The sequence below is a fragment of the Bordetella genomosp. 1 genome (assembly GCF_002261335.1).
In the GTDB taxonomy this organism is placed as follows: domain Bacteria; phylum Pseudomonadota; class Gammaproteobacteria; order Burkholderiales; family Burkholderiaceae_B; genus Bordetella.
Genome location: NZ_NEVL01000004.1, coordinates 567,705 through 621,626 on the forward strand (window position 1 = coordinate 567,705; position 53,922 = coordinate 621,626).

Here is a 53,922-nt window from a genome sequence, read left to right on the forward strand (position 1 = left end):
CGCGGGGCAAGAGCGACTGGCGCTGCGAAGACGGCTACTGCGCCGAGACGGCGGCCGCCTGGTTCGGCCCCTGGCTCGCCTGACCGCTGCGTGGACGCGGCGCGGCTACCGCGCCGGGGCGGCCCCACCGGTTGAGGGCGCAACCAATATGCTTTTGCCAAAAAGGGGCTCGAATCCCGACCGACTTGGGGGTACAGTAGCCCCGCAGGCAAGGCGCCCGGCTCTCGGGCCACGCGCATTGCGGAAGGTTGCCGGATCGTGATTCGCGGGGCAGCACGTCCCATCGCATGACCTGCTTTCGTTCCCGATGCCAGGGCGCTCCCGCTTGCGGATTGCAAGCCACAGAACAGAGCCAACCCCATTCGGAGACACACTGGCCATGACCCGCAGCCCGACGCACGACCCGCAAGACCGCGACATTCCCGTTTGCCTGGGGCCCCTGCCCCGCCTCGATCCCCCCTCCTTCGACATTCCGCACGGCGCCTGCGACACGCACGCGCACGTGGTGGCCGACGGCCCCGGCTATCCGCTGGTCCCGACCCGCACCTACACGCCCCCGCCCGCCCCCGAATCCGCCTATCTGGCCATGCTCGATGCGCAGGGCATGACGCGCGGCGTGCTGGTGCAGATCAGCGTCTACGGCACCGACAACCGCTACATGCTGGAGGTGCTCCGGCGCAATCCGCAGCGGCTGCGCGGCGTCGGCGTGGTGGATCCCTCCGTGAGCGACGCCGAGCTGGAGGCCATGCACGCGGCCGGCGTGCGCGGCCTGCGCATCAACGTGCTGTTCGGCGGCGGCGTGGGCTTCGACGCGATGGAGACGCTGGCCAGCCGCATCGCCGGGCTGGGCTGGCACATGCAGTTTTTGATGGACGCGCGCCAGCTGCCGGAGCTGCTGCCGCGCATGCGCAAGCTGCCCGTGCCCGGCGTGATCGACCACATGGGCCATACGCCCGTATCGCAGGGCACGCACAGCGAAGGCTTCAAGGCCATGACCCACCTGCTGCAGGACCACGGCTGGTGGGCCAAGCTGTCGGGTGCCTACCGCATCTCGGATCGCTTCGACGACTACGCCGACGTGACGCCGTGGGCGCGGGCGCTGATCGAGGCCGCCCCCGACCGGCTGGTGTGGGGCAGCGACTGGCCGCACGTGCACATCACGCAGATGCCCAACACCGGCAAGCTGCGCAATCAGCTGGCCGACTGGGCGCCCGACGCGCAGGTGCGCCGCCGCATCCTGGTCGACAACCCGCAACGCCTGTACGACTTCCCCGCCCTCTGAGCGGGCTCGGGCATCCCTGAACGGCGCCCCGGCACGGCCGGCGCGCTTCGTTTCATCCATGACAGAGACAAACCATGCAATGGTATAGAGAACTGAGTACCACCGAACGCCGCACCTTCATCGGCGCCTTCGGTGGCTGGGCCATCGACGCCCTGGATTTCATGGTGTTCACCTTCGTCATCTCCACGCTCATCACGCTGTGGGGCATCGACAAGGGCCAGGCCGGCATGCTGGGCACCGTCACGCTGCTGTTCTCGGCGGTGGGCGGCTGGCTCGCGGGCATCCTGGCCGACCGCTACGGTCGCGTGCGCGTGCTGCAATACACGATCCTGTGGTTCTCGGTGTGCACGGTCGCCATCGGCTTCGCGCAGAACTTCGAACAGCTGTTCATCCTGCGCGCGCTGCAGGGCCTGGGCTTCGGCGGCGAATGGGCCGTGGGCTCGGTGCTGATGGGCGAGATCGTGCGCGCCGAACACCGCGGCAAGGCCGTGGGCACGGTGCAGAGCGGGTGGGCGGTGGGCTGGGGTGCGGCCGCCATTCTCTACACGCTGGCGTTTTCGGTGCTGCCGCCCGAATGGGCCTGGCGCAGCCTGTTCTGGATCGGCGTGCTGCCGGCCTTCCTGGTGCTGTACATCCGCAAGCACGTGCCCGAACCCGAGGTGTTCGAACGCACCCGCGCCGCGCAGGCCCAGTCGGCCCATCGCACGTCGTTCTGGGCCATCTTCTCGCCGGCGCTGCTCAAGACCACGGTGCTGACCTCGGTGCTGTGCACCGGCGTGCAGGGCGGCTACTACGCCATCACGACCTGGCTGCCCACGTTCCTGAAGACCGAACGCAACCTCTCGGTGCTGAACACCGGCGGCTACCTGCTGGTGATCATCCTGGGCTCGTTCGTGGGCTACATCGCCGGTGCCTACCTGGCCGACCGGCTCGGGCGGCGCGCCAACCTGCTGATCTTCTCGGTGCTCTCGGCCGGCAGCGTCTACCTGTACACGCAGGTGCCGCTGTCCAACGAGCAGATGCTGTTCATGGGCTTCCCGCTCGGCTTCGCGGCCTCGGGCATCTTCAGCGGCATCGGCGCCTACCTCACCGAGCTGTTCCCCTCGGCGGTGCGCGCCACCGGCCAGGGCTTCGCCTACAACTTCGGCCGCGGCATCGGCGCGCTGTTTCCCAGCCTGGTCGGCTTCCTGAGCCAGACCCACGGCCTGGCCTGGGCGATCGGTGCGTTCGCAACCGGCGCGTACGTGGTGGTGATCGTGACGGCGCTGGTGCTGCCGGAAACGAAGGGGCGGCAACTCAGCTGAGTTGAACGGCCGCCCGGGCGCGCGGCTCAGTCCGCGCCGCCCACCTCGATGCCGACGACCCGGCCCTCGGGCGGCAGCATGTCCTGCGCCAGGCGGGCCAGCGGCGTGCGCAGGTCCTCGGACAGCGCGGTCGAGCACAGCGCCATCGGCGCCTCGCCCGCGCGCGGCGGCGCGGCCAGTCCGTGTTGCTCGAGCTGCTGCGCCACGCGCTGCGCGATGGCGGCGGCGGTTTCGATGAGGCGCAGCCGATCGCCGAAGCGGCGCCGGATCGCGGGCATGAGCCAGGCGTAGTGCGTCGAGCCGAGCACCAGCGTGTCGGCGCCGGCGTCGACCATGGGCGTGAGGTACTGCGCGAGCAAGGTGTCGACCACGGCGCCGTCGGCCGCGCCCTGCTCGATCTGTTCGACCAGGCCATGACCCGGCTGGCAGATGAAGCGGCAGGCCTGCCCGTGCGCGGCCAGCAGTTGCTGCAGCTTGTCGCTGCGCAGCGTGGCGGCCGTGGCCAGCACGCCCACGACTTTGCTGGCCGAGGCCTGCACCGCCGGCTTGATGCCGGGCTCCACGCCGATGATGGGCACGGCCAGCCGCTCGCGCAGGTCGGCAATCGCGTGCGTGGTGGCCGTGTTGCAGGCCACCACCAGCGCCTTGGCACCTTGCTGCACCAGCCATTCGGCCAGGGCGAGGCTGCGGGCCCGGATGAAGGTGTCGGTCTTCTCGCCGTAGGGCGCGTAGCGCGAATCGGCGATGTAGATCAGCGCCTCGTGCGGCAGGCGCCGGCGGATCGCGCTCACCACCGACAGGCCGCCCAGGCCCGAATCGAATACGCCGACCGGGGCGGCGTCGCGGAGAGAGAGGTCTTGCATGATGGGGCGGCTTCGGCAGGCAAAAGGAGGCTGCGGCATTCTACTCCCGGCCGACGGGCCCGGCCCGCGGGATGCGGCAGGCCCGTGGCGGCGCGCGCTTGACGCAGGTAAAACGATCGTTTTACATTGGGCCCATGGACACACACAGCCGCCTCCTCGCCGCCGCCGAGCAACTGTTCGATCGCCACGGCTTCACGCCGACCGGCATGGACCGCCTGGCGCAGGCCGCCGACATGTCGAGCCGCACGCTCTACAAGCACGCCGGCAGCAAGAACGCGCTGATCGCAGACGTGCTGACCGCGCGCAACCAGCGTTTCATGACGCGCATCGAGGTGGATCGGGTGGACGCGCTGTTCGCCGCGCTCGAAGCCTGGATGCGCAAGGAAGGCAGCCGCGGCTGCCTGTTGCTGCGCGCGCAGGGCGAGACGGGCGGCGACACCCCCGAGATCGCGCGCGTCGTGGCGGCCTACAAGGCCGAGCTGGCGACGCGTATCCGCCAGATCGTCGCGCGCGAGCGCGGCACCGACGATCCGGCACTGGCCGAGCAGATGCTGGTGCTGTTCGAAGGCGCGACGGCGGCCGCGATGTATCGCGGCGTGGCGGCGGTGGCGGCGGCACGCGCCGCGGCCGCCGTGCTGATGGACCGGGCCGGCCGATGAGCGCTGGCTGGCGCCTGGGCGCCGTGGGCTTCGGCCTCATCGCGGTCTGCTACGGTCTGGCGCGCTTCGCGTTCGGCCTGTTCCTGCCCCGCATCAACGCGGACCTGCAGCTCTCGGCCTCGCTCGGCGCGCTGATGTCGGGCGGCGCGTTCCTGGGCTATTGCCTGGCGATCGGCGCCGGCGCGGCGCTCACCGAGCGCATGGGCCCGCGCTTCGTGGCCGTGGCCGCGGCCGGGGTGGCGGCCGCGGGCATGCTGGGCATCGCATTGGCGCCGGCGCCCGGGTGGCTCGCGGCCGCGGTGCTGCTGGCGGGCTCGAGCACCGGCCTGGCCTCGCCGCCACTGGCCGCGGCCGTCGCGCTCGCCGTGCCGGCGGGGCGGCAGGACGCGGTCAACACCCTGATCAATGCCGGCACCGGCGCGGGCGTGCTGCTGTCCGGCCCCGCCGCCCTGGCGCTGGGCAGCGACTGGCGCCTGGCCTTCGGCGGCTTCACCGCGCTCGCCGTGTTGGTTGCGCTGGCAACCTTCCGCGTCGTGCCGCGCGGCGGGCGCAGCGCGCATGCAGCCGTTGCCGCGCTCTGGCCGTTGAATGGCGCGCTCAAGCGGCTGGTGGCCGCCGCCTTTCTCTGCGGCGCGTCGAGCACCGCGCTATGGTCGTTCGGCAGCCAGCTGGTGGCGCTGCGGCTGGATTGGGGCGGCACCGGCGCGGGCCTGCTGTGGATGGTCATTGGCGCGGCCGGCATCGCGGGCGCAGGCGCGGGCCGGCTGATCGGCCGCGTGGGCATGGCGCGCGTGCACGTGGCCTTCCTGGCGGCCATGGCGGCCGGCATCGCGCTGGTGGGCCAGACCGGTGCCACGCCGGCCTGGACCCTGGCCGGCGCCGCGCTGTTCGGGGTGGCCTACATCATGCTCACCGGCGTCTATCTGGTGTGGGGCGTCGGCGCGCTGCCGCAACGGCCGGCGGCGGGCCTGATGGTGGGCTTTCTGGCACTGGCGGTGGGCCAGACGGCGGGCGCGCCGCTGTTCGGCCTGCTGATGACGCGCCTGTCCGCCGGCCATGCGGCGGCGGCGTTCGCCGCCCTGGCCCTGGCCGCAGCCTGCGTGCGCACCGCGCCCGTGCGTCAGCGCTCGCTGTAGAGCACGCCGCCCTTGGCCTTGTTCTCGGGATCGGCCTCCACGATCGACACCACCACGCGCTCGGCGGCGATGTCGAAGCTGTCGACCACGGCCTGGGTGATACGCTGCAGCAACAGCTTTTTCTGTTCGGGCGTACGGCCCTTGACGGCAAACACGACGACTTCCGGCATGACGATGCTCCTGGGAGACCGCGCGCGACACGCGCAACGAGATGCACGATTGTGTGGCGGCGGCGTGGCGCCGGCAAGTGCTGCGCAGCGCATGTCCTCATGCGGTTTCCGCCACGCGCGACCGCGTCGGGTTGTGCGCGCGGAGCCCCGCCATTAACATCCCGGCCACACCGGAAAACGAGGAGAGCGGCGCATGTGGCGCAATCTGGGCTGGTCGTTCGCGAGCGTCATGGCGCTCATCTGCGGCGTGGCGAATGCCGTGCTGCACTGGTGGTTCGTCATGAACGAGGCGATGTGGCCTTACATCATCTTCGAACTGATCCCCGGCGTGCTGGGCCTGCTGTTCGGCGTCTACGCCATCCACCGCAGCGGCAGCAAGGTGGCCTGGGTGGGCTTGCTGCTGGCCCTCTCGCCGCTGATCACCTGGCTCAGCCTCTGAGCCGCCTCAGCCGGCGCGTGCGTGCAGGCGCGCATGCAGCGCGCGCACCTCGCCGGCCAGCTCGGGCGCCGGGCCGTCCACTGGCGTGCCCGGAATCACCTCCTGGATCGAGAGCGCCCGCACCGGGCCCGGCGCGATGCCCCACTCCCCCAGCCACTCGCCGAGCTGGCGCGAGGAGGTGGCATAGACGATCCGCCCCAGCCCGACCCAGCCATGCGCGGCCGCGCACATCGGGCAATGCTCGCCCGAGGTATAGACGGTTGCGCGCGCACGCGCTTCGGGCGTCATGTGGGTGGCGGCCCAGCGCGCGATCGCAAACTCCGGATGCTGCGTGGCATCGCCGCCGCTCACGTGATTGAAGTCCTCGAACAGCACCTGGCCCGTGGCGTCCACCAGCAGCGATCCGAACGGCTCGTCGCCCGCCTCCAGGCCCGCGCGGGCCAGCGCCACGGCGTGGCGCAGGTGCTGCATATCGGTCTCGTCGATCATGATGGGGCGTCCTCCGGTGTGTCCGCCGATTCTTGCATGAATCCGCCGGGCTTGAGTCTCGCGTGCAATCCCAATACAACACGTGCACGTGGAACACGGAGAACGAATCAGTGCAATCGCCTCACGAGATCATCTGCACACTCACATCGCGCGCCTTCAGAACTCGAATGCCGACACGAAGGAATTGCCATAGCCTCTGTCCGGCCTGAATTGCTGGCACCAGTCCTCGTCGTTCTTGAGCCCGGGGCAGAACTTTTCGTACATATGGAGATCCGCGATGCGCCACGGCGAACTCGCGTCCTTGCGCTCGAGCGAATAGGCCACACGCTCTCCTTGCGCCTTGCGCTGCTTCTCCCGGTCTGTCATGCGATAGCCGGGCGTCGGCGGCGTGGCATTGCGCACCGTGGCCAGCACCAGCGCCTTGAGCTCCGTCTGCTTCACGACCTCGGTGATCTCACGCGACATGATCGTTTCGAAGCAACTGCCGACTAGCTGGCGGCGCTCGCTGAAGTCGGCGGTGAGCAGCTCGTTCATCTTTTCGAAAGCCTGCTTTTTCACCGCCTTGGTTTCCTGGCAGGTCCGGACCTTGAACTTGTCCATGCCATCGATGGCGGCCCACCACGACTCCACGGCAGCTTCGGGGGTGCTCGCCGAGGTCTGGACACTGGGCACGGCCGCCTGGATCCGTTGCCAGGGGCTCTCATCTTTCTCCTGGCATCCCGCCAGCATCAATACGGCTGCGACGGCAGCCATCGACATACGCTTCACGTTCACCCTCCTTATTGTTGAACGCGCGAGCGTAACATGTGGAAATATCGCTGTCCGAAACCTTAACAACTTCGCCGCTCGACGCGCCCGATTCACGGTAAAAAGTCCGCTGCCCATCGATGAGCGACGCCGTGGAAAGCCAGCACCAGATCACCTATACCCTCAACGCGCGCGACTACGCCGCCATGACGCGCGAACTGACGCGGCGGCCGCTGTGGCGCGGCGCCGTGATGCTGGGGATCATGCTGGTGGGCGTCTGGTGCCTGGTGGCCTATTCCACCGGCGTGTATGACCCGCTGTTGATCGCGCAGGGGATCCATCGGAGCGGCGCGCTGCCGTGGTTCCTGGGCGGGATGGGCGCGGCGGTGCTGCTGGCGGTCTCGAGCCACTGGTTCGCCTGGGCGATTTCGTTTCTCTACTATCGCCAGCTCGCGTCCGCCGATGCGGTGATCACACTGGGCCTGGCCGACGACGGGATCCACGCGACCTCGAGCGTGGCGAACACCGATCTGCCGTGGGCCTCGGTCAAGCGCGTGGTGCGCACGCGGGAGCATGTGTTCCTGACGATCTCCAGGCGCGAGGCCCTGATCATGCCGCGCCGCGCCTTTGCGAGCGACGCGGCGTTCGAGGATGCCACGCACTATGCGCGCGAGCGCATGGCCGCCGCAAGCCAGCGCCTGGCGCCAGCCCTCTGAGCAAGCGCGTCCGCGCCTACACCGCGACCGACACCCAGATCTCGGTGCCGTTGGGCAGCTGTTCGCGCGTGAGCGTATCGAAGCAGCAGCCCCAGCGCGGTTGGCCGGGCGCGCCGGGCAACACTTCCTGGTAGACCCGCAAGGGCGCGGACGCCTGCGAGCCGTCGGGCAGGCGCAGCTTGACGTTGTAGGTGCCCGGCCCGTTCAGTTCGCCCACCGCGTCGGCAGGCACCACGACCGAGCCGCGGCCGGGAATCTGGAAAGTCTCTGCGATGGTGAGCAGTTTGCGCATGCGGCACTCCAGGTTGGCTGGCCCAAAGCGTTCACGCGACAGCGCGTGACGCGCGCGGGCCGCGCGGATGTCCCGCAACACTACCATTGTTCGGACCCGGCACGCGGCCCGGCGCGGCCGGTGCCTCTCCGGCAGCCGGCTCCATGACAGGCGCACGATCGCCCGCGGCCGCGATTGCAACCGTTGGCAATTCCGGTAGGCGATTCGGGAAACAGCCCCGATACTGGCGCTTCTTCCAGGAATGGTCCAACCCGCCATGACGCTGTGCCAGCCCGCGATCGTGGTATCCGAGGCGCATGCCTGCGCCATCGCCTATGTCTGGGCGCGCCGCAACGAGATCGCCCCGCAGAAGGTGGAGCGTCTCGCGCAAGAGTGGTTCGCAGGCCGTGGCAATGCAAACCAGCGCACCTGGACGTCGCTCATCGAATTTCTGCGGAGCCGGTTGCCGCACGCCGCCTACGCCAATCTCTGAGGGGGCCGCCGATCAGGCGAACTGGAGATCGTCCAGTGCCCGCATGCCCGCGTCCCAGGCTTCATCGTAGGTGCTGAAGCGTTCCGCCGTTTCGGTCACGCAATGGAGCAGCCCCGCGGCCTCGTCCAGCGTCACGAGGCGCCAGAAAAAGCTCATCACATTGGGCTGGAGCACTTCCAGCGTGCTGACCAGAGAGGTACCGACATGCTTCCACACGGCTCTGCGTTCGACGCAAGCCGCCACTCCCCACCCTTCTTCTGCCTCGTGACGCCCTGGTTTTCCGGGCCACGCGCAGATCACTCCCGACCGAAAGCCCGCCGCCCGTCAGGCCGATGCCTTCCCGCACCGGTCCGGCGGGGTCCGCGCTGCACGCGTTTCGCGCCGCCCGCCGGCCCGATCGCCGACGCAGCCGATCCGTGCTGCGCACCCACGCCCGTGGAGTGCGGCCGGCCGCGGGCACCACACCGGCCTTCACCGGCCAAGGAATTCATCATGCGCGCTGCGGAACAGATCATTTCAGAACAACAACAGGCCCGCAAAGTGGCCACCCTCTGGGCCGACTCGCACGGCCAGGCCGTCCTGCCTTGCGTGGAATGCGCGGAACACTGGTTCCGTCAGAGCCTGCCCATCCACGAACGCACCTGGCGCACCCTGGAAATGCACCTGCGTGCGCATTTCCCGCTGCGCGCGTCGCGCTCCGACGACATGCCGGCGAGCAACCGGCCGCACTGACGCGCGGCGCCGGCACGGGCCCGCGGCGTTCTCGCTGGCCCGTGGAACGTTTTTCTCGCTTTTGTCACTCAGGACGAAAGGGAGAATGCCGTGATCGAAGTCCGAGTCCATCCACCGCGCCGCCGAAGTGCACCGCATGTCCTGAGCGCGTTGACGCTGGCCCTGCTGGCGCTGGGCCGGCCGGACTGCGCGCAGGCGGCCCGGGACTGGTTCGATGGCGCCACCTGGAGTGATGGACAGGTGCCCGACGCGACCAGCGCCAAGGAGATATCCGGTCCCGACCCGGTGTCCCTGGCCGGCGCCGGCGTCGTGCAACTCCTTCGCATCGGGCAGTTCGGGGTGGGCGAGCTCAACGTCGCGGGCGCCGCCGCCAGCCTCACGGGCTCGAATTTCTCGGTCGGCATCAACGGCGGCACGGGGATCCTGACGCTCGAAGACAACGCGCGCTGGACCGCCACCGACATCGACCTCGGCGCCACGGTGGGGTCGCGCGGCGACGTCACCGTCGATGCCAGCACGGTGAACGCCGCCGCGATATCCATCGCGGGATCCGGAACGGCCACCTTCGTGGTGCGCAACGGCGGCGTCGTCCGCACCACCAGCACGGTAATGGGCGAATGGGGCGGGGGTATCGCCACGCTCGTGCTGAGCGGAGACGGCTCGGAATGGCGCAGCACGGGCCAGGTCGACCTCGGCATGTGGTCCAGCGCCACCGTGAATGTCTCCGCCGGCGCCGCCTTCGAGACGCTTTCGGGCGCCACGCTGGGCCGGCTGCACCGCGACGCCAGCGCCACGGTCAACGTCAGCGGCGCCCGCAGCACCTGGTATTCCGAGGGAACGGTGGTGCTGGGCGACCTGGGCCGCGCCATCGTCACCGTCGCGGAAGGCGGCAACCTGACCGCGCCGCGGCTGGTGATCGCCCAGGGGGCGTCGGCCAATGGCCGGCTCGCCATCGGCGGCGACCTGGGCCTGGCGCCCCGCGCGGGCGGCACCCTGGACGTGGGCGCCATCGAATTCGGCGCGGGCACCGGCACGCTGGTCTTCAATGTGACGGGCAGCCCCGTCACGTACGCCGGCACGATCGCCGGCGCCGGCGACGTGCGCATCGCGGCGGGCAGCGTGATCTTCACCGGCGACAGTGCCGCGGTGGCCGGCGCATCCGGCGATCCGCGCACCTACGTGGACGGCGGCTCGCTCACGCTGCGCGGCGGCACGCTGCGCGGCACGGTGGCCGTGGCAAACGGCGCGCGCCTCGGCGGCGACGGCAGCGTCGGCAGCACCACGCTGGCGGCGGGCAGCGTGTTCGCGCCCAGCGGCAGCGCACCGTTCAAGGTCAATGGCGACCTCACGTTCAACCCCAACTCGGTGTTCGAGGTGTCGGCCGCGCCCGACGGCAGCAGCAGCCGGGTCGTCGTCAGCGGCGCCGCCAACCTCGCCGGTTCGGTGCTGCACGTCGGCGCCGCCGGCACCTACGCGCCCTACCAGCGCTACACCATCCTGCAGGCGAACACGCTCAACGGCACCTTCGGCAGCGTCACGTCCAACTACGCCTACCTCACGCCCGCGCTGGCCTACGAAGGCCAGGACGTGCTGCTGGAGCTGGGCCGCAAGCCGGTGCCCGACTCGGGCGGCTCGCGACCGATCACGTTCGCAGACCAGGCGCGCACCGGCAACCAGCGCGCCGTCGCCGACGCGCTCGAGACGCTGCCGACCGACAACCCGATCCACCAGGCCGTGCTGACCTTGCCGGAGGGCGCGCCCCCGGCCGCGCTCGCGCAGCTCGCGGGTGAATCGCATGCCGGCGCGGTGGGCGCGCTCAACGGCCTGGCGGGCGCGGCCCGCAGCGTTCCGTTCAGCCAGCTGCGACGCGGACTGGGGGCCTCGGCCCTGCCCGGCGCGCCGACCGCCAGCGCGGGCACCAGCGACGCGCCGCTGTCGGCCGCCACGCTGCCCACGTCCGGCGCGCTGCCGGCCTGGGCCCAGGTCGTGGGCCAGTGGCAGACCAGCGGCGGCAACGACGGCATCGCGCGCACGCGGCAGCACACCGGCGGCTTCTTTGCCGGCGCCGACACCGCCGTGGGCGGCGGCTGGCGGCTCGGCGGCGCGCTCGGCGTCACCAACAGCAAACTCAGCGTGGGCAGCCTGGACAGCAGCACCGACATCGACAGCTACAGCGCGACGCTCTACGGCGGCCGCCGCTTCGAGGCCGGCCCCGGCCACATCAACGTGCTGCTGGGCGCGGCCTATACCTGGCACGACATCGCCAGCGAGCGCAACGTCTCCTTCGCGGGCGTGAACCAGCAATTGACCGCCGACTACGGCGCGAGCTCGAGCCAGCTGTTCGGCGAAGTGGGCTACGGCCTGCCGGTGGGCGAAGCCAGTGTCATCGAGCCCTATGCCGGGCTGGCCTTCAACGACCAGCGCGTGCGCGGCTTCAACGAAGCGGGCGGCTCGGCGGCGCTGCAGGGCAAGCGTCAGCACGACCAGACCACCACGACCACGCTGGGCCTGCGCGGCGCGACGCGCTGGGACAGCCTCACGCTGAGCGCCGGCGCGGGCTGGCGCTACACCCTGGGCGACGTGGCCTCGCGCAGCCGGCTGGCCTTCGCCGACAGCGCGGTGTTCACCGTGGCGGGCGCGCCGATCGCGCGCAACGCGCTGGTCACCGAGCTGGGCATGGCGTGGCGGGCCTCGCGCGCACTCGCCCTGTCGCTCACCTATGACGGCGAATACGGCGGCAGCAGCCGCCAGCATGCGGCCACGCTGCGCGCCAACTGGGCGTTCTGACGCGGCGGGATCGGCCCCGCCGGTCCGCCCGCTGTGCTGACCCGGGCGCGTCACGCAGCCCGCGCGATCGCGCCCGGGCGCCGCTTTTCCGACTCGCGGTTGAACGCGCCCGCGCTCGCCGGCAAGGGGCGGGCACGCCAGATGCTATCCCTCGCGCGGGGACTCCCCGCAGGCCGGGCCGCTCGCCCGCGCCACGGGGGCCCCCTCTCAGTATCGAGATCCTATCCAGAGGGAACATCATGCAGACCACTCAACCTGTCTCCGCCTACGCAGCGCCCGGCGTCGAATCGCCGTTCTCCGCCGTGTCCTGGGGCGCCGTGATCGCCGGGGCCGTCATCGCGGCCGCGGTCTCCGCCATGCTGGTGACGGGCGGCACCGGGCTCGGCTTCCTGACGATGTCGCCCTGGCAGAACGAGGGCGCATCGGCCTCCGCCATCGCGATCGGCACGATTGCCTGGCTCCTGCTGAGCCAGATCATTGCCTATGGCGTGGCCGGCTACATCACCGGCCGTCTGCGCACCAAGTGGACCAGCACGTCGCGCGACGAGGTGTATTTCCGCGATACCGCGCACGGCTTCCTGGTGTGGGCGCTGAGCGCCGTGGTGGGCCTGATCCTGATCGGCTCGACGCTCGCCTCGGTGGTGTCCGGCACGGCAAAGACCGGCGCAGCGCTGGCGGGTGCCGGCGTGGGTGGCGCGACGGCCGCCGTCGGCCAGGCCGCGCAGTCCGGCTCCAGCCCGATCTCGCTGGACTACTTCACCGACACGCTGATGCGCCCGAACGACCCGGCGACCGCCACCGATCGCGGCGACGCCCGCCAGGAAGCGTCCCGCATCCTGGCGCGCAGCCTCGCCAACGGCAAGGTGTCGGACGCGGACCGCGACTATCTGGTGAAGCTGATTGCCCAGCGCACCGGCGTCGACGAAGCCACGGCACGCCAGCGCCTGACCGATGTCGAAACCCAGGCCAAGCAGGCCGCCGAGGAGGCCGAGAAGAAGGCCCGCGAGGCCGCTGACGCCGCCCGCAAGGCCGCCGCCGCGTTCGCGCTGTGGGCCTTCGCCTCGATGCTGATCGGCGCCTTCGTCGCCAGCTTCGCCGCCACCATCGGCGGCCGCGCGCGCGATCTGTGACACAGGCCCGAACCCGTGGCGTGCCGCCTGGCGGGGCGCCGCGGGTAAATGTGGCAGGAAGGGGCGCAAGCCCCTTTTTTTCGTTCTGATTCAAGAGCGAGATTACCCAAATCGCGCGACGGCTTTGTCTCCGGGCCAATACACACGAGCACCGAAGGCCGCGCGATACCCGCCCCGGCAAACCATCGCCGCACGCCGACCGCCATGCGACTATCGATCAGATATGTCATTCGCCGCCGGGCGATACGCGTCTTTGAAACATGCCGCAGATTCGCGGGATGCGACCCAGACATCACACCGTCGACCATTTGCAGAACGAAGCTCATTTTTTTCGCACCTTCAAACCCTTGTCCTTTCGGTAACTTGTGCGCACAACGATCTGCCTCGTATCGGGATATGGAATGAGCATATGGTTACCAACGGCACGACCAGCCATGGCAATACGCTTGCCCATACGTATGGAATAGTCAGTACGCTCTGCGGCGTGATTGGCCTGTTCCTGTCATTGCTTTCAGGGAAAAGCGCCTATCAATGGCTGCTCGTCGCAAGCGGGTGGGTAGTTGCGTCTTTTCTGGCATGGTTCCTCATCAGGACGTCCGACAAGCTGACCAGGATCATCGATGCTCACGATTCGCGCACGCACGATGATGCGCGCCGTATTGGCCAACTCGAAGAAAGAGTCGTCGACCTTCAACAAGAAATCGATAGACGCCTCGCCACCATGGATTACCTGAGCAGTCGCCTGATTGCGAGCCCGGCGCTTCCCAGGCGCGCATCTACACAAGACCCCGCCACACCGGAGTAGATATGACTTCGATCGATTTTGAAGATCTGCGGTATTACCCAGCATTGCGCACGCCGGGCGCCGAGATTCGTGGACTTTCCATGCTCGATGAGGCGCGAAAAGCCCGCATCATCCCGCTTATCACTCTCGGAAAATGGCCAAAAAGCGATGACTTTTCACGTTCGCTTTCCAAAGCTCGAGAAGCGATGGGGAACCAGCCATTTTTCCTGGATCTGCCCGATGACGTGCGCCACCATAGCAGCACAAGCATCGCATTGGCAGATTCCGCCGAAAACTTTTCCGCCTGGAGGGAATTTGTCGGCGCACATTCCAACGTGATCCCTGTTGTCCAGACGTCCCAAGGAAACAGGCGCCAGATCGTCCAACAAGCGTTGAGCCTCGAGGAGGCTCACCAATACCTTGGCTTCCGAATTCGCGATTTCCAGAGGGATACGCCACTGGTGATTGCTGCACTGAGCGCGCTGACGCGGGTTCAAAATGCAATGGTGTTCGTGGACGCGCAATACATTCGCTCCGCCCTTCCGGCGTACATTGCGGCGGTCACCGCGGCGATCAACTCCATTCGAACGGAAGTCCCGGAAACTCAAATCACGGTTCTATCGACCAGCTTTCCGTCTGCGCGAACGCAGTTTTTCGACGCGAGCCGCGAACGTGGCACGATTCCGATCCTGGATCGCGAGTTGCACCAAAGCATAGGCGGCAACAGCGTCGCATCCTATGGCGACTATGGTTCGATTCACGCCGTTATCTATGATGACCAACCGATCATGAAGTGGTCACCCACGATAGACTACGCCCAGGAGTACGACTGGGTATTTGAGCGTCGACCGGGGAAGGAGAGCAACACCGAAGGGTATCGCGAAGCGGCACAGGGCTTACTGAACCGCTTTCCTCACGTAGAGCAGTCAGATATCTGGGGAGACCAGATGATCCTGGAGGCTGCAGAAGGCCAACCTTTCGGTGCCTCACCGCAAAGCTGGATATCGGTGCGTGTAAATCTGCATCTCACTCGGCAGATCGACCTGGCTTACCAAGCGCCTGACGACAGTGAAGACGAGTTTGATTTTTGAGAGTCAGACAGGGCGTTGACGTGGAATCGCTGCCATGTTGCCGCTCACCGTTGCGACCGCCCGCAAATATTCCTGGATTCGCAAACGATGTTGTTCGACCGGATCATGGGCATTGCGCCTCATCGTTTTCGCTTGACGGATTTTCAAGGCGCGCTGGGGAGACCGCAGATATCGAATTGCCGCATCTCTCACCCGTAAAACGGGGAGTTCGGAAGCGGCAAGAAGCAGGTCCTCCCGCTTCCGTCCCGTCGACTTGCATCCTGCCTCCGCAAGCAAAGGGATCAGGGCCTTGACAGGTAAGTAACTCAACCAGGCCTGCAAACCGAGGGAGCTCGCTAACGTGGCTTCCCTGAGCTTGACCAAACCGCTTTCACTGACTTCCCACACGCCGACCGGTTCTTCGACCGTCGCAAGCACGGCCGACGTATGACAAGGCGCACAAACCACCGTGACTCGCTCGAAGTGCTTCAGATAGGTGGCAATCTGACCTGGCAAGCGGGTGAGATTGTCCCGCTCCCCTTTTATCTCGAAGGCGGAGAGGTGGCCATTGATAAGAACGACATCCGCACGCCGGGCGAATTGGGCCACGCAGAGCTCACTGAGCAGACGAGCACGGCCATCGACTTCCTCTGCACGGAGGTGCCGAGTGAGAAGACGCTTGATCTGCTTCTCTCCTAAGACGGCTGCCATAGTTCGTCGCGCAAACGCTCAAAAGACGATGGGATTGTAGCCAAGACGTCAGGCCGTGGCGGAGGTGCTGCTGAATGGCACCCCAAACGCGGACTGTTTGCGGCGCTCTTTATTGAAGCAGAAAAGAAAAAGGCACTTGGGCTTTCGCCCGAGTGCCTTTTTCTAGCGGTTTCCCGCAAATACGGTGGGGTGGCTGATGGGGCTCGAACCCACGACAACTGGAATCACAATCCAGGACTCTACCAACTGAGCTACAGCCACCGCTGCAAAGAGTACGAACTATAGCACGTTTTTTGGAATGTGCGCCAGTCGGTGATGGAAATGTCGCCTTGGGCGGGATTTTTTTTGCGGCGGGCGGGCGTCGGGGTGGGTCGGTCGGCGGCCCGCCCCCGCCGCGCGCCGCGGCTTGCTATCCTTGCCCCACGACAACGGGGCCGCATGCGTCTTGCCGGCCCGGATGAGCCTGGCCGCGCCATGCGGGGCGCCGGCCGGCCGACGGACTCAGGAAGGGATATGAGGATCGAAGCGCTGTTGCAGGAATACTGGCCCCACATCGTGTTCGCGGTCAGCCTGGTCGCGGGCACGGGTGCGGCGGTACACGCGGCCATGACCAAGCAGGACGTGCGGGCCGCGATCGGCTGGGTCGGCGTGACGCTGTTCTCGCCGTTGTTCGGCGCGCTGTTCTATTTCGTGGCGGGCATCAATCGCATCCGCCACACCATCGTGTCGCAGCAGCGCGACGAGGCGCTGCTCGCCAACGTGGATCCGCTCGATGCCGCGACGGTGGGCAACGTGGTGCCGTACAGCGGCCCGCAGTTCGCATCGCTGCGCACGCTGGGCGACCGCGTCACCTCCTTTCCGCTGTTGGGCGGCAACGCCGTGCGGCCGCTCGATGGCGGCGACGAGGCCTATCCCGCGATGCTGTCGGCCATACGCGCGGCCGAGCGCTGCATCGCGATGCAGAGCTACATCTTCGACAACGACGCGATCGGCCGCGAAATGGCGTGCGCGCTGATCGACGCCCATGCCCGTGGCGTGCAGGTGAGGGTGCTGATCGATGCGGTGGGCAGCCGCTATTCGCATCCGCCCATCGTGCGCATGCTCAAGCGCGGCGGCGTGCCCACCGCGCGCTTCATGACCAATCCGCTGGGCGTGCTGCGCATGCCCTACGCCAACCTGCGCAGCCACCGCAAGATCCTGGTGGTGGACGGCTTGCACGGCTTCAGCGGCGGCATGAACGTGCGCGCCGCGTTCGTCACCGCGCTCTCGAAAGACGCGACCAATCGCGACACGCACTTCGCCTTCGACGGCCCGGTGGTGGGCCAGCTGATGTCGGTGTTCGCGCACGACTGGAACTTCACCACGCACGAAACGCTGGTGGGCGCGCCGTGGTTTCCGGCGGAGCAGGCCGAGCCGGCCGGCGGCGTGCCGGTGCGCTGCGTGCCCTCGGGCCCGGACCGCGCGCTCGGCAGCACGCACAACATGCTGCTCGGCGCGCTGGCGGTGGCGCAGCGCCACGTGCGCATCCAGTCGCCCTACTTCCTGCCCGACCAGACGCTGATCGGCGCGCTGGCGACGGCGGCGCGGCGCGGCGTGACGGTGGATATCGTGATTCCGGGGAAAAACAATCTGCGGCTCGTCGACTACGCCATGACGGCGCAGCTCGACCAGATGATCCGCACGGGCTGCCGTGTGTGGCGCACGCGCGGCGCCTTCGATCATTCCAAGCTGATGACGGTGGACGACGCGTGGTCGTACGTGGGTTCGTCGAACCTGGACCCGCGCAGCCTGCGGCTGAACTTCGAGCTCGACACCGAGATCTACGATCCGGCGATGGCGCGCTGGATCGGCGCGCGCATCGACGTGCACATCGCCCAGGGCCGGCGCGAAAGCCTGCGCCGCCTCTATCGGCTGCCGTTCATCAAGCGTCTGCGCAACCGCCTGATCTGGCTGGCCTCGCCGTATCTGTGAGGCCGGGCGCGCCGCTCAGGCGAGCTTGGCGAGCGCGTCGGCGCGCGTCTCGGTGACGTTCAGGATCGCGAGGAAGCCGCTGATGTCGAACACCTCGCGCACGTGCGGCTGCAGCGCGCACAGCACCAGCGCGCCGCCGCCCTGCTTCAGGCGCTTGGCCAGCACCAGCACCACGCGCAGGCCCGCGCTCGAGATGTAGTCGAGACGGCCGAGGTCGAGCGCGATCTTGCGTTCGCCCTTCTCGACCTGCGCGAGCAGGTCGGTCTCGACGGCGGCCGCGTTGGCGCTGTTGATCTGGCCTTCGGGTGCGACGACGAGGATTTCGCCGTGCTTTTCGGTTGCGAGGTTCATGGGATTTCCCGGTGCGGTCGCGGGCGGTACGGGTGCCGCCCTGCGGACTGTGCATCATACGCCAAGCCCATGACAGCGCCATAGCCGGCGCCGCGCTGCATCTGGCTTCGCGCCAACGGCTAGGGCATACTGCGCACTGCACTCGACCCCTGAACGTCGACCACTGAGCCCCGGCCCATGTCTCATCAGCCCGAAACGCTAGACCTGAATCCCGCCACCGACGCCGTCACCCGCGCGTTGCAGTGGCTGGAGGAAATCGGCGAGCGCGAAGGCTGGCCGCCCAAGCTCGCGTTCGGCCTCACCCTGAGCGTCGACGAAGCCCTCACCAACGTGCTCTCGTATGCCTTCGCCCCGGCCGGGCCGGCCCACGTGCCGGCCGTGCGGCTGTCGTATGCACGCGACGGCGCCGACATCGTGATCGAGATCGCCGACAACGGCGTGCCCTACGACCCGACCGCGTCCGCCCCGCCGGCGCTGGCCGACAACATCGAGGACGCCGACATCGGCGGCCATGGGGTGCGCCTGATGCGCCATTACCTCGACGAGTTGCGCTACGAGCGCCGCGGGGAATGGAACCATTTGCGCCTTGCCGTCCACTCAGCCTGACTGAAGCGTCCTGGCGCACCGGAACCGCCCTGCGCGGACCGGCGCGAAGCCGCCGGCCTCCACGGGCCGGCGCCCGGCCGCCCGCATTTGCCCGACGCCGGCCCCCAACGCCCGTGCCAGGCGCCAGACAGGAGTGTTGCATGTCTCGCAAGTCCCCCGCCGCAGCGCGACCCGGCCGCCGGCCATGAGCGCCGCCCTGCCTCCCTCCCCGCGCGTGCTGGCCCGTGTCGACGCAGGCGCGATCGCGCACAACCTCGGCGTGCTGCGCCACTGGATCGGCGGCGCGCCCGGCCGCGCGCCGCGCATCTGGGCCACCGTCAAGGCCGATGCCTATGGCCATGGCCTGTGTCACGTGCTGCCCGGCCTGGCGCAGGCCGACGGCCTGGCCGTGCTGAACCTGAGCGAGGCGCTGGCCTGCCGCGCCGCCGGCTGGCGCGGTCCGCTGCTGGTGTACGGCGGCCTGCAGGATGCGGCCGAGGTCGAGCGCCTCACGCTCGACGACCTGCACCTGGTGATCTCGCACGCGGCGCAGCTCGACTGGCTGCGCGCGCGCGACCTGGTCCACACCTACGCGCCCTCGCTGTGGCTGCGCTTTGCGGGCGATCTCAATCTGTCCGGCTTCGATGCCGCCGAATACGCGCCGGCGCATGCGCGTGCGCAGGCCCTGGTCGCGCTCGGGCATGCACGCGCCGTGCATCACATGAACCACTACGCCGCGGCGGAAGACGAACAGGGCGTGGCGCAGGCCGACGCGGTGTTCCGCCGCGTGATCGCGGACCTGCCCGGCCTGGTCTCCACCAGCAACTCGGCGGCGCTGGCGCGCCATCGATTGCATGCGGGCGCAACCGATTGGGTGCGGCCGGGCCTGGCGCTCTACGGCGCCAGCCCGCTGGCCGGCTTCACGGGCGCAGGCCTGGGACTGCGGCCGGCGATGTCGCTGCACAGCCGTCTGATGGCCACGCGCCAGGTGCCGGCGGGCACCAGCCTGGGCTATCGCGGCGCCTACGTGAGCGAGGGCGAGATGCGCGTGGGCATGGTGAGCTGCGGCTATGCCGACGGCTATCCGCGCCAGGCGCAGACCGGCACGCCGGTGCTGATCGACGGCGTGCGCACGCGCGTCGTGGGCCGCGTGTCGATGGACATGATGGCGGTGGACCTCGGCCCGGTGCCGCACGCGCAGCCGGGCGCCGAGGTGTTGCTGTGGGGCCCGGCCCTGCCGGTGGAAGAGGTGGCGGCCGCGGCCGGCACCATCGCCGCCGACCTGCTCACGGGCCTGACGGGCCGCGTGCCGGTGGCGCCGGCGGCCTCGTCTCAGGCCGCGGCCTCCTCGCGGGCGCGCGACGGCGCGAACAGCAGGAACAGCGTCGTCGCCACCAGGTAGATCACGCCCGTGATCGCCAGGCCGGCGCCCATGCCGGCCGCACCGAACATCGCCCCCACCACCAGCGGACCCGCCATCTGGCCGAGCTTGTCGGCCGCGCGCATCACGCTGGTGGCGCCCGCCGCGCCGTAGCGCTGCACGTCGGGCAGGGCCAGCATGTAGGGCGATTGCGAGGCCCCGGCGAAGCAGCTGGCGAGTGCCAGCAGCAGCACCGCGACCGCGGCCGCCGCCAGCCCGCTGTTGAAGTACAGGCCCAGCATGCCGATGCTGCCGATCGCGCCGCCGAGCACGATCCAGGTCTTCTTGATCGACGAACGATCCACCAGCCGGCCCATCAGCGGGCCCACGTAGATCACGCAAAGGCCATAGATCATCAGCACGCGGCCGATGCTGGACGCGGCCACGCCCTCGGCCTCGAGATAGAGCGGCAGCGCGAACGACAGCAGGCCCACCTGCGCGACCGAGAACGGGATCACGCTGCCCACCAGCAGCATGCCGAAGTCGCGCGTGAACAGCAGTTGCAGCGTGGCCCGCAGGCGGCCGCCGGCCGCGGCCACCGCGCGCGGCGCGGGCGCCGGCGTGGCATTGGCTGCGGGCGCAACCATGCCGGCGCGGCCCATGTACGGGCGCATCAGCACCAGCACGCCCACCAGCGGCAGCACCAGCATCACCGCGCCCACGCCGAACACCGCGCGAAAGCCCATCTGCTCCATCAGCATCGCGCCCACCGCCGCCCCCGACAGATGGCCCGCGAACAGGCCCGCGATCACGCCGGTCATGTTGCGGCCGCGATACTGCGCTGGGCTGCGCGTCACGATGAAGCCCTGCAGGCCCATCCAGGTCAGGCCATAGCCCAGGCCGACCAGGCCGCGTGCCGCGGCGAACAGCGGCAGGTTGGGCACGAAGGCGCACACGATCATGCCCAGGCACGACACCGCCAGGCCCGCGAGCACCGGGGTCTGCCAGCCGCGCTTGTCGGTCAGGCCGCCGGCCAGCAGCGCCGTGAGCAGGCCGCAGCCCATCTCGACCGAAATCGGCAGCGCCAGCAGCAGGTTGGCGGGCAGCTCCAGGCCGCCCGTGGGCAGGCTGCGCGCATACAGCGGCAGAAAGCCGAGCGGCAGCGCCCACGCAAACAGAAAGCCGAACATCACGGGACGCGCGATGCGGCCGATGTCGGAGCTGCCATCGGGCGCGAGCCGCGCGCCGTCGGCGGTGCGGCCGCGCGAAGCGAACGCGCGGTTCATCATCAGCGTCAGCAGCAACAGCATCTCGATGGCGGCCACCAGCGCCACGCCGACCACGGTGATGGCATCGAGCGCACGGCTGCGCACGCCGGCGGCGATCACGTCGCCGGCCAGGCGCACCACCAGGCTGCCCTGCGCGGCGGGCCGGTCCCGCTCGGCGCCGAGCGGCAGCACCAGCGTCAGCTCGCCGGGCTGCGGCACGGCGGCGGGCTGGCCCTGCACCGGCAGCGCGCCGCTCGCGTCGGCGCGGTTGAGCACGCGCCCGTCGGCGCCCACCAGCTCGATCGAGGCGATGGCCGCGGAGGTGCTGGCCAGGCGCGCGAAGGGTTGTTCGACGCCGCGCAGACGATCGATCGACAGGCCGTAGCCGAGCACGCGGTTGAGGTCGCGTTGCAGGCCGTCGGCCAGCACGGTGACGTTGTCGCGCGTGACCTGCAGCGCCGCGCTGCGGAAGGTCGACACGGTGTAGGCGGCGTAGATGCCCTGCGCCAGCACCAGCGCGAGCAGCGGCACCACGAAGCGCGTGCGGCCCCCGGCCGCCAGCGTGGTGAGCGGAATCGCGTATTTGAAGACGGCGGCCAGGCCAAGGCCCACGGCCAGCGTGACCAGCACCAGCACCTTGATGTTGTCCCACAGCATGGCGCGCCCGCCGGCCGCATCGCGCGCCACGGCCAGCACCACGGCGCCCAGGGTCTGGCCGCGCTCGGCCAGCGGCACGGCCACGGCCACCTGCGTGTCGCCGAGCGCGACGAGCGCGCCGGAGGATCGGCGCGTGATCGCGGTATCGCCCGCGGTCAGCGGCCCGCCGGCCAAGGCCTGCGCCAGCGCGGCCGCGGCCGGCACCGGTTCGCCCAGGCCCGCCACCGCGCGGCCGTCGCGCATCAGCACCACCGCGCCGCGCACGTCGCGCGAATCGCGCAGGCCATCGGAGAGGGTTTCCTTCAGGCCGAAGTACTGGCCCAGCGGCTTGCCCAGCCGCAGCCCGTTTTCGACGTTGCCCGCCATCTGCCGCGCCACCACCTCCACGCGATCCGCGGTGGTGTCGGCGATCAGTCGGTTGAGCGCCGACAGGCTCAACGCGCCGATCAGCGCCTGCGCCAGCAACAGCACGGCCAGGCAGGCCAGCGTGAGTTCCAGCACCGGACGGCGGCGCAGTCCATCGAGGACGATTTGCAAAGGTTCACTGCGCTTGACGACGGAGTCTGGAGCCATGATTGGTAAGTAGACGCAAACATTCAACACATAGCTGCCAATGGTATTTACAATTGCAGCACTTTGCATCCTCTGATACGCAAATTGCATCCCCCTGTTTCAACCAACAGGCCTTGCGCCCCCATTTAACTTGTCCATGCTCCGATCGCTGCGCAGCAAGATCTTCATCCTGATTCTTGCGATTCTTTTCGTCGTGGCGACCATCGTCATGCTGGTATCCCAGCGTGACGTGACCCGGACCGTGCGCGCCGGCGAACTGCACGCGGTGAGCAACGTGATGGACCTGTTGATGCGCGACACCAGCGCGCGCTGGTCGGCGCTGCTGGACGACAAGTTCGCCGCCGCCCGCGGCGGCCGCCACCAGCTGGTCGAGGTCGCCTCCACCACCCTCACCATGCTCAACATGTTCGCCGACCTGGCCGAGCGCGGCGTGGTGACGCCCGGCGCGGCCAAGGGCATGGCGCGCAACTGGATCAACCAGCTGAAACTGTCGGGCCGGCGCTACGCCTTCGTGTACGACGCCACGCATTCGGTGCTGGCCAGCGGCAACCGCAACATGATCGACCTGGACATCTCGTCGATCGAGGACATCAAGAACCGCCGCCTGGCGCAGGCCATGTACGACGAGAGCCGCCAGTCGGGCCACGGGTTCGCGTTCTATCGCTGGAAGGTGCCCGGCAGTGCCGGCGAACCCGAGGCGCGCTACGGCTACTTCGGCTATTTCCGGCCCTGGGACTGGGTGTTCGTGATCTCGTTCGACGCCCAGGACATGATCGACGAGGTGCAGGCGCGCCGCCGCAAGGCCGAGGAAGCCGTGCGCGCGACCCTGTCGCGCCTCACGCTGGCGCGCACCGGCTTCGTGTTCGTGGTGGCCGACGACGGCAGCCTGGTGGTGGCGCCGCCCGCCGAACAGGCCAACCTGCTCGACATCGAAGACCGCGACACGCACCACACGCTGCGCGGGCTGCTGCGCGCGGCGGGCACCGAACAGCCGATCTCGTTCGCCTTCGACGGCGGCGCGGCCGGCCGCTACGAAATGCAGGCGCAGCGCCACAAGCCGCTGGGCTGGACCATCGTGGCCGCGGTGCCGGAGAGCGATCTCACCGCGCCCGCGACGCAGCTGATCAACCGCCAGGCCATCATCTTCGGCCTGGCCCTGCTGGGCGCCCTGCTGTTTGCCTGGGTGGTGGCGAGCCGCATCGTGCGCCCGCTCGGCATCCTGACGCGCTACGCCCGCGAGCTGCCGCTGCAGGACCTGACCGCGCCGCGCGCCGTGCCCGAGGCCGTGTCGTCCCTGCCCGCGCGCCTGCACGACGAGGTCGGCCGGCTGGCCGAGTCGTTCCTGTTCATGGACCGCAAGCTGCGCGAGAACATCACCCGCCTGATGCAGGAGACCACCGCGCGCGAGCGTTTCGAGAGCGAGCTCAACATCGCGCGCGACATCCAACTCGGCCTGCTGCCCGTGCCGCTCGAATCGCACACGCGCAGCCTGGTGGACCTGAACGCCGTGATGCAGCCGGCCAAGGAAGTGGGCGGCGACCTCTACGATTACTTCATGCTGCCCGACGGCCGGCTCTGCCTGGCCATCGGCGACGTCTCCGACAAGGGCGTGCCGGCCGCGCTGTTCATGGCCGTGACGCGCACCCTGATCCGCGCCACCGCCGAAGACGAAACCGATCCCGCGCTGATCCTGCAGAAGATCAACAACCGGCTGTCCGAGAACAATCCGAACATGATGTTCGTGACGCTGTTGCTCGGCGTGCTGGACCTGCAGACCGGCGAGCTCACCTGGGCCAACGCCGGCCACCTGCCGCCCGCCGTGCTCGGCCTGGACGGCACGGTGCGGCTGCTCGAGGGCCGCAGCGGCCCGGCCTGTGGCGTGCAGGAAGGCCTGGTGTATCGCTCGCTGAACGCGCGCATCGGCCCGGGCGAGGCCCTGGTCGGCTTCACCGACGGCGTGACCGAGGCCGAGAGCAAGGAGGGCAAGCAGTACGGCGACGCGCGCATGCGCTACGTGCTGTCGTATCCGCCGCTCAGCGCCTCCGACATTTCCCGCCGCCTGCTCGACGACGTGCACGCCTTCGCCGATGGCGCCGAACAATCCGATGACATCACGCTGATCGTGATCCGCCGCTCATGATGAAGTCTCTCCACGCCCTGTTCATCAGCGCGGCGCTGGCCCTGCCCGCCGCCGCCCTGGCCCAGACGCCCGCCGGCCCCGCCGCGCCCGCCGCCCAGGCCAGCCACGTGTTCCCGACCACGCCCGCGCGCAAGCCGAACGGCGGCAAGTGGCGCCTGGGCTATTTCGAGAGCGGCGACTACGGCGAGTATCCGCGCACGCTCAAGGTCATCGTCAACGGCCTGCAGCAGCTGGGCTGGGTCACGGTGCCGGCCATGCCCGAGGGCCTGACCGGCCGCCAGATGTGGACCTTCCTGGCCGAACAGGCCAAGAGCGACTACGTGGAATTCGTGGCCGACGCCTGGTGGCAGCCGGGCAACTTCAACGCCCAGATGCGGCCCGGCACGCGCGCCGCCATCGCCGAACGGCTGGCGCAGCGCCGCGACGTGGACCTCATCATCGCCATGGGCACCTGGGCCGGCCAGGACATGGCCGCGCTGGGCGCACCGGTGCCGACGGTGGTGGCCTCCACCAGCGACGCGGTCGGCGCCAAGATCGTCAAGAGCGTGCAGGACAGCGGCCTGGACAATCTGCACGCGCGCGTGCAGCCCGAGCGCTACCAGCGCCAGGTGCGCCTGTTCTACGACATCGTGCCGTTCAAGACGCTGGGCCTGGTCTACGAAGACAGCCCCGAGGGCCGCACCTACGCCGCGGTGGACGCGGTCGAACAGGTGGCGCGCGAACTGAATTTCAAGGTCGAGTCGTGCCTGGCGCCCTCCAACGGCATTGCGCAGGAAGAGGCCACGCGCAACGCGCTGGACTGCTATCGCCAGCTCGGCCCGAAGGTCGACGCCGTGTACGTGACCGTGCACCGCGGCCTCACGCCCGCCTCGGTGAGCCAGCTCGGCCAGATCCTGCGCGAGGCCAAGGTGCCGAGCTTTGCCATGCTGGGTTCGGATGAGGTGAAGGCCGGCCTGCTGATGAGCCTGGCACAGGCCGATTATTCCTACGTGGGCCTGTTCCACGCCGAAACCATCGCGCGCATCTTCAATGGCGCGCAGCCGCGCCAGCTGAGCCAGATCTGGATCGATCCGGCCAAGATCGCCCTCAACCTGGAGACCGCGCGCGTGATCGGCTTCGATCCGCCGGTCGACATCCTGCTGGCGGCCGACGAGGTCTACGAGGCCAAGTAGGTACGGACCGACGCATGGAAAAGGCGCTGCCCCCCGGGCAGCGCCTTTTTTCATGCGCGTTCAGCCGGGCAACTGCAGCGCGCGCTCGCGATAAAAGGTGGCGCGCGGCGCCGAGCGCCACAGGCGCAGCTGCAGGTCGGCCGCCGTGGTGCCGCTCTCGACCACGTAGCGCGGATAGCGCAGCCAGTGGCGGTCGGCGGGCGCCAGGCCGGCCTGCGCCACCGCCAGCACCTCGCCGCACAGCGCGCGCACGCGCGCATCGTCCAGCGCATGGCGGATGGCCGGCGCGCGCAGGCCGCGCAATTCGAGCCAGCCCCACTGCCGCACCAGGGCCTCGGCCTCGTCGAGGTTGGCGAGCAGGCCGAGCTGCAGCGCCGAGGCGCCCAGGATCACCCCGGCGCCGACGTCGGCGCCGGCCTCGCGCAGCAACTGCGCGTCGGGGAAGACCGCACCGAAGGCGCGCGCCTCGATGTAGCCGTCGCAGCCGCAGGCCTCGAACAGCGCTTCCAGGCCGCCGGGCCGGTCCCAGGCCGCCAGCAAGTCGGGCAGCGCCGGCATGCGCGCCAGCCGATAGCGCCAGCGCGCGTCGAGAAAATGCGCGAACTGCGAATACACGAAGTGTTCGGCGCGCGGCGCGAGCATGACCCGTTCGCCCGTGTCGCCGCGGCGGCCCGCCCAGGCGGCCGCGCGCAGGAAGCGCCCGAGCGCGGGATCGCCCTCCAGGTAGACGCTGACCGCGGATTTGTAGTCGTCGCCGGCGTGCCACGACAGCGCCCGGCTCGCGGTGCCGGCGCCGTACATCCAGCGGAAGTGGTCGCCCAGGTCGCGGAACGGCCGTTCGGGCAGCTGCTGCAGGAAATGATCGCCGGCGAAACGCGCATGGCGGAACATGCGGTCCCACAGCGTCATGCGGTTTTCCTTCAGGCCGGTCTCGCGGCCGGCCTGCAACGGGCTGTTGGCGTAGAGCGCCATCAGGGCGGGCGCCAGCGCCAGGCTCACGTTGAGCGCGCGCACCGCCTCGCGTACCGGGACCGCGGTGCAGGGGCCGTTCTGCGCCTTGGCATCGATGCCGGCGCGATGCAGCCAGCCGCGATAGCCGGCCAGCTCGCGGTAGATGGGCCGCGGCACGCGCACGCGGCGGTACCAGTCCTCGTCGAGCGTGCAGTCGGGATGCTCCGAGGCATTGAGCACGAAGGCGGCGTCGGCCGCGAGCGCGGTGCGCACGTCGGCCAGCTCCTCGCGCACGGCGGCATCGAGCCGGTCCAGCCCGCCCGCGCCGCCGGCCACCGGGGCGAACGCCGTCTCGAGCAGGTTGAAGCCGTTGTCCAGGCCGCTTTCCCCGAGCGGGCCCGACACGCCGACCGCCACCTCGCCGATGCGCACCAGCGCGGCCGCCTGGCCCCGCTCGCGGCGCAGCCTGGCGAGGCGCTCGAAGTAATCCCGCACCGGCACGCTGGCGCCATCGGCGCGCCCGGCCACCGGCATTTCGAGCTCCAGCCCCAGTTTGGCGCCCGCGGCGACGCGCGCGCTGATACCCACCGACACGTTCTCTTCCCTGTGTGGCGCCGACCGATGACATACAATCGGCGCATGTTGAGCAATTGCCGGATTCCGGCAGGAACCAAAGCCCAGCGACGGTTACTCAGGCACTGACGGGTCAAAAAACCGAGCCGTCCTTCCTATCCACCGCGGGGTCTACTGGCCGCATGACAATCAATTCAGTATCCAATTCGCCCGGATTCGTCTCTCTCGACGCATTCGCGCAGGCCGCCGAAAAGGGCGGTGATGTGTATGTAACCGTTGTCGGCGAACAATTCCATGTTCTCGGCACGGGCACGACGCCCAGTGGCCGCTCGGTCGCCTGGGTGGCCACCGACGCCGACACCACCGCCATGTTTTCCGATGCGCTGTCCCGCACCTACGGCAATGGCATCGCCAGCACCGTGGCGCGCGAGCTCGGCATTGCCGGCGGCGCGGGCACCCCGCTGTCGGCCCGCACCATCACGCAGGCCCTCGACATGGCGCAGACCTCGCGCGATGCCCTCGACGGCGTCGACTTCATGACCCGCCTCGATCACAACGCCGCCGCCGGCTCGGCCGGCTTCCGCTCGGCCTGCGCCCAGCTCGGCATCGCCCCGGAGTCGCTGAGCGGCGCGCAACGCCAGGCCATCGACATGGCCATGGAACAGCGTTTCAACGCCGCCGCCCCGCAAGGCCCGGTCTCCGCCGAGCAGGCGCGCCAGTGGCTGGTCGAGCTGCTGCCCGCGGCCCGGCAAGAGGTCTGACGACCCGGCTCGCCGCGGCAGCGCGCACCTCCCCCGGCCAGCGTCATCACGGCGACATCGGGACCACATAATATTGCGTAATATTTCACTCTGGCGCGCGCCGATTGTTCCGACCCCGAGTGTTACACATCGAAATTTCAAATTCAAAAGATTGCGGTTTTGCCTGAATCTGTAGTAATTTCTCGCCAAATATACAAGCGGTAGTCGCACGTCCGACAATGAACCGCGCCCGCTCCCTCAACGATCCGTCTCAACCCGCCCATGGCCGCTCCCCTGGAATCGATCGCGACTTCGTCTGAAGTCCCTGCGCAGCCCCGCTGCGGCGACCAGGCATGGAGCGCGGCGGAAGACGACAAGCTGCTGCGCGACCTGGTGCGCGAACACTCGGGCCGCCTGCAGCGCTTCATCGTCAAGCACATCGGCAACACCAGCGATGCGGAAGACCTCGCGCAGCAGGCCTTCCTGGAAGCCGCGCGTTCGTATCGCTCGTTCCGCGGCGAGTCGCAGCTCTCCACCTGGCTCTACGGCATCGCGCTGAACCTGGTGCGCAATCACCTGTCGCGCTCGCCGCAACGCCGCTACGACTTCACCTCGGACGACGCGCTCGAGCAGCACGCCTCGGCCACGCCCACGCCCGAACAGGCCGCCGAACAGAATCAGAACATGCGTCTGCTGCAGGAAGCGCTGGCCGAGCTGCCGCCCAACATGCGCGACGTGCTGTTGATGGTGGGCATGGACGACGTCTCGTACGAAGAGGCGGCCGTGCTGCTCACCGTGCCGGTGGGCACCGTGCGCAGCCGCCTGTCGCGCGCGCGCTCGTCGCTGCGCGAGAAGCTCGCGCAAAAAGGGCTGCACCTGGACAACTGATCCAGGCGCGCCCTTCCCTCCCCTCGCTTCGTCAGCCGCCCGGCGTGCGGCCGGTATCCGGCGCGCCCTGCGGCTCGATGCGCAGGATCGGCCGGCCGTCGCGCCGCGTCGGCTCCGGCACCGGCAGCGACTCGATGTAGTCGGGCGACACGCGCAGCGGCATGCCGCCGCCGTTCACCGGCGCATTCGGCTCGAACACCACCTGCGTGCGCTGGCCCTGCGCCAGGTCGAGATACTGGCCGGCCGTCATCGGGTTGTCGATGCCGCCCCAGGTCAGGTTCATGGCCTGGCCCACGCGCGCCTGTCCGCGCGGCGGCGCGATCACGTCGCCGTTGATCGCAACCACGCGCGGCCGGATCAGGAACAGCCGCTCGCGCCGCTGCACCGTGGTGGACTTGCTCGAGAACAGCGCGCCGAGCAGGGGGATGTCGCCGAGCAGCGGCACCTTGTCCACGCGCTCGCTGTCCTGGCTGCTGTTGTAGCCGCCGATCAGCAGGGTCTGGTCGTTGCCGACCACGGCCAGCGTGCTGATGGTGCTCTTGCGCACCGTGGGCAGGCGGTCGATCTGGCGCTCCTCCTGGATGCGGCCGTCTTCGATGTCCACGGTCAGCTCGACCTCCGCGCCGCCCTTGCCGGAGATGTAGCGCGGCGTCACGCGCAGCGACGTGCCCACCGTGATCGGCGTGACCGTGGCCACGCGCTCGCCCACCGTCTGGATGTAGAAGGTGTCGGAGAGGTCGAGCACGGCGCCCAGGTTGTCGGTGGTGAGCACCGACGGCTGCGACAGGATGTTGGCCTGGCCCTTGCCCTGCAGCGCGCGCAGGCGTGCGGCCAGCGTGTTGCCCAGGCTGATGCCGATGGTGCCCGGCGCGAGGTCGGCGCCGCTCGACAGCGGCAGGCCGGTGGGCGCCAGGTTGAAGTCGCTGTAGCCGAACGAGGCCGTGCCGGCGCGCGCGCCCCAGGTCACGCCGAGCTCGCGCACCAGGTCCGAGTTCACGTCCACGATCATGGCCTCGATCTCGATCAGGGTGCTGGCCACGTCGAGCTGCTCGATCAGGTTGCGGTAGATCGGGATGCGGTCGGGAATGTCCTGCACGATGATGGCGTTCAGGCGCGAATCGGCCTGCACCGTGGGCTCGCGAAAGCGCAGGCCGCCGGCGCGCTGCACGCGTGCGCCGCCGGCCGCGGGCGCCGCCGCCGGCGCGGCCGCCGCGTCGCTGCCGGCAAACACCGGCGGCGCGTCGCGCAGCGGCGCCGCGATGGCGGCGAGCGTTTCATTGTTGTTGCCGCTGCCCGAACCGAGGATCAGGTTGCGCAGCACCGTGGCCAGCCCGGGCGTGACCACCTTCTGGTCGCGATAGCTGATGGTGCGGTCGTTGACCGAGGCGTGGCGCAGGCGGAACACCGCCACCTGCTGGCCGCCCGCGCCCATCGGCAGCGCGGCCACCGTGCGTTCCACCAGTTCGACGTAGCCCGGCGGGCCCGACACCAGCGCGATGCCCTGGTCGGGCAGCTCGCCCCAGCCGAAGCGCGGGTCGAGCACGCCGAGCTGCTGCAGCGCCTCGCGCAGCGACACGATGGAGCTGCCCATCGACGACACCGAGCGCGTGATCATGTCGCTGGAACGGCTCACGAACAGCGTGCCCGCATACACGAACCAGTTGAAGCCATAGACCCCGCCGAGCCGGTCCATGAACTCGGTCGGCGTGTTGGCGTTGAAGCGGCCGTTGACCACCCCGCTCACATTGGGCCCGAGCTGCAGCGACAGCGAGAAGCCGCCGGCGAACTCGCGCAGCACGTTCTGCAGGCTCTCTTCCTTGGCGTAGTAGCTGTAGGGCGCCATGGGCCAGTTCGGCGCCGCTTGGGCCGTGCCCAACAGGGCCAGCGACAGGACCCCCGCCAGAATGGTGCGCTTCAAAGTTCTTCTCCCCGGACCCGCGGTCCGTTTCGGTATGCCTGAATGAGGTTCATGCGTAGCGCCGCGCCACCGCCTGCCAGAACGACAGGGCGTTGGCGAACTGGCCCACGGCTTCGTCGACGTCCAGATCGCTGGCGTCGGGTCGGATCATCTGTTGCAGGCCGATGGCTTCCTCGGCCGGGTCCACCACCAGCGTGCTCGCATGGCCGGCCAGCATGCCGGCGGCGAACTGCCCCACTTCACCGAGCAGCTCGTCGCGCTCGCGGCCGGCGGCGGGCAGGCCCAGCAGGCGCGCGTTCAGCGCGAGCCAGCCTTGCGGCGCGGGCGTCAGGTGGACGCGGAAGCGCTCGTCGATCAACAGGGTGGCGCGGCCATCGGCGCGCACGGCGTCGGGCAGCTGGTGGCGCTGCACGTAGCGCTGGATCAGCGGGTGGGTTGCGGTATTCATTGCGGCTCCTCCGCGGCGGCGAGTTTGCGCACCAGGCGCAGCACCTCGGCCACCGGCTCGATCAGTTCGCTCGGAATGTATTGGTCGGGCTGCGCCTGCGCCATCAGGGCGCGGGCCAGCGGGATGTTCTGCATGACCGGCACGCCGGCCTCGCGCGCGGCCTGCATCATGGCTTCGGCCAGCGCGCCCTCGCCCTTGGCCAGCACCAGCGGCAGCGGGGTTTCCTCGGGTTCGTAGTACAGGGCGACGGCGAGGTGGGTCGGGTTGGTGACCACCACCGAGGCCTTGCGGGCCTGGCCGGTGGCGCCGTGCATCACCATCTCCTGGTGCAGGTGCTTGCGCTTGTGCTTGATGTGGGGGTCGCCCTCCATCTCCTTGTATTCCTGCTTGATCTCTTCCTTGCTCATCATCAGCCCCTTGCGGTGCTGGAAGCGCTGCCAGGCGAAATCGGCCAGCGAGATGATCACGTAGGCCACGGCGATGTTCACGATCAGCGTGCGCAGCATGCCGCCCACGCCGGTCTGCAGGCCGGCCAGGCCGCTGTAGGGCACCGACATCAGCTCGGGCAGCGCGTCGCGCACCACCACGGTGACCAGCGCCGACAGGAACGCGATCTTCAGCAACGACTTGAGGAACTCGACCAGGTTCTTCTTCGAGAACATGTTCTTCAGGTTCGCCATCGGGTTGAGCTTCTGGCCCGACGGCTTGAGCTTCTGGAACGCCAGCACGATGCCGACCTGCAGGAACTCGCCGAACATGCCCACGCCCAGCACGATCAGCACGAACGGCAGCAGCAGCGCGATCGCCTCGCGCAGGCCCGCGTCGAGCGCCTGCGGCAGGGCCATCTCGAACGGCATGCCGGCCAGGTCGGCGGGCAGCAGCAGGATGCGGCCGAGCGCCTCGATGATGTTCTGCGCGTTGCCGATCATGTAGCCGAACAGCGCCAGCACCAGCAGGGTCTGGGTGAAGTCCTTGCTGTGCGCCACCTCGCCCTTGTTGCGCGCATCGCGCAACTTCTTGTGGGATGGCTGTTCTGTCTTTTCGCCGCTCATCGCGCCTCCCGCCACTGGCTGTCGAGGAACGGCAGGATCGTGCTGATCTGGCCGGTCGCGTCATCGGCATACTGGAACAGCGTGCCCATGTAGAGCACCAGCACCAGCAGGGCCAGGCCGCTCTTGATCGGCATGGCCAGGAAGAACACCTGCAGCTGCGGCGCGAAGCGGCTCACCAGCGCCAGGCCCAGCTCGGCCAGGAACATCGCCACGATGGCGGGCGCGGCGAACAGCAGCACCAGCCGCGCGAAGCGGCTGAGCTGGTCCAGCATCAGCGGCACGTTGTCGCGCGACAGCGCCGGGCCCCATGCGAACAGGTCCCACAGCCGGAAGCTGTCGTACAGCATGGTGAGCATGAGGGTGAAGCCGCCGCCCACCAGGAAGAACACCATGAAGGCCTGGTTGAACAGGATGCCCATGGGCGAGGAGTCGTTGCCGGTGGCGGGATTGATGGTGGCGCCCAGGCTGGCGCCGCGCTGGTTGTCGATCACGAAGCCCACGGCCTCGAAGATCCAGAACGGGATCGCGACCAGGAACCCCATCGCCACGCCCACGAACACTTCCTTGCCGACCAGCAGCACCAGATCGATCCAGGTCGGGTCGAACGCGGCATATTGCGGCGTGAGCGCGGGCACCACGATCAGGCCGATCGCGGCGGCCAGCGCGTAGCGCAGCATGCCCGGCATGTTCTGGCGGCTGAACAGCGGCAGCATGACGCAGAGCGCGAGGATGCGCGGCTGGGTGAGCGCGAGCGTCCCCAGGAAAATCTTTGCCTCCGCATACGTCACGCCTGAAAACATGGCCGGTCTCTCCTAGTGAATCTTGTAGAAAAGATCGAACACGGAGATCGTGAAGTTGTAGAGCTCGCCGCTGATCCAGCGCGCGGTGAGCATCAGCGTGGCGAACACCGCGATCAGCTTCACGGCGAACGACAACGTCTGCTCCTGGATCTGCGTGAGCGCCTGGAACAGCGAGAACAGCGTCCCCACGATGGCCGCCACCGCGATCGGCGGCAGCGACAGCCACAGCACCAGGTACAGCGCCTGGGTCATGTATGAAACGAGATCGACGGTACCCATCACGTATACGACAGCACGAGGCCCTGGATCAGGCGGGTCCAGCCGTCGACCATGACGAACAGGAACAGCTTGAGGGGCATGGAGATCGTCACCGGCGAGACCATCATCATCCCCATGGCGAGCAGGATGTTGGAGACGATCAGGTCGATGATCACGAACGGCAGATAGAGCAGGAAGCCGATCTGGAAGGCGGCGGTCAGCTCCGACAACAGGAACGACGGAATCAGCACCAGCAGATCGTCTTCCTTCAGGTTGCGGGCCTGGGCCTCGCCCCACAGCGTGCGCGCGGTGCGCATGAAGAAGTCGCGCTGCTCGGGCCGGCTGTTCTTCAGCATGAAGCCGCGCATCGGCTCGGCGCCGCGGCCGACGGCCTCGAGGATGCCGGTGAGGCGGTCTTCCTCGGGCGTCGCGGCGGGGGTGCTGTTGTCCAGGTGCAGCATGCCGCCGGTCTGTTGCTGCGGCGGCGCCTGGCGCGCGGTGGGCGCGGGCGCCGACTGGGCCTGGCCACGGCCGACCGAGCGCAGTTCCTCGCTCATCTGCATCACCACCGGTCCCATCACGTAGGCCGACAGGATCAGCGCCAGGCCGTAAAGCGCGATGTTGGGCGGCACCTGCTGCACGCCCAGCGCGTTGCGCACCAGCGTGAGCACCACCGCGATCTTCAGGAACGAGGTCGTCATCACCACGGCCAGCGGCACCAGCGCCATGAGCGCCAGTACCACCGCCAGGGTGATCGGATCATAGGAACTCATGCGGCGCCCGGTCCCAGCGTTGCGAGCACCACGCCGATGCGATCGTCGATCTGCACCAGGTTGCCGGTGCCGACCAGCGCGCCGTTGGCGCGGATCATGACGGGGCCATCGGCCAGCGGCCGCTGCAGATCGAAGGTGGCGCCCACCTGGAGGGTCTGCAACTGCGCCAGCGTGATGCGGCGCTCGCCCAGGTCGAAGGTCAGATTGACGGGGATGTCGGCCAGCGCCAGCGGGGCGGCGGGGGCCTGCGCCTCGGCTTGCGGGGCGGCGTCGGCTTGCGGTTCGGTCATGAGGGAGGTCCAGCCTTGGGTCACGATGTAGGTTGATGCGTCGGCGCGCACGCGCAGGCCCTGGCCCTGTCCGGCGGACAGCCAGAGCTCGCCCTGCTCGCTCACGTAGTAATGGTCGAGCAGCAGCACGTCGCGCGGCTGCAGCGTGGCCAGCGCGCTCGCGGGCAGGCGCGTGGCGCCGATGTCGGCCCGCAGCAGCACCGGCAGCGCCTCGAGCGCCAGGCCGTTGCGCGCGATCGCGCCCTGGGCCAGCAGGCCGGCCAGCAGCAGCAGGCCGAGCCCGTCGGCCGCGAGCCGCGCGTAGACCGTGGCGCCGCTGCCGTTGGCGCGGGCGCTGAGCGTCCAGAGGTGCGGCAAGGCCGGCAGTTCGGCCTCGGCGGCGGTGACGCGCGCCGGCCCGGCGGGCGAGAGCCCGGCCACGCTTTCCTGGATCTCGGCCAGCAGGCCCTCCAGCGCCAGCGCGGCCAGCGCGTCCGGCAGCGGCGCGGGCGCGAGCTCGGGGTGGCGTTCGGCCAGCCAGGCCGCGGGCGCCGCGCGCGGCAGCGTGAGGTGCAGGCGCGCGCCGGCCCATTCGATCTCGGCGCCGAAGGCGTCGCCGGCCAGCAGGCCGTCGGCCACGCCCGGCGTCAGGCTCACCTGCCACGCCCCCGGCTGGGGGCCGCCCTGTCCGAGCACGATGTCGAGCGCGGCGCCGTGGCGGGCCACCAGGTCGAGCGCGCGGGCCTCGTTGCCCGACAGGCGCGGCAGGCGGGCGGCGAGCTGTGCCGGCGCGGCGGCTCCGGGATTCAGGTCCAGGCTCGCGCTCATGCGAGGGATATCTTCTTCTGGGAATTTCACGGCGAACTCGGTTGCACGCCGCCGCCCTCGGGCTCGGCGCGTGATTCAGTCAGGCAAAGGTCTTCGGGATCGTCGGTGCTCACCTGCACCAGCGTGGGCCGGGCCAGCGCGGCGGCCAGGTCGGCGGCCAGCCCGGGCGCGGCGAGATTGAGGCGCTCGCGCGACGATTCCACCCGGCACACGAAGGCGGCCACCACGCGGCCCTCGTCTTCCTGCACCGATACGGTCACGCCGGGCAGCACGGCCTCGTCGAGCGTGACGCTGACTTCGCGCCGCCCCGATCCGCCCTCGCCCACCCGCAGCTGGCTGGCGGCCGCGAGCAGGTGCTCGCGCAGGGCCGCGCGCAACGCGGCGTCGGCCGGCGTCTCGACGCGGGCGGCCGCGCCCGCGAACAGGCCGAAGGCGCCGGCGGGCGGCGCAGGCGTGTCCTGCTGGCCGCGCCGGGCGGCCGCGTCGTCGGCACCCGGGGCGTCCTCGCCGAGCGCCCGTTCGAAGGCCTGCCGGTCGCCCTCGCGCGCCTCGCGCCGCGTGCCGGCGCCGGACTGGTTCAGGTCGGGCAGGCCCTGCGCGATCGCCGTGTCGAGGCTGATGTGGCGGTCGATGCTCATGACGGCTCGTACTCCTCGTGCTGTTCCCAGTCGTCGCGGTCGCGCGCCACGCTGGCGGCTTCTTCCATTTCCAGGTCTTCCTTGCGCTCGGCCTCGCGCAACTGCGCATCGAAATGCGAGCGCGCCAGCTCGACGAACTTTTCGCTCATGCGCGTGGCCTGCCGATGATCGTCGCGCCGCGCCTGCAGCGCGCTCTCTTCGCGCTCGGCCGCCGCGCGCGCCGCGTCGAGCGCCTGCTCGTGCTGGCGTTCGCCTTCGCGCAGGCCGGCCACGTCCTGCAGCACCGACTCGATCTCGCGCACGCGCACCGTGCGCCGGCACAGGTCGCCGTAGAGCTCGCGCTCGTGCGCGTCGGCCCAGCCGCGAAAGTCGTCCAGGCTGCGCAGCGCGGCCTGTTCGCCGTCGCGCGCGTCCTGCAGCACCTGACGCTGGCGCGCCACCGCGATCTCGGCCTGGCCTTCGCGAAAGCGCTTGATGGCCAGCAGTTCGTCGAACATGCTCATGCCGGCCCCACGATCTGCTGCATCCGTTCGAGCGCCTCGGCCAGCGTGGTGCGCTCATCGGTGCGCTGGCGCAGAAAGGTGTTGATGGCATCGATGCGATCGATGGCCTCGTCGGTCACCTTGTCGCCGCCGCGCTTGTACTCGCCGATCTTCACCAGCAGCTCGACCTCCTGGTACTTCGCCATCAGCTCGCGCAGGCGTCCCGCCATGCGCTTGTGCTCGGGCGTGATCACCGCGTTCATCACGCGGCTGGCCGAGGCCAGCACGTCGATCGCGGGATAGTGGTTGGACGCGCCGAGGCGGCGCGACAGCACGATGTGGCCGTCGAGGATCGAGCGGGTCTCGTCGGCGATGGGTTCGGTCATGTCGTCGCCCTCGACCAGCACCGTGTACAGCGCGGTGATCGAGCCGTGCTGGTTCATGCCGGCGCGCTCCATGAGCTTGGGCAGCGTGGCGAACACCGAGGGCGGATAGCCGCGGCGGGTCGGCGGCTCGCCGGCCGCCAGCCCGATCTCGCGCTGGGCGCGCGCAAAGCGCGTCACCGAGTCCATCAGGAACAGCACGCGCTTGCCCTGGTCGCGGAAATACTCGGCGATGGCGGTGGCCACGTAGGCCGCCTTGGCGCGCTCCATCGACGATTTGTCGCTGGTCGCGCACACGATCACGCTCTTGCGCCGGCCCTCGGGGCCGAGTTCGTGCTCGAGAAACTCGCGCACCTCGCGGCCGCGCTCGCCGATCAGCGCCACCACCGTCACGTCCACGTCGGCGCCCTTGACCAGCATGCCCATCAGCGTGGACTTGCCGCCGCCGGCCGCCGCGAAGATGCCCATGCGCTGGCCTTCGCCGCAGGTCAGCACGCTGTCGAGCGCGCGCACGCCCAGCTCCAGCGGCTTGGAGATGATGCGGCGCGTGAGCGGATCGGGCGCCTCGGCAAACACGGGATAGAACTTCTTCGCCTCGAGCGGGCCCAGGTCGGCCTCGTCGAGCGGGCGGCCCAGGCCGTCGAGCACCCGGCCCAGCAGCCCGGGGCCGACCGGCACCATGTGGGCGCGGCCGGTGGGGATGACCTCGGTGGCCGACGAGATGCCGTACATGTCGCCGATGGGCGTGAGCAGGGCCGCGTCGCGCGCGAAGCCCACCACCTCGCCCTTCATCTCGAAGTCCTCGCCCGGATTGCGCAGGATGCAGACCTCGCCCACCTTCACGGTGGGCACGACGGCCTTGATGATGGTGCCGACCACCTGCGTGACCCGGCCCTTGATGCGCAGGGTCGGCGTGTCCTGCAGCGCGACCTCCATCATCTCGGTGATGTAATCGAACTGGCGCATGGCCGCTACACCCGGCTGCCCAGCGTGCGCTGGAACGCGTTGCGCAGGGCCTGGAACTGGCTTTCCAGGCTGGCCTCGACCATGCCGATCTCGCTTTCCAGGATGCAGGCGCCGCGCGCCAGCCGGCCGTCGGCCAGGATGTCGAGATAGCCCACGCCGGGATAGGCGGCCAGCAGGTCGTTGATGCGGGCGCGCACCACGTCGACCTCGGCCGGATTCAGGCGCAGCGTCATCTGCTTCTGGTTGCGCACCACGGCCAGCGCGTTGCGCACCACGATCATCACCTTCTCGCGGTCGTCGAAACCGTCGATGACCTTGCGCACCGACGCCATCACGAGGTCGACCATCTCGTTCTCGACGCCGGCGAAGTATTCGATGGTGCGGCCCACCGTCTCGATCATGCGTTCGGCCTGGCCCATCAGCGCCTCTTCGCGGCCGTCGGCATAGCCGCGCTCGCGCTCGGCATCGAACGCCGCCTGGGCGCCGGCCTCGATGGCACGGGCGGCCTCCTGCGCCTGCGCCAGCAGCGCATCGGCCTGGGCCAGCGCGGCATGATCCGCGGCCCGCAGGATCTTGTCGGCGGGGTCCAGGCGCGGCCGCTCGGCGGCCTTCAGGCCAGGGTGGGGAAGGAGGAAGCCCATGTCGGTTCAGCGTGTTTGAGTACATCGAGCGCCAGCGCCAGCGCGGCCGGCGCGGCGAGCGGCGCGGCAGCCGCCGGCACGGCGGGCAGTTTGAGTTCGGCGCGCAGCGCCAGGGCGTCGCCGCCGTCGGACAGCGCGGCGCGGGTGGCGGCCAGGCCCAGTTCGTCCACCGCGGCCACGGTGCGTGCCAGCGGCCAGCCGGCCGACTCGGCGATGCCGCTACGCGCCAGGGCGTCGTGACGCGCCAGCGCCAGCACGTCGGGGCCGAGCGTGCCCAGCACCTCGCGCACCTCGGCGCCGGAGATCATGCGGCGCAGGCGCGGCGCGCACAGGGCCGCGCCCACCAGCCGGGCACAGCGGCCGAGCCGGTCGGGCGGCAGCAGCGCCAGCGCGAGCTCGGGCCGGGCGCCGTCGAGCACGGGCCGGCTGGCCAGCCCGAGGCGGGCCAGGATCTCGCCCGACCAGAGCCGGTGCCAGGCCGTCTCCATGCCGGCGGGCGCGGCCGCGCCGGGCGGCGCATGCTCGGCCAGCCGGCTCGGATGCAGGGTGCGGCTGGGCAGCTGGTTGAACTCCAGCATGCGCGCGCCGAACAAAGCCTCGCTCATGCCGCGCCGCCGGCCGTGCCGGGCTCGCGCCGCGGCGCCAGCGCCGGCTCGCGGCTGCGGCGCACCAACAGCCACACCAGCACGCCGCCCAGGCCCGCCACCAGCAGCGCCAGCACCGCCACGGCGGCCCACAGGCCGGTGGCAGGCACCGCCACCGGCGCCTGCGATTCGCCGGGCGCGGCCGGCTGCGCCGAGACCAGCGCGATCGACACGCGGTCTTCGGTGAGGCCGGGGATGGCGTGCGTCACCAGCTTGCGGATCTGCGGTTGCAGCGCGTCCAGGTTGTAGCCGGTCTGGTGCTTGATGAAGACGGCGGCCGTGGACGGCGTGGTGTTCTCGCCCACGCCGCCGCGTTCGGGCAGCACCACGTGCACGCGCGCCGCCAGCACGCCGTCCATCTGCGACAGCGTGTTGGTGAGCTCCTGCGACAGCGCATAGATGTAGCGCGCCCGCTCCTCCAGCGGCGAGGACACCAGGCCCTCCTTGCGGAAGATCTGGCCCATGCCGTCGAAGCGTTCGCGCGGCAGGCCGCGCGAACGCAGGATGTCGAGCGCGCGCGCCACCTGGGCGCCGTCGACGGACACCGCGACGCCGGCCTTGGTGACCGACTTCTCGGCGCGGATGCCCGAATCGAGCAGCACCGACAACAACTCGTTGGCCTCGCTTTCGCTGGCCGCGGAAAACAGCTCGACGCGCGAACCGCAGGCGGCCAGCAGCGCGATCAGCAGGGCCGCCAGCGCGACGCGCACGGACTTCCAGGAAAGCAGATGAAACGGTACGGCGTGCATTAGGACATCCTGACCAGCGTGTCGATATTCTGGGTGGTGCGGGCCACGGCCTTGCCCACCAGTTCGTATTGCACCGACACCTGCAGCAGCTCGCCCTGCAGGCGCAGCATGTCGGACAGCGAGCTCTGGGCGCCGAGACGGTCGAGGTTGGCGGCGATGCCCTGCCACTTCTGCGAGAAGTCGCCGGTGGTCGATTGCAGGCCGGACAGGATCTGGCTGCCGAGCGTGGCCGGGGCGGCGCCGTCGGCCGGGGCCGCGAACGCGGCCTGCAGCGCGGCGTGCACGCCGGTGGGCGCGCCCACCTCGGGATCGGCGGCGCCCATCACGCGGTTGAAGCGCTCGGTGGCGTCGGCGCTGGGCTGCACCGCCGGGGTCTTGAGCGTGTCCAGGGCCGGCGAGAGCGCGGCGGAAAGCGCGGAGATGTCCATGGGGTTCCTAACGCGTCGTGGATTCGGAGGTCGGGGAAGCGGCGGCCGGCGCTGCGGGCAGGCCGAGCAGCGCACGCGCCAGGGCGGCGCCTTCGCCGTCGCCGTGCGCGCAGGCCTGCAGCAGGCGCGTGCTTTCGCCGCTGCGGCCGGCCAGCTGCAGCGCGAAGCCGCGCCAGGCGGCCAGCAGCGCCGCCTCGGCGGGCGGGGCATCGGCCATGCAGGCCTCGCCCTGTTCGAGCACGGTCACGGCCTCGGCGGCGCGGCCCGCGTTCATGCGCGCCACGGCCAGGCCGAGCCAGGGATAGGCACGCCGCGGCCGGATGCCGCGCAGCGCCTGGAAGATCGCGTCGGCGTGCTGCACGTCGCCGCGGCCGGCGGCAAGAAAGCCGACCTCGGTGAAGAGCCGGGCCTCGTCCGCATCAAGCACAAAAGCCGCCTCGTGAGAGACGGCCGTTGCGGACATGCTGTGAGACGTATCACTCATGGGTGCGCGCCCTCATGCGTGCGCCTCCTTGGTGAGCGCCGACAGCAGTGCCTGCGCGCGCGGCGCCAGGCCGGCATGGGCCGCGTCCTCGCGTGCGCTGGCCAGCACCAGCTCGAGCGAGGCGCGCGCCGCGTCGAGCTGCGCCTGGGCCAGCTGGCATTCGGCCACGCGCAGCGTGGCTTCCGCCGCGGTCGGGAACAGCACGCCGATCAGCGAGTAGATGCGGATCGCCTCGTCGTAGCGCGCTTCCATCTGCAGGCACAGCGCAAGACCGGCCAGGTAGTGCTTGCGGGTCGGGCCGTATTGCGACAGGAAGGCGAACACCGGCAGTGCCTGCGCGTACTGGCCCTGCGCCACGTGGGCGTAGGCCAGCGCGTAGATCACTTCGAGCTGCTCGCTGGTCAGGCGCTGGCTGCCCGGCAGGGCCGCCAGGCCGTCGAACAGTTCCTGGCCGAAGGCCGACCGGGCGGCGGTGGAGGTAGGGGTAGACACGTTGTTTGGCTCCGTATTCGATTTGGCTCAGACCATCGCCCGCTTGCCGATGTTGGCCGTGACCTGGCTCATGCTGTCGGCGGCGGCGGAGATCATCTTGCTGACCATCTGCATGCCCTCGTCCATGGCCTGCATCACTTCCTTCATCTTTTCGCGGTCCTCTTCCATCGAGGCCTGCAGCTTGACCATCATGGCCTCGAGCGCCTTCTTGTCGGCCAGCACCTTGTCGGCCGCCTCCTGCGCCTTGGCGCTCTGGATCGACTCGGCGCCGGTCGCGACCTGGCCCACGCCCTTGGCGATGGCGGCGGCGCCCTGCGCCACCTGGCCCGCCGTCTTGGCGGTGTCGGCCACCGTCTTGGCGGTCTGGGCGGTGACGTTGCCGGCGATGTTGGTGGCCGAGGACACCGCGCCCGCGCCGAACGAGGCCACCGCCATCACCACGCCCACCGTGATGGTGGCGGCCAGGCCGATCGCCATGGCGATGTAGCCCGCGGTCTCCGGATCCGCGCCGGCCACGGTGGCGATCGCGCCGGCCATCTTGCCCAGCGCGCCGGGCTCGACCAGGATCGCGCCGGTCAGCAGCATGGATGCGCCCGCAACGATGTTGCCGATCTTCTCGGCCAGCTCGGGCTCCACGCCGAAGGCCTGCAGCAGCTTGCTCACGGCCTGGGTCACGAGGTTGCTGATGCTGATCTCGGGACCGCCGCACTCGGTGGATATCTGGGTGGCGAGCAGCGACACCGCGCCGGTGACGGCGATCGCGGCCAGCGCGATCATGGCCGGTCCGGCCGCGCCCCCGGTCACCGCCGTGGCGGCCACCGCGGCCACCACCATCAGCGCGGCCGCGATGGCGGCGACGATGGCGCCGATCCAGCCGAAGATCTTGCCCAGCAGGCCGCCCTTGTTGGCTTCCTTGCTCTTCTGGATCCACTCGTCGATCTTGCGCGTCTGCTCTTCGTTGTTCTTGGCCTGCTCGATGCGGTTGTTCTCGATGTTTTCCTTGGCCGTGCGCAGCTGCGCCTCCTGCGTCTTGCCCTGCAGGTTGCGCAGCAGGTCGACCATGTCGGCCGGCGAGAACTGCTTGGTGGGCGCGGCCAGCGCCGGCTTGCCGTTGGCATTGATGACGCCGTCGCCCCCGGCCGCGCGGGTCTGGGCGATGTCGGCGGCCCATTGCGAGGCGAGCGCGGCCACGTCGATGTTGGCGCTGCGCACCACGTTGGCGGCCGCATCCAGGCCCGCGGTTTGCGGCGTCTGGCCGCCCGCCAGGGGCGAAGGCGTATTCCGGATGTCCATGAGAGGCCTCGCCAGGTCAGATGTTGCGGGCAATACCGCGGTTGGTCTCGACGCGGCTCTGCTCGATGGCGCCGAGCTTGTCGCGCACGTCGCGGATCACGTCCATCATCTGCTGCATCAGGTCGTTGGCGTGCTGCACGCCGGTCTCCGCGACCTTGGCGTCCGCTTCCAGTCGCGCCCGGTCGGCATCGGCGCGGCCCGCCGCGCGGTCGAAGCCGGCCTGGATCATGCTGCCGATGCCGCCGCTGATGCCGCTCAGGCCCTGGCCCATGCCGCTGCTGTTGTTGGCGATGCCGTCGTGCTTGCCCAGCGCGGTGCGCTGGGCCGCGGTCGGATCCTCGATGCCCTTCAGGCCGGCGGCCTTCATCGACGAGCCGATGCCGGCCATGCCGGCGCCGACCTGCGCCACGCCGCCGGCGATCTGCATGATGCCGGCCGCGAGCGCGCCCTTGAAGCGCTCCTCGGCGGCTTCCTGGATCTTGTCGGCGGCCGACTGCAGGGCCGAGACCTGGGCCGTCATGTCGGCGGCGCGCGTCTCGCGCGCCGCATTGCGCTGCTCCTGCGCCAGCTTCTGCATCAGGGCCATCACCGCATAGATGTCGGTGCCGACGCTGTCGTTCAGTCCGGCCAGCGCGGCGGCCACGTCGGCCGGACCGGCACGGCCCATGTTCGGTTCGGTCAGGCCGACCTTGCCCAGCACGTCGCCGGCGCCCTGCTTGGCGATCAGCAGCGTGGCGTCGAGCTGCCTGGCGCCGGCGGGCACGTTGGCGGCCACGCCCGGGTCGAGCGGATTGAGCAGCGCCGGATTCAGGCCGGCCGGGGAATTCACGTTGATCATGCTTGTTTCTCCTTGGCGCCGCGCGACACCAGCACGCTGCGCAGGGCCTGGGTGCGGTCGATGAGCACCGCGTGGACGTCGGGCCGGGCCATCGACAGCACGAGGTCGCACGACTGCAGCGCCGTGTCGAACTGGCCCATCTCGGTCAGGCATTGGGCGGCGTAGAACGCCGGCGCCGGTTCGAGCGGATCGAGCAGCGTCGCCGCCATGTACTGTTGCAGCGCGTCGGCGTGCTTGCCCAGCGCCTGCGCCGCCGCGCCGAGTGCCACCAGGTAGCGATGCTCGGTATGGTTGAGCGCCACCAGGTACGACAGCACCTTGAGCGCGTCGGGGTAGCGGCCCTTCTCGTACAGCCCGTAGCCCAGGCTGTAGAGCGCCTCGCACTCGTCGGCGGTCATGCCGTTGAGTTCACCCAGGGAGCCGCCACGCGCGAACTGCGCCACGATCTGGTCGTGCAGCGCGCCATATTCTTCGCTGGTCATCCCGGTCTGTTGGGCGGTGCTCATGACGGTGTCTCCTGGCGTGAGGCTCAAACCATGGCGCGCGGGCGCTTCGCGCCGGTGCTGGCGCGCGGTTCGGTGCGATGACGGGCGTGGGCGGCTTCCTGCTCGACCTCGCGCTCGATGTCTTCCATGTCCTGGCGATACAGCTTCTCGGCGTCGGCGCGCACCTGTTCGGACACCGGCTGGGCCGCCAGCACCTGACGCACCTTGGCCGGGTCGAGGCCGAGGCGGCGCAGGCGCTCGTCGGAGTCCTCGATGGCGCGCTGGGCATTGCGCACGACGGCGTCGGCGCGGTCGATGAGCGCCTGGATGTTCTGGTCTTGCTGGGTTTCGGCCATGGTCTTGCTCCGTGCTGGTCTATATGGGCGTGCGGGGTTGGGAGGGGCGCGGGTCAGCGCATGTTGCCGATGATGGAGGAGCGGCTGTCCTGCATCTTCTTGACGAAGTTCGTCATCACGTCGAAGGCCTCGTTGCGCTTGTTGCTCATGCTCTGCAGGCGCAGCATGTCCATCTGCTGGCTGTTGCTGGCCGTGTCGAGCTGGGTCTTGACGCTGTTGATCATCTTTTCCAGGCCTTCGCGGGTCGGCATGCTGGAGATCTGGCTGGCGGACACGCCCTTCTCGTTGTCCACCGTGCCGTTCACGCCGACCGGCGAGGTGCCCATGCCGAGCGCCGACGAGATGGTGGCGAAGTTGGCGGCGAGCTGGCGGTTGTCGGCGTTGTCCGGCACCTTGTCGCCCGGCGCGGCGTCCTTGCTCGGCAGGGTCGCCTTCATGCTGTTGAGCGCCGCCTGCATGTCGTTGAGCGAGGCCGTCAGCTTGTTGCGGTTCTGCACTTCCTGGATCTGCTGGTTCAGCTGGCTGTCGAGCAGCGAGACGCGCTGGCTCTGCACCATCATCAGCGCGGTCTCGATATCCATGCTCGAGAGATCGAGGCTGCTGATGTTGCCCACACCCATATTGCCGATGTTCATGCTCATTTCTGGCTCCTGGCCGGCCACCCCGGCCGACGTATGAATTGCGAATCTGCTGTGTGAGTAACAACAATCAGGCGTCGGTTCCGCCGATCTTGGAGGAAATCGCAGATCGGCTTTCCTGCATCTTCTTCACGTAATTGCTCATCATCTCCGCCGATTCGTTACGGCGGTTGACCAGCGCCTGCAGGCGCAGCATCTGGTCCTGTTGGCGGTTGGCGCACTCGTCGATCACGCCCTGCACCCGCGACACCGCCTGGCGCAGCTCGCCGAACTCGCTGTCGTAGCGGATGCCGCCCGGGCAGCGGTTGAGCGTCTGGCCCGGATGGTCCGGCGTCAGGAAGCCGTCGCGCCCGCCCATCCGCCTGGCCAGGTCGGCCGCCACCAGATGCCCGCCGAGCTCGCCCTTGTCGCGCCACGCGGCCAGCGCACCGGCCTGCTCGGGCAGGTAGCGCTGGGCGAACTCCTTCATGTCGCCCATGTGGCCGAACAGACGCCAGGTGTTGCCGTCCGACGCGAAGCCGAGGTCGACGCCCGCCTCCATGGCGGCGCGATTGATCCGGTCGGCCATGGCGTAGCTCCAGCCACCGCCCGCGTCGTCCCATTCCTTGTCGAACTTGGCATTGGCGGGAAACTGCGCCTGGACCGACTTCAGCCCCGCCTGCACCTGATTCAGCAGCTCGAGCCGGCGGTTGAGCTGGCGCAGCTCCTCGACCTGGACCTCGACCTGCTTGTCGATCAGGCGCACGCGCTCGGCCTGCACCGACATCAGGGCGGTTTCCTGGTCGGCACCCACCAGCGCGGCGCCGTCGACCGGGCCGCTGCCCTCCACGCCGACGCCGCCGAGCGTGGGACGGGGACCATTGGAAGGCGGGATCGCGGCCATGGCCTCAGCGCATGTTGCCGATGATGGACGAGCGGTTCTCCTGCATCTTCTTGACGAAGTTGGTCATCACGTCGAAGGCCTCGTTGCGTTTGTTGGTCAGGCCCTGCAGGCGCAGCATGTCCATCTGCTGCGAGTTGGACAGCGTGTCGATGGCCGACTTGTTCTTGTCGATCTCCACCTTATTGGCGTCGATCTGCTTGTTATTGGCCGTCATCTGCGCCTCCATGCCGGCGATCTTCCCGGCCAGCTGGTCGACGAAGTTCTGCACCACCTTGCCCTTGGCGTCCATGGTGCCGTTGCCGTCCACGTCGCGCGGCTTGTCGTCGCCCGTCGGGATGATCAGGCCGGCGTCCTCGATCTGCTTGAGCGTCTGGTGCGACAGCGCGGCATCGTCGCCCTGCCCCCACGACAGGCCGTACCAGCCGTTGTCGTCCGGGCACTTGCTGGCGGCCAGGCGGCCCTGCAGGTCCTTGAGCTCGGCGATCTTGGTGCCCAGTTCCACGTTCGAGGTCTGGAGGTCGAGGTTGGCGCTGCTCAGGCCATTGGTCTGCTCGTTGAGCTTGGCGATGTCCTGGTTGCGCTGGTTCACCGCGGCCAGCTGCGTCTGCAGGCTGGCCTCGAGCAGCTGGCTGCGCTGGCTCTGCACCTGCATCAACGCCGTCTCCAGGTCCATCGAGCTCAGATCGATGTTCTGCACCCCGCCCATATTGATGCCGTTGACGCTCATGGTTCTCTCCCGTTTCGATCATGCCGGGGCCCCGCCCTGGCTCATGACCGGTTCGTAACGGCGCCGCGGGGTTTGGTTCCGCCGCCGCCGCAAAAGAAATCGTGCCCGGGATGGGAACCAAAGCCGGCCTGCCGTTACTACCGTCAGGCACCCGTCGCCATCCCGCAACCGGAAATGGCGCGACGGCGGGTGCCCGGAGACCATGAACCGTATCGATTCCGGCCTGCCGACCCCCGGGTTCGGCGCCGCCACCGCCCACGCCGACGCCTCTGCCGCCCAGCAGCAGGCGGGCCTGATGCTGGGCGAGAAGACCGTGACGCTGGCGGGCGAGGTCTCGCTCGCCGACGGCGCCGAGGAACTCAGCCTGCACATGGCCGAGAAGACTGAGGACAAGCACCACGCCGAACGCAAGGTCAAGGCGGACCGGCCGCCGCAGCTGCTGGACGCCCAGGAGATCGTCGAATTCCTGGACGACACGCACGATCCGGACGCCCAGGAAAAGCTGATCGAGCTGACCAAGAAGCTGCTGTCCGGCCAGGCCTCGCCGCGCCAGGGCGCGGCCCAGGCCTTCGGCGACGTGTCCCAGCAATACCTCGGCCTGCAATACGCGCTGCGCGAAGGCGAGCGCCAGGGCGCCGATCCGGCCGCGCTGGAAGCCATCCGCGACGCGCTGGCCGATCTCGAGATCGAGCGCGGCCCGGAGATCCGCGCCGGCCTGAACGCGCTGCGCAGCGCCGGCGAGTTCGCCGCCGATCCCGCCGGCGTGGCCCGCTTCCAGCAGACCTATCGCGACGTGGTGCTGGGCGAGACCTCGCTGGCCAAGACGCTCGGCCTGGCGCTCGAGCGCTTCGGCGAGGCCGACCTGAGCCGCGGCCTGAAGCAGCTGATCGCGGCGCTCGGCCACGATCTCGCCGCCGCCCGCCCCTCCACCGACACCGGCCGGCTGCAGGTGCTGGTCAGCGATCTCTATCACCTGGAAGTGGCCGTCACGGTGCTGGACGGCTGCGCCGAGCTGGGCGAGCGCCTGGCCGCGCGCCACGGCGCCGCGCTCGACAGCCCGCGGCTGATGCGCGACCTGATCGGCATCACCGGCGAACGCTGGGTCAGCGAGGCGCGCTTCACCGCCCTGGCGAACCAGCAGAACGTGACCGCCCCCGAGGCCCGCGTGACCTTCATGGCCGGCGTGCGCGCCATGCTCAAGGACCTGCCGGTGCAGATCTATCCCGACGCCGACGTGCGTCACAGCTTATTGAACGCGGCCCAGGAAGCCCTGGACGTGGCGATCGACGAGGAAGAGGCATGAACGCCGCCGAACAGGCACTGGCCGCCCTGGGCCAGGAATGGGGCTTCGGTCCCCTCGCGCTCGACGAGCGCGGCACGCTGGCGCTGCAGGCCGAGTCCGGGCGCCGCGTCGGCATCGAACGCACCGGCACCGGGCTGGCGCTCTATGTCGCCGCGCCCGCCGAGTACGAGGCCGGCGCCTGGCTGCTGCGGGCGTTCAAGCGCGCCCACCACAGCCGCCACGAGGGCTGGCCGGTACAGGTGGCGCTGCGCAACCGGGAACACCGGCACTGGCTGCTGGCCCTGGTCCGCATCGAGGAGGCCGGCATCGAGCCGGCCCAGCTGCGCGCCGCCGTCGATTATCTGAACCGCTGGCTCGACGCCGTGCGCGACGCCACCCGCTGAGCGCGGCCGACAGGAGAATCATGTGACCGACCTCAGAATCAGCGGACTGGCGCTCGACCGCGGCATCGAGAGCATCAGCTACGCGCGCCGCGACGACACCGGCGCGCACCTGCCCGACCGGCAGAATCTCGCGCCTTCCGACGACGGCATGCGGCCGCAGCTGGAATCGCTGCTCGACAAGCCCGGCATCGACCGCACGCTCGACCAGGCGCTGCGCCCGGCGCTGAGCAACCGCGACCTGCTGATGCCGGCGCGCTTCGGCCAGGCGCTCAACGACGCCCTGGCCTCGCTCTCGGAGGCGGCCGACCAGGCCGCGGCCCAGGGCGACGAGACGGCCCGCACGCTCAACCGCGCGGTCCGGCTGCTGCGCGAGGAAACCGGCCTGCGCGACCTGGTCGCCATGTACCGCAACGCGCTGCACCAAGGATGAACGCCATCGCCGCCCCCCTGACCGAGACCCACGCCGAGCTGCTCGGCCTGCTGGCCAGCGTCTACCTGGAAAACAACCGGCCCGAGAAGGCGGCGGTGCTGCTGGCCGCGCTCGACGCGCTCGGCCTGGCCCAACCGCGCCAGCGCGTGGCGCTCGCGCTGGCCCAGTTGCGCGCGCAAAAGCCCAATGACGCGCTCGGCACCCTCGAACGCATCGCCCTGAGCGGCGCGATCGACGCGACCTTCCACCTCGTGCGCGCCCAGGTCCTCACGGTCCTGGAGCGCCCCCAGGAAGCGGGCGCCGCGATGCGCGCCTATGTGGCGCTGCGTGGCGCTCCCGTTCCCCCTTCTGTCTCCGCCTGAATCCGATGCAAGCCCTCAATCGCGCCGTCGCCCTCGCCACCAGCCGCAATGACGTCGTGCTGGCGATCCTGATCGTCTCGATCATCTTCATGATGATCCTGCCGCTGCCCACGACCCTGGTGGACGTGCTGATCGGCGCCAACATGACGATCTCGGCCGTGCTGCTGATGGTGGCCCTGTACCTGCCCTCGCCGCTGGCCTTCTCGTCGTTTCCCTCGGTGCTGCTGGTCACCACGCTGTTCCGCCTCGGCATCTCGATCGCCACCACGCGCCTGATCCTGCTGCAGGGCGACGCCGGCCACATCATCGAGACCTTCGGCAACTTCGTGGTGGGCGGCAACCTGGTGGTCGGCCTGGTGGTGTTCCTGATCCTGACCATCGTGCAGTTCGTGGTGATCACCAAGGGCGCGGAACGGGTGGCCGAGGTGGCCGCGCGCTTCTCGCTCGACGCCATGCCGGGCAAGCAGATGTCGATCGACGCCGACCTGCGCGCCGGCACCATCGACATGGACGAGGCGCGCCGCCGCCGCACCATCGTCGAGAAGGAAAGCCAGCTGTACGGCGCGATGGACGGCGCGATGAAGTTCGTCAAGGGCGACGCCATCGCCGGCCTCATCATCGTCGCGGTCAACCTGCTGGGCGGCATGCTGATCGGCACCATGCAGCGCGGCCTGACCGCGGGCGAGGCCGTCCAGGTCTATTCCATCCTGTCGATCGGCGACGGCCTGATCTCGCAGATCCCGGCGCTGTTCATCGCGATCTGCGCCGGCATCATCGTGACCCGGGTGCAGACCGGCGAGGGCGGCCCGTCGAACGTGGGCAAGGACATCGGCGCCCAGGTGCTGGCGCAGCCGCGCGCGCTGCTGATCGCGGCCGCCATCGCGGTCGGCATGGGCCTGATCCCGGGTATGCCGACCTTCACCTTCCTGGCGCTCGGCGCCATCGTCGGCACGGTGGGCTTCGTGCTGCTGCGCGGCACCCGCAAGGTGGTCGACGAGAAGACCGGCGAGATCACCGAGATCCCGGCCCTGGCGGCCGACGGCCAGCCCGCGCCGGCCAAGCCCAAGACCGACGGCAGCGCCGAGTTCGCGCCGACCCTGCCGCTCATGATCGACGTGGCGGCCGGGCTGCAGAAGCACTTCAACCCCGACGAGCTCAACGAAGAGCTGCTGAAGATCCGGCGTGCGCTGTACTTCGACCTCGGCGTGCCCTTCCCCGGCATCCAGCTGCGCTTCAACGAGGCGCTCACCGAGCAGACCTACAACATCCTGCTCTCGGAGGTGCCCGTGTCGCAGGGGCGCCTGCGCCCCGGCCACGTGCTGGCGCGCGACAGCGAACAGAACCTGCAGGCGCTGCAGGTGCCGTACGAGGCCGACAAGCGCTTCCTGCCCGACGTGCCCACGCTGTGGGTGGCGGACGCGCAGCTGCCCACGCTGAGCGCCGCCGGCATTCCCTATCTCGACGCGCACCAGGTGCTGACCTGGCACCTGGCCTTCGTGCTGAAGAAGTACTCCTCCGACTTCATCGGCATCCAGGAGACACGCTTCCTGCTCTCGGCCATGGAGGACCGCTATCCGGACCTCGTGAAGGAGGCGCTGCGCGTCATGCCGGTGCAGAAGGTGGCGGAGATCATGCAGCGGCTGGTGTCCGAGGACATCTCGGTGCGCAACCTGCGCACCGTGCTGGAAGCGCTGATCGAGTGGGGCCAGAAGGAAAAGGATTCGGTGCTGCTGACCGAGTACGTGCGGGTCTCGCTCAAGCGCCACATCAGCTACAAGTATTCGAGCGGCCAGAACATCCTGCCCGCCTATCTGCTCGCGCCCAATGTGGAAGAAACCGTGCGCGGCGCGGTGCGCCAGACCTCGGCGGGCAGCTACCTGGCGCTGGACCCGAACGTGTCCAAGCGCCTGCTGGAGAACATCAAGCGCACCGTCGGCGACCTGAGCGCGGCGGCACGCAAGCCGGTGCTGCTGACCTCGATGGACATCCGGCGCTATCTGCGCAAGATGATCGAACAGGACCTCTACGACCTGCCGGTGCTCTCCTACCAGGAGCTGACGCAGGAAATCAACGTGCAGCCGCTGGCGCGCGTGGATCTGTGACGCGCCGAGGACGATGACCATGAGCGAAGCGCTGGAACTGCGAGTGTTGTCGGGCCTGCATCGCGACGCGCGCTGCGACGTCAACGACGGCGCGCTGCTGGGCGCCGATCCGGCCTGCGACATCGTGCTGGCCGACGCGGGCATCGCGCCCCGCGCGGCGCGCGTGCGCATCGGCGCGCGCGGCTGGACGGTCGAGGCGCAGGACGCCCCGGCCGGCGAGGAGCCCGCCACGCCGTTCAACCAGCCCCTGCCGCTGGGGCCTCTGTGGATCACCGTGGCGCGGCCGGCCGACGCCTGGGCGACGCTGCCGGATGCCGCCAACGACGCGCAGGCCGGCGCCGAGCCCGCGGCGCTGGCGGTTGCGGCCGCAACCGCCGCGGCCGAGAGCCACGCCGATACCCCCGCCGCGCCGGCTGCGGCACCTTCCGAGGCGGCCGGCGCCGGCACGGCGCCCGCCCGCCCCGCCCTGCCCGCCCGGGCCGCGCGCGGCAATCGCGACGCCTGGCCTATGTTCGTCGGCCTGGCCGCGGTCGTGCTGACCATCCTGCTGGCCATCGGCATGGCCTGGTGGCTGCCGAGCGAACCCAAGGCGCCGCCGCGGCCCGACCCGCGGCTGGCGGCCGAGCAATCCATGAGCCAGATCTCGGCGGCGCTCGAGCGGCTGGGCCTGGCCTCGCGGCTGCACGTGGCCATGTCGCGCGATGGCAGCGTGCGGGTCACGGGCTGGGTGCGCAACCGCGCGGAACAGGAGCGCGTCGCCAGCGCGATGACGCAGATCTGGCCGATGCCGGCGCTGCAGGTCAGCGCCGAAGACGAGGCGCTACAGACCGCCGCCGCCGCGCTCAAGGGCTTCGGCGTGCGCTACCAGCCGCGTTACGACGGCGACGGCCGCATGACGATCACGGGCATCGCCGGCAGCGCGCGCGAACGCGCCAGCGCGCTCGATGCGGTGCGCGCGCAACTGCCGGGCATGACGGTGCTGGGCAACGACATCCAGCTCGCGCCCGACGTGGCGCAGGCGTTTTCGCAGGCCCTGGTCGACGCCGGCCTGTCGGGCATCGGGCTGGCCTGGCAGGGCGACCGCCTGGAAGCCGCCGCGGCCGGCCTGGATGACGACCAGATGGCGCTGCTGCAGACCGTGATGGCGCAGTTCAATACCCGCCATCTGGGCGTGGTGGCGCTGGCGGGCCCGGGCGAGCGGCAGTTCGCCGACTCGGTGCCGTTCGACATCCGCAGCGTGGTCGGCGGCCCCCAGCCCTTCATCGTGCTCGGCGACGGCAACAAGCTGCTGGTGGGTGGCACCTACCAGCGCTACCGCCTCGTCGCGATCGAACCCAAACGCCTCATTTTCGAAGGGCCGCGGCCCGCCATCGTAGTACGCTAGCGTACCGACGCCCTACGCCGGAGATCCTCAGCATGAGCTCGCAACCCGCCCTCACCGACCTCGAAGACCGTCTCGCCGCGCCCGGCGGCGCCGAGCTGCGCGCAGGCCTCGCCGCGCGCGTGCAGACCATCGGCCGGCGCGTGCGCACCGAGCTCGACGCGGGCCTGCCGCGCGCCGACTTCGCCGCCTACAGCGCGGTGGCCGCCGCCGCCGACGCGGCCGCCGCCGTGCTGGCCGCCTATCCCTTGGCGCAGGAGCCCGGCCCGGCGGCCGGCGCGCCTGCCCAGACCCTACCCTCGTTTACGCCTCGCTAAGGAGCGCCTCATGGCAATCAGCGGTCTGTCCGGCTCGTCCGGCATCAACTTCAACACCATCAACAACACGCTCTACCAGGGCGTGCGCGCCCAGGAGACGCAGCTGCGCTCGACCCTGTCGAACATCGGCACCAACGCGGACGGCACGGTCAACCAGGCCGACCTGCTCGCCATGCAGCAGCAGGTCCAGCAATGGACGATGATGATCGAGATCCAGAGCACGATCACCAAGCAGGTGGCCGACTCGCTCAAGGGTGTGATCCAGAAATCCAGTTGAAGCGGCGCGGCGACGCCGCGTCTCAGACCGACTGGAAGAACATCGGCGCCGGCATGCGCGGCGCCGGCACGGCTTCGCGTGCAACGCGCTCGTTCCAGCGGTCGGCCTGGTCGAGCAGGGCCTCGACCGACTGCAGCACCAGCGCGGGCGTGCACTCGATGTAGGGCAAGGCGAGCTGCGCGTGCGCGCGGCCATCGGGGCCGACGCTGAACACCACGCCACGGCCCGCCTGCATGAAGTTGGCCTTGGCCATCAATTCCGCCTGCACCGTCTCGGCGCGCTCGCCCGCCAGCAGGCAGGAAAGCAGCAGCTGGCCCCGCGCGCCCATGCCGATCAGGCGCAGCACGTGGCGGCCGTCGAACACGAGCTGGCACACGCCTTCGGACGATGGTTGCAGACCATCCATGCCGAGGCTGGCGCCAAATTCGGAGACTATCCGCGCGAGGGTCGGATCGGGCATCGGGATACGTTCAGAAGGGCCCGCCACACGGGGTCGGGCGAACGATTGGGCAGGGAGCGATATTACCGCTTCTGCCCGCATGGGCCGCGCCGTCGGGTGCAACCGATACATATTTTTGATGAATCTTGCACGCCCTGCACCCCGATACAGCGCTGTCAGTTCCGCCCCACGAAACTGGCGCGGCATCCGTATCAGTGAAATCCCGTAGATGAAGCGCCGATGCGGCGCGCCCGGCCTCGGTAAGATCGTTGGCGGTGCATGCGCACCGCAACAACAATCGACAAGCCCATCCGGGCGGGAGCAGTGGAAGATGACGAAAGTCGGAATGGCAGGCATCGGCCTCATGGGCCACGGCATCGCCAGCAATATCGTCAAGCACGGTCATGCCTTGACGGTGCTCGAGCACGCGGGCAACCAGCCCC

Annotated in this window: 63 protein-coding genes and 1 tRNA gene (2 of these 64 running past the window's edge); 29 read left to right on the forward strand and 35 right to left on the reverse strand. The window is 69.6% G+C overall.

What is annotated here, in order from left to right:
• From CEG14_RS19495 to CEG14_RS19505, 3 genes are all read left to right on the forward strand, one after another.
• Positions 1–83 carry the final stretch of a hypothetical protein gene (locus CEG14_RS19495; RefSeq protein ID WP_094828040.1) on the forward strand. Its footprint begins 154 nt before the window's first position, so only the last 83 of its 237 coding nucleotides appear in the window; its start codon lies off the left edge, out of view; it ends in the stop codon at positions 81–83.
• 296 nt (positions 84–379) lie between these two features.
• A complete protein-coding gene (locus CEG14_RS19500; protein WP_094828041.1) occupies positions 380–1,282 on the forward strand; it encodes an amidohydrolase family protein in 903 nt (300 codons plus the stop codon).
• 74 nt (positions 1,283–1,356) lie between these two features.
• Positions 1,357–2,586 (forward strand): MFS transporter, encoded by a 1,230-nt coding sequence (locus tag CEG14_RS19505; protein WP_094828042.1) that lies wholly within the window; start codon positions 1,357–1,359, stop codon positions 2,584–2,586.
• A gap of 26 nt (positions 2,587–2,612) precedes the next feature.
• Here the strand turns inward: CEG14_RS19505 and murI are convergent, their stop codons facing one another.
• Positions 2,613–3,449 (reverse strand): glutamate racemase, encoded by an 837-nt coding sequence (murI, locus tag CEG14_RS19510; protein WP_094828043.1) that lies wholly within the window; start codon positions 3,447–3,449, stop codon positions 2,613–2,615.
• A 134-nt stretch (positions 3,450–3,583) separates the two neighbouring features.
• On the opposite strand from murI, the gene CEG14_RS19515 reads away from it, so the two are divergent.
• Positions 3,584–4,108, forward strand: coding sequence for a TetR/AcrR family transcriptional regulator (locus tag CEG14_RS19515; protein ID WP_094828044.1), 525 nt, complete (start codon positions 3,584–3,586; stop codon positions 4,106–4,108).
• Positions 4,105–5,244 (forward strand): MFS transporter, encoded by a 1,140-nt coding sequence (locus CEG14_RS19520; RefSeq protein ID WP_094828045.1) that lies wholly within the window; start codon positions 4,105–4,107, stop codon positions 5,242–5,244. Before CEG14_RS19515 ends, CEG14_RS19520 begins: the two co-directional genes overlap by 4 nt.
• Here CEG14_RS19520 and CEG14_RS19525 read toward each other — a convergent pair.
• Positions 5,229–5,414 (reverse strand): tautomerase family protein, encoded by a 186-nt coding sequence (locus tag CEG14_RS19525; RefSeq protein WP_094828046.1) that lies wholly within the window; start codon positions 5,412–5,414, stop codon positions 5,229–5,231. The genes CEG14_RS19520 and CEG14_RS19525 overlap by 16 nt on opposite strands.
• A 193-nt stretch (positions 5,415–5,607) precedes the next feature.
• Between CEG14_RS19525 and CEG14_RS19530 the strand changes: the two genes are divergently transcribed.
• Positions 5,608–5,853, forward strand: a complete 246-nt coding sequence (locus CEG14_RS19530; protein ID WP_094828047.1) for a hypothetical protein — start codon at positions 5,608–5,610, stop codon at positions 5,851–5,853.
• A 6-nt stretch (positions 5,854–5,859) separates the two neighbouring features.
• On the opposite strand, the gene CEG14_RS19535 is transcribed toward CEG14_RS19530, so the two are convergent.
• Complete coding sequence (locus tag CEG14_RS19535) at positions 5,860–6,342, reverse strand: nucleoside deaminase (RefSeq protein ID WP_094828048.1); 483 nt, start codon at positions 6,340–6,342, stop codon at positions 5,860–5,862.
• Positions 6,343–6,498: 156 nt separating this feature from the next.
• Positions 6,499–7,110: a hypothetical protein gene (locus CEG14_RS19540; RefSeq protein WP_143277247.1), complete on the reverse strand. Its 612-nt coding sequence runs from the start codon at positions 7,108–7,110 to the stop codon at positions 6,499–6,501.
• A gap of 119 nt (positions 7,111–7,229) precedes the next feature.
• Between CEG14_RS19540 and CEG14_RS19545 the strand changes: the two genes are divergently transcribed.
• Positions 7,230–7,805 carry a YcxB family protein gene (locus tag CEG14_RS19545; protein ID WP_094828050.1) on the forward strand — a complete coding sequence of 192 codons (576 nt, stop codon included), beginning with the start codon at positions 7,230–7,232 and terminating at the stop codon, positions 7,803–7,805.
• 16 nt (positions 7,806–7,821) lie between these two features.
• On the opposite strand, the gene CEG14_RS19550 is transcribed toward CEG14_RS19545, so the two are convergent.
• On the reverse strand, positions 7,822–8,097 hold the full coding sequence (locus tag CEG14_RS19550; RefSeq protein WP_094828051.1) for a hypothetical protein: 276 nt from the start codon (positions 8,095–8,097) through the stop codon (positions 7,822–7,824).
• A 256-nt stretch (positions 8,098–8,353) separates the two neighbouring features.
• On the opposite strand from CEG14_RS19550, the gene CEG14_RS19555 reads away from it, so the two are divergent.
• Positions 8,354–8,569, forward strand: coding sequence for a hypothetical protein (locus CEG14_RS19555; RefSeq protein WP_094828052.1), 216 nt, complete (start codon positions 8,354–8,356; stop codon positions 8,567–8,569).
• Between the two features lie 12 nt (positions 8,570–8,581).
• Here the strand turns inward: CEG14_RS19555 and CEG14_RS19560 are convergent, their stop codons facing one another.
• A complete protein-coding gene (locus tag CEG14_RS19560; protein WP_094828053.1) occupies positions 8,582–8,785 on the reverse strand; it encodes a hypothetical protein in 204 nt (67 codons plus the stop codon).
• 276 nt (positions 8,786–9,061) lie between these two features.
• Here CEG14_RS19560 and CEG14_RS19565 point away from each other — a divergent pair, with 276 nt between their 5' ends.
• From CEG14_RS19565 to CEG14_RS19585, 5 genes are all read left to right on the forward strand, one after another.
• Entirely contained in the window at positions 9,062–9,301 is a 240-nt protein-coding gene (locus CEG14_RS19565; protein ID WP_094828054.1) for a hypothetical protein, read from the forward strand.
• A 90-nt stretch (positions 9,302–9,391) separates the two neighbouring features.
• Positions 9,392–12,088: an autotransporter family protein gene (locus tag CEG14_RS19570; RefSeq protein WP_143277248.1), complete on the forward strand. Its 2,697-nt coding sequence runs from the start codon at positions 9,392–9,394 to the stop codon at positions 12,086–12,088.
• A 239-nt stretch (positions 12,089–12,327) separates the two neighbouring features.
• Positions 12,328–13,218 (forward strand): hypothetical protein, encoded by an 891-nt coding sequence (locus CEG14_RS19575; protein ID WP_094828056.1) that lies wholly within the window; start codon positions 12,328–12,330, stop codon positions 13,216–13,218.
• 409 nt (positions 13,219–13,627) lie between these two features.
• The gene (locus tag CEG14_RS19580; RefSeq protein ID WP_094828057.1) at positions 13,628–14,023 is read left to right on the forward strand and encodes a hypothetical protein; all 396 of its coding nucleotides are present in this window, start codon (positions 13,628–13,630) and stop codon (positions 14,021–14,023) included.
• 2 nt (positions 14,024–14,025) lie between these two features.
• Positions 14,026–15,093 carry a beta family protein gene (locus CEG14_RS19585; RefSeq protein WP_094828058.1) on the forward strand — a complete coding sequence of 356 codons (1,068 nt, stop codon included), beginning with the start codon at positions 14,026–14,028 and terminating at the stop codon, positions 15,091–15,093.
• A 3-nt stretch (positions 15,094–15,096) separates the two neighbouring features.
• On the opposite strand, the gene CEG14_RS26090 is transcribed toward CEG14_RS19585, so the two are convergent.
• On the reverse strand, positions 15,097–15,783 hold the full coding sequence (locus tag CEG14_RS26090; protein ID WP_143277249.1) for a sce7726 family protein: 687 nt from the start codon (positions 15,781–15,783) through the stop codon (positions 15,097–15,099).
• 185 nt (positions 15,784–15,968) lie between these two features.
• A tRNA-His gene (locus CEG14_RS19595) sits at positions 15,969–16,044 on the reverse strand.
• Between the two features lie 213 nt (positions 16,045–16,257).
• On the opposite strand from CEG14_RS19595, the gene CEG14_RS19600 reads away from it, so the two are divergent.
• Positions 16,258–17,754 carry a phospholipase D-like domain-containing protein gene (locus tag CEG14_RS19600; protein WP_373454218.1) on the forward strand — a complete coding sequence of 499 codons (1,497 nt, stop codon included), beginning with the start codon at positions 16,258–16,260 and terminating at the stop codon, positions 17,752–17,754.
• A gap of 15 nt (positions 17,755–17,769) precedes the next feature.
• Here CEG14_RS19600 and CEG14_RS19605 read toward each other — a convergent pair whose 3' ends face one another.
• Positions 17,770–18,105, reverse strand: a complete 336-nt coding sequence (locus CEG14_RS19605) for an STAS domain-containing protein (RefSeq protein WP_094828061.1) — start codon at positions 18,103–18,105, stop codon at positions 17,770–17,772.
• A 177-nt stretch (positions 18,106–18,282) separates the two neighbouring features.
• On the opposite strand from CEG14_RS19605, the gene CEG14_RS19610 reads away from it, so the two are divergent.
• Entirely contained in the window at positions 18,283–18,711 is a 429-nt protein-coding gene (locus CEG14_RS19610) for an ATP-binding protein (RefSeq protein ID WP_094828062.1), read from the forward strand.
• A 184-nt stretch (positions 18,712–18,895) separates the two neighbouring features.
• Complete coding sequence (alr, locus tag CEG14_RS19615) at positions 18,896–20,092, forward strand: alanine racemase (protein WP_094828063.1); 1,197 nt, start codon at positions 18,896–18,898, stop codon at positions 20,090–20,092.
• Here the strand turns inward: alr and CEG14_RS19620 are convergent.
• A complete protein-coding gene (locus CEG14_RS19620) occupies positions 20,023–22,512 on the reverse strand; it encodes an MFS transporter (RefSeq protein ID WP_256985849.1) in 2,490 nt (829 codons plus the stop codon). The two genes, alr and CEG14_RS19620, sit on opposite strands and share 70 nt — an antisense overlap.
• A 172-nt stretch (positions 22,513–22,684) precedes the next feature.
• Between CEG14_RS19620 and CEG14_RS19625 the strand changes: the two genes are divergently transcribed.
• Positions 22,685–24,688: a SpoIIE family protein phosphatase gene (locus CEG14_RS19625; protein ID WP_255032436.1), complete on the forward strand. Its 2,004-nt coding sequence runs from the start codon at positions 22,685–22,687 to the stop codon at positions 24,686–24,688.
• A complete protein-coding gene (locus CEG14_RS19630) occupies positions 24,685–25,860 on the forward strand; it encodes an ABC transporter substrate-binding protein (protein WP_094828064.1) in 1,176 nt (391 codons plus the stop codon). Before CEG14_RS19625 ends, CEG14_RS19630 begins: the two co-directional genes overlap by 4 nt.
• A gap of 60 nt (positions 25,861–25,920) precedes the next feature.
• On the opposite strand, the gene CEG14_RS19635 is transcribed toward CEG14_RS19630, so the two are convergent.
• A complete protein-coding gene (locus CEG14_RS19635) occupies positions 25,921–27,393 on the reverse strand; it encodes a glutamate-cysteine ligase family protein (RefSeq protein ID WP_094828294.1) in 1,473 nt (490 codons plus the stop codon).
• A gap of 254 nt (positions 27,394–27,647) precedes the next feature.
• Here CEG14_RS19635 and CEG14_RS19640 point away from each other — a divergent pair, with 254 nt between their 5' ends.
• On the forward strand, positions 27,648–28,145 hold the full coding sequence (locus CEG14_RS19640; RefSeq protein ID WP_256985850.1) for a hypothetical protein: 498 nt from the start codon (positions 27,648–27,650) through the stop codon (positions 28,143–28,145).
• Positions 28,146–28,406: 261 nt separating this feature from the next.
• Positions 28,407–29,012: an RNA polymerase sigma factor gene (locus tag CEG14_RS19645; RefSeq protein ID WP_094828066.1), complete on the forward strand. Its 606-nt coding sequence runs from the start codon at positions 28,407–28,409 to the stop codon at positions 29,010–29,012.
• Between the two features lie 31 nt (positions 29,013–29,043).
• Here CEG14_RS19645 and sctC read toward each other — a convergent pair whose 3' ends face one another.
• The 23 genes from sctC to CEG14_RS19760 all read right to left on the reverse strand — a co-directional run bounded on the left by sctC (position 29,044) and on the right by CEG14_RS19760 (position 46,485).
• Positions 29,044–30,930 carry a type III secretion system outer membrane ring subunit SctC gene (sctC, locus tag CEG14_RS19650; protein ID WP_255032438.1) on the reverse strand — a complete coding sequence of 629 codons (1,887 nt, stop codon included), beginning with the start codon at positions 30,928–30,930 and terminating at the stop codon, positions 29,044–29,046.
• Positions 30,931–30,979: 49 nt separating this feature from the next.
• Positions 30,980–31,378: a CesT family type III secretion system chaperone gene (locus CEG14_RS19655; RefSeq protein ID WP_094828067.1), complete on the reverse strand. Its 399-nt coding sequence runs from the start codon at positions 31,376–31,378 to the stop codon at positions 30,980–30,982.
• Positions 31,375–32,430 (reverse strand): type III secretion system export apparatus subunit SctU, encoded by a 1,056-nt coding sequence (gene sctU / locus CEG14_RS19660; RefSeq protein ID WP_094828068.1) that lies wholly within the window; start codon positions 32,428–32,430, stop codon positions 31,375–31,377. The genes CEG14_RS19655 and sctU overlap by 4 nt, the downstream gene beginning before the upstream one ends.
• A complete protein-coding gene (gene sctT, locus CEG14_RS19665) occupies positions 32,427–33,230 on the reverse strand; it encodes a type III secretion system export apparatus subunit SctT (RefSeq protein WP_094828069.1) in 804 nt (267 codons plus the stop codon). The genes sctU and sctT overlap by 4 nt, the downstream gene beginning before the upstream one ends.
• A 12-nt stretch (positions 33,231–33,242) precedes the next feature.
• A complete protein-coding gene (gene sctS / locus CEG14_RS19670; RefSeq protein WP_094828070.1) occupies positions 33,243–33,509 on the reverse strand; it encodes a type III secretion system export apparatus subunit SctS in 267 nt (88 codons plus the stop codon).
• A complete protein-coding gene (locus CEG14_RS19675) occupies positions 33,509–34,261 on the reverse strand; it encodes an EscR/YscR/HrcR family type III secretion system export apparatus protein (RefSeq protein ID WP_094828071.1) in 753 nt (250 codons plus the stop codon). Before CEG14_RS19675 ends, sctS begins: the two co-directional genes overlap by 1 nt.
• Entirely contained in the window at positions 34,258–35,358 is a 1,101-nt protein-coding gene (gene sctQ / locus CEG14_RS19680) for a type III secretion system cytoplasmic ring protein SctQ (protein WP_256985851.1), read from the reverse strand. Before sctQ ends, CEG14_RS19675 begins: the two co-directional genes overlap by 4 nt.
• 26 nt (positions 35,359–35,384) lie before the next feature.
• Entirely contained in the window at positions 35,385–35,996 is a 612-nt protein-coding gene (locus CEG14_RS19685; RefSeq protein WP_094828072.1) for a hypothetical protein, read from the reverse strand.
• Positions 35,993–36,499, reverse strand: coding sequence for a type III secretion system stalk subunit SctO (gene sctO, locus CEG14_RS19690; RefSeq protein ID WP_094828073.1), 507 nt, complete (start codon positions 36,497–36,499; stop codon positions 35,993–35,995). Before sctO ends, CEG14_RS19685 begins: the two co-directional genes overlap by 4 nt.
• Complete coding sequence (sctN, locus tag CEG14_RS19695) at positions 36,496–37,827, reverse strand: type III secretion system ATPase SctN (RefSeq protein ID WP_094828074.1); 1,332 nt, start codon at positions 37,825–37,827, stop codon at positions 36,496–36,498. The genes sctO and sctN overlap by 4 nt, the downstream gene beginning before the upstream one ends.
• Positions 37,828–37,832: 5 nt before the next feature.
• Positions 37,833–38,468 (reverse strand): HrpE/YscL family type III secretion apparatus protein, encoded by a 636-nt coding sequence (locus tag CEG14_RS19700; protein WP_094828075.1) that lies wholly within the window; start codon positions 38,466–38,468, stop codon positions 37,833–37,835.
• Positions 38,438–39,073, reverse strand: a complete 636-nt coding sequence (locus CEG14_RS19705; protein WP_094828076.1) for a SctK family type III secretion system sorting platform protein — start codon at positions 39,071–39,073, stop codon at positions 38,438–38,440. Before CEG14_RS19705 ends, CEG14_RS19700 begins: the two co-directional genes overlap by 31 nt.
• The gene (sctJ, locus tag CEG14_RS19710) at positions 39,070–39,861 is read right to left on the reverse strand and encodes a type III secretion system inner membrane ring lipoprotein SctJ (protein ID WP_256985852.1); all 792 of its coding nucleotides are present in this window, start codon (positions 39,859–39,861) and stop codon (positions 39,070–39,072) included. Before sctJ ends, CEG14_RS19705 begins: the two co-directional genes overlap by 4 nt.
• Positions 39,861–40,289 (reverse strand): type III secretion system inner rod subunit SctI, encoded by a 429-nt coding sequence (gene sctI, locus CEG14_RS19715; RefSeq protein WP_094828077.1) that lies wholly within the window; start codon positions 40,287–40,289, stop codon positions 39,861–39,863. The genes sctJ and sctI overlap by 1 nt, the downstream gene beginning before the upstream one ends.
• A 7-nt stretch (positions 40,290–40,296) precedes the next feature.
• Positions 40,297–40,716: a hypothetical protein gene (locus CEG14_RS19720; RefSeq protein ID WP_094828078.1), complete on the reverse strand. Its 420-nt coding sequence runs from the start codon at positions 40,714–40,716 to the stop codon at positions 40,297–40,299.
• A gap of 69 nt (positions 40,717–40,785) precedes the next feature.
• Positions 40,786–41,265: a SycD/LcrH family type III secretion system chaperone gene (locus CEG14_RS19725; protein WP_255032440.1), complete on the reverse strand. Its 480-nt coding sequence runs from the start codon at positions 41,263–41,265 to the stop codon at positions 40,786–40,788.
• Positions 41,266–41,292: 27 nt separating this feature from the next.
• Positions 41,293–42,558 (reverse strand): type III secretion system translocon subunit SctE, encoded by a 1,266-nt coding sequence (gene sctE, locus CEG14_RS19730; RefSeq protein WP_094828079.1) that lies wholly within the window; start codon positions 42,556–42,558, stop codon positions 41,293–41,295.
• A 16-nt stretch (positions 42,559–42,574) separates the two neighbouring features.
• Positions 42,575–43,396: a type III secretion system translocon subunit SctB gene (gene sctB, locus CEG14_RS19735; RefSeq protein ID WP_094828080.1), complete on the reverse strand. Its 822-nt coding sequence runs from the start codon at positions 43,394–43,396 to the stop codon at positions 42,575–42,577.
• Positions 43,393–43,902 (reverse strand): SycD/LcrH family type III secretion system chaperone, encoded by a 510-nt coding sequence (locus CEG14_RS19740; RefSeq protein ID WP_094828081.1) that lies wholly within the window; start codon positions 43,900–43,902, stop codon positions 43,393–43,395. Before CEG14_RS19740 ends, sctB begins: the two co-directional genes overlap by 4 nt.
• A 23-nt stretch (positions 43,903–43,925) precedes the next feature.
• On the reverse strand, positions 43,926–44,237 hold the full coding sequence (locus CEG14_RS19745) for a hypothetical protein (protein ID WP_094828082.1): 312 nt from the start codon (positions 44,235–44,237) through the stop codon (positions 43,926–43,928).
• Between the two features lie 53 nt (positions 44,238–44,290).
• Positions 44,291–44,878: a hypothetical protein gene (locus CEG14_RS19750; protein WP_094828083.1), complete on the reverse strand. Its 588-nt coding sequence runs from the start codon at positions 44,876–44,878 to the stop codon at positions 44,291–44,293.
• Positions 44,879–44,945: 67 nt separating this feature from the next.
• On the reverse strand, positions 44,946–45,758 hold the full coding sequence (locus CEG14_RS19755; protein ID WP_094828084.1) for a hypothetical protein: 813 nt from the start codon (positions 45,756–45,758) through the stop codon (positions 44,946–44,948).
• Positions 45,759–45,762: 4 nt separating this feature from the next.
• A complete protein-coding gene (locus CEG14_RS19760) occupies positions 45,763–46,485 on the reverse strand; it encodes a hypothetical protein (protein WP_256985875.1) in 723 nt (240 codons plus the stop codon).
• 202 nt (positions 46,486–46,687) lie between these two features.
• Between CEG14_RS19760 and sctW the strand changes: the two genes are divergently transcribed.
• Genes sctW through CEG14_RS19800 form a run of 8 tightly spaced genes read left to right on the forward strand, consistent with a single transcriptional unit; the run spans position 46,688 to position 53,040 of the window.
• A complete protein-coding gene (sctW, locus tag CEG14_RS19765) occupies positions 46,688–47,788 on the forward strand; it encodes a type III secretion system gatekeeper subunit SctW (RefSeq protein WP_094828085.1) in 1,101 nt (366 codons plus the stop codon).
• Positions 47,785–48,171 (forward strand): hypothetical protein, encoded by a 387-nt coding sequence (locus CEG14_RS19770; protein ID WP_094828086.1) that lies wholly within the window; start codon positions 47,785–47,787, stop codon positions 48,169–48,171. Before sctW ends, CEG14_RS19770 begins: the two co-directional genes overlap by 4 nt.
• Before the next feature lie 22 nt (positions 48,172–48,193).
• Positions 48,194–48,601, forward strand: a complete 408-nt coding sequence (locus CEG14_RS19775) for a hypothetical protein (RefSeq protein ID WP_094828087.1) — start codon at positions 48,194–48,196, stop codon at positions 48,599–48,601.
• Entirely contained in the window at positions 48,598–48,963 is a 366-nt protein-coding gene (locus tag CEG14_RS19780) for a hypothetical protein (protein ID WP_094828088.1), read from the forward strand. Before CEG14_RS19775 ends, CEG14_RS19780 begins: the two co-directional genes overlap by 4 nt.
• A gap of 5 nt (positions 48,964–48,968) precedes the next feature.
• Positions 48,969–51,065, forward strand: coding sequence for a type III secretion system export apparatus subunit SctV (gene sctV / locus CEG14_RS19785; RefSeq protein WP_094828089.1), 2,097 nt, complete (start codon positions 48,969–48,971; stop codon positions 51,063–51,065).
• 19 nt (positions 51,066–51,084) lie between these two features.
• On the forward strand, positions 51,085–52,449 hold the full coding sequence (gene sctD / locus CEG14_RS19790; RefSeq protein ID WP_094828299.1) for a type III secretion system inner membrane ring subunit SctD: 1,365 nt from the start codon (positions 51,085–51,087) through the stop codon (positions 52,447–52,449).
• Between the two features lie 32 nt (positions 52,450–52,481).
• Entirely contained in the window at positions 52,482–52,763 is a 282-nt protein-coding gene (locus CEG14_RS26435) for a hypothetical protein (RefSeq protein ID WP_176461537.1), read from the forward strand.
• Between the two features lie 10 nt (positions 52,764–52,773).
• Positions 52,774–53,040 carry an EscF/YscF/HrpA family type III secretion system needle major subunit gene (locus CEG14_RS19800; protein WP_094828090.1) on the forward strand — a complete coding sequence of 89 codons (267 nt, stop codon included), beginning with the start codon at positions 52,774–52,776 and terminating at the stop codon, positions 53,038–53,040.
• Positions 53,041–53,062: 22 nt separating this feature from the next.
• Here CEG14_RS19800 and CEG14_RS19805 read toward each other — a convergent pair whose 3' ends face one another.
• Positions 53,063–53,500, reverse strand: a complete 438-nt coding sequence (locus CEG14_RS19805) for a type III secretion system chaperone (RefSeq protein ID WP_094828091.1) — start codon at positions 53,498–53,500, stop codon at positions 53,063–53,065.
• A gap of 310 nt (positions 53,501–53,810) precedes the next feature.
• Here CEG14_RS19805 and CEG14_RS19810 point away from each other — a divergent pair, with 310 nt between their 5' ends.
• A protein-coding gene (locus CEG14_RS19810) for an NAD(P)-dependent oxidoreductase (RefSeq protein ID WP_094828092.1) crosses the window boundary here: on the forward strand, positions 53,811–53,922 show its beginning. The gene runs 770 nt beyond the window's last position; only the first 112 of its 882 coding nucleotides appear in the window; its start codon is at positions 53,811–53,813; its stop codon lies off the right edge, out of view.

Coding starts and splice junctions, on each gene's coding strand:
- CEG14_RS19800 (WP_094828090.1), top strand. CDS start 52,774: ATGGCAATCAGCGGTCTGTCCGGCTCGTCCGGCATCAACTTCAACACC.
- CEG14_RS19740 (WP_094828081.1), bottom strand. CDS start 43,902: ATGAGCACCGCCCAACAGACCGGGATGACCAGCGAAGAATATGGCGCG.
- sctJ (WP_256985852.1), bottom strand. CDS start 39,861: ATGCACGCCGTACCGTTTCATCTGCTTTCCTGGAAGTCCGTGCGCGTC.
- CEG14_RS19600 (WP_373454218.1), top strand. CDS start 16,258: ATGCGGGGCGCCGGCCGGCCGACGGACTCAGGAAGGGATATGAGGATC.
- CEG14_RS19745 (WP_094828082.1), bottom strand. CDS start 44,237: ATGGCCGAAACCCAGCAAGACCAGAACATCCAGGCGCTCATCGACCGC.
- CEG14_RS26090 (WP_143277249.1), bottom strand. CDS start 15,783: ATGGCAGCCGTCTTAGGAGAGAAGCAGATCAAGCGTCTTCTCACTCGG.
- CEG14_RS19630 (WP_094828064.1), top strand. CDS start 24,685: ATGATGAAGTCTCTCCACGCCCTGTTCATCAGCGCGGCGCTGGCCCTG.
- CEG14_RS19550 (WP_094828051.1), bottom strand. CDS start 8,097: ATGCGCAAACTGCTCACCATCGCAGAGACTTTCCAGATTCCCGGCCGC.
- CEG14_RS19515 (WP_094828044.1), top strand. CDS start 3,584: ATGGACACACACAGCCGCCTCCTCGCCGCCGCCGAGCAACTGTTCGAT.
- CEG14_RS19750 (WP_094828083.1), bottom strand. CDS start 44,878: ATGAGCATGAACATCGGCAATATGGGTGTGGGCAACATCAGCAGCCTC.
- sctN (WP_094828074.1), bottom strand. CDS start 37,827: ATGCGCCAGTTCGATTACATCACCGAGATGATGGAGGTCGCGCTGCAG.
- sctB (WP_094828080.1), bottom strand. CDS start 43,396: ATGATCAACGTGAATTCCCCGGCCGGCCTGAATCCGGCGCTGCTCAAT.
- CEG14_RS19500 (WP_094828041.1), top strand. CDS start 380: ATGACCCGCAGCCCGACGCACGACCCGCAAGACCGCGACATTCCCGTT.
- CEG14_RS19805 (WP_094828091.1), bottom strand. CDS start 53,500: ATGCCCGATCCGACCCTCGCGCGGATAGTCTCCGAATTTGGCGCCAGC.
- CEG14_RS19580 (WP_094828057.1), top strand. CDS start 13,628: ATGGTTACCAACGGCACGACCAGCCATGGCAATACGCTTGCCCATACG.
- sctT (WP_094828069.1), bottom strand. CDS start 33,230: ATGTTTTCAGGCGTGACGTATGCGGAGGCAAAGATTTTCCTGGGGACG.
- alr (WP_094828063.1), top strand. CDS start 18,896: ATGAGCGCCGCCCTGCCTCCCTCCCCGCGCGTGCTGGCCCGTGTCGAC.
- CEG14_RS19565 (WP_094828054.1), top strand. CDS start 9,062: ATGCGCGCTGCGGAACAGATCATTTCAGAACAACAACAGGCCCGCAAA.
- CEG14_RS19760 (WP_256985875.1), bottom strand. CDS start 46,485: ATGAGCGTCAACGGCATCAATATGGGCGGGGTGCAGAACATCGATCTG.
- CEG14_RS19780 (WP_094828088.1), top strand. CDS start 48,598: ATGAACGCCATCGCCGCCCCCCTGACCGAGACCCACGCCGAGCTGCTC.
- CEG14_RS19770 (WP_094828086.1), top strand. CDS start 47,785: ATGAACGCCGCCGAACAGGCACTGGCCGCCCTGGGCCAGGAATGGGGC.
- sctE (WP_094828079.1), bottom strand. CDS start 42,558: ATGGACATCCGGAATACGCCTTCGCCCCTGGCGGGCGGCCAGACGCCG.
- CEG14_RS19535 (WP_094828048.1), bottom strand. CDS start 6,342: ATGATCGACGAGACCGATATGCAGCACCTGCGCCACGCCGTGGCGCTG.
- CEG14_RS19545 (WP_094828050.1), top strand. CDS start 7,230: ATGAGCGACGCCGTGGAAAGCCAGCACCAGATCACCTATACCCTCAAC.
- sctD (WP_094828299.1), top strand. CDS start 51,085: ATGAGCGAAGCGCTGGAACTGCGAGTGTTGTCGGGCCTGCATCGCGAC.
- CEG14_RS26435 (WP_176461537.1), top strand. CDS start 52,482: ATGAGCTCGCAACCCGCCCTCACCGACCTCGAAGACCGTCTCGCCGCG.
- CEG14_RS19575 (WP_094828056.1), top strand. CDS start 12,328: ATGCAGACCACTCAACCTGTCTCCGCCTACGCAGCGCCCGGCGTCGAA.
- CEG14_RS19585 (WP_094828058.1), top strand. CDS start 14,026: ATGACTTCGATCGATTTTGAAGATCTGCGGTATTACCCAGCATTGCGC.
- sctI (WP_094828077.1), bottom strand. CDS start 40,289: ATGGACATCTCCGCGCTTTCCGCCGCGCTCTCGCCGGCCCTGGACACG.
- CEG14_RS19685 (WP_094828072.1), bottom strand. CDS start 35,996: ATGAGCATCGACCGCCACATCAGCCTCGACACGGCGATCGCGCAGGGC.
- sctQ (WP_256985851.1), bottom strand. CDS start 35,358: ATGAGCGCGAGCCTGGACCTGAATCCCGGAGCCGCCGCGCCGGCACAG.
- CEG14_RS19755 (WP_094828084.1), bottom strand. CDS start 45,758: ATGGCCGCGATCCCGCCTTCCAATGGTCCCCGTCCCACGCTCGGCGGC.
- CEG14_RS19530 (WP_094828047.1), top strand. CDS start 5,608: ATGTGGCGCAATCTGGGCTGGTCGTTCGCGAGCGTCATGGCGCTCATC.
- CEG14_RS19505 (WP_094828042.1), top strand. CDS start 1,357: ATGCAATGGTATAGAGAACTGAGTACCACCGAACGCCGCACCTTCATC.
- CEG14_RS19655 (WP_094828067.1), bottom strand. CDS start 31,378: ATGAATACCGCAACCCACCCGCTGATCCAGCGCTACGTGCAGCGCCAC.
- CEG14_RS19645 (WP_094828066.1), top strand. CDS start 28,407: ATGGCCGCTCCCCTGGAATCGATCGCGACTTCGTCTGAAGTCCCTGCG.
- CEG14_RS19520 (WP_094828045.1), top strand. CDS start 4,105: ATGAGCGCTGGCTGGCGCCTGGGCGCCGTGGGCTTCGGCCTCATCGCG.
- CEG14_RS19525 (WP_094828046.1), bottom strand. CDS start 5,414: ATGCCGGAAGTCGTCGTGTTTGCCGTCAAGGGCCGTACGCCCGAACAG.
- CEG14_RS19610 (WP_094828062.1), top strand. CDS start 18,283: ATGTCTCATCAGCCCGAAACGCTAGACCTGAATCCCGCCACCGACGCC.
- CEG14_RS19700 (WP_094828075.1), bottom strand. CDS start 38,468: ATGGGCTTCCTCCTTCCCCACCCTGGCCTGAAGGCCGCCGAGCGGCCG.
- sctU (WP_094828068.1), bottom strand. CDS start 32,430: ATGAGCGGCGAAAAGACAGAACAGCCATCCCACAAGAAGTTGCGCGAT.
- sctW (WP_094828085.1), top strand. CDS start 46,688: ATGAACCGTATCGATTCCGGCCTGCCGACCCCCGGGTTCGGCGCCGCC.
- sctO (WP_094828073.1), bottom strand. CDS start 36,499: ATGAGCATGTTCGACGAACTGCTGGCCATCAAGCGCTTTCGCGAAGGC.
- CEG14_RS19705 (WP_094828076.1), bottom strand. CDS start 39,073: ATGAGCGAGGCTTTGTTCGGCGCGCGCATGCTGGAGTTCAACCAGCTG.
- sctV (WP_094828089.1), top strand. CDS start 48,969: ATGCAAGCCCTCAATCGCGCCGTCGCCCTCGCCACCAGCCGCAATGAC.
- sctS (WP_094828070.1), bottom strand. CDS start 33,509: ATGGGTACCGTCGATCTCGTTTCATACATGACCCAGGCGCTGTACCTG.
- murI (WP_094828043.1), bottom strand. CDS start 3,449: ATGCAAGACCTCTCTCTCCGCGACGCCGCCCCGGTCGGCGTATTCGAT.
- CEG14_RS19675 (WP_094828071.1), bottom strand. CDS start 34,261: ATGAGTTCCTATGATCCGATCACCCTGGCGGTGGTACTGGCGCTCATG.
- CEG14_RS19555 (WP_094828052.1), top strand. CDS start 8,354: ATGACGCTGTGCCAGCCCGCGATCGTGGTATCCGAGGCGCATGCCTGC.
- CEG14_RS19625 (WP_255032436.1), top strand. CDS start 22,685: ATGCTCCGATCGCTGCGCAGCAAGATCTTCATCCTGATTCTTGCGATT.
- CEG14_RS19605 (WP_094828061.1), bottom strand. CDS start 18,105: ATGAACCTCGCAACCGAAAAGCACGGCGAAATCCTCGTCGTCGCACCC.